General features: G+C 71.5%; 54 protein-coding genes (2 of these 54 cut by a window edge). 24 read left to right on the top strand and 30 right to left on the bottom strand.

All coding sequences use genetic code 11. The annotated features are described in order from the left end of the window. Together ABD830_RS32480 and ABD830_RS32475 are read right to left on the bottom strand one after the other, a co-directional pair. On the bottom strand, window positions 1-860 hold the 5' portion of the coding sequence (locus ABD830_RS32480; protein WP_344995924.1) for an efflux RND transporter periplasmic adaptor subunit. Its footprint begins 199 nt before the window's first position; only the first 860 of its 1,059 coding nucleotides appear in the window; the start codon lies at window positions 858-860; its stop codon lies beyond the left edge, outside the window. Continuing rightward, window positions 857-1,378: a hypothetical protein gene (locus ABD830_RS32475; protein WP_344995921.1), complete on the bottom strand. Its 522-nt coding sequence runs from the start codon at window positions 1,376-1,378 to the stop codon at window positions 857-859. The genes ABD830_RS32480 and ABD830_RS32475 overlap by 4 nt, the downstream gene beginning before the upstream one ends. A gap of 200 nt (window positions 1,379-1,578) precedes the next feature. On the opposite strand from ABD830_RS32475, the gene ABD830_RS32470 reads away from it, so the two are divergent. The 8 genes from ABD830_RS32470 to ABD830_RS32435 all read left to right on the top strand — a co-directional run bounded on the left by ABD830_RS32470 (window position 1,579) and on the right by ABD830_RS32435 (window position 9,738). After that, window positions 1,579-2,232 carry a response regulator transcription factor gene (locus tag ABD830_RS32470; RefSeq protein WP_344995918.1) on the top strand — a complete coding sequence of 218 codons (654 nt, stop codon included), beginning with the start codon at window positions 1,579-1,581 and terminating at the stop codon, window positions 2,230-2,232. Beyond that, the gene (locus tag ABD830_RS32465) at window positions 2,229-3,410 is read left to right on the top strand and encodes a sensor histidine kinase (protein ID WP_344995915.1); all 1,182 of its coding nucleotides are present in this window, start codon (window positions 2,229-2,231) and stop codon (window positions 3,408-3,410) included. Before ABD830_RS32470 ends, ABD830_RS32465 begins: the two co-directional genes overlap by 4 nt. A gap of 3 nt (window positions 3,411-3,413) precedes the next feature. After that, complete coding sequence (locus tag ABD830_RS32460; RefSeq protein ID WP_344995913.1) at window positions 3,414-4,010, top strand: NUDIX hydrolase; 597 nt, start codon at window positions 3,414-3,416, stop codon at window positions 4,008-4,010. 253 nt (window positions 4,011-4,263) lie between these two features. Further along, complete coding sequence (locus ABD830_RS32455; protein WP_344995910.1) at window positions 4,264-4,923, top strand: lysophospholipid acyltransferase family protein; 660 nt, start codon at window positions 4,264-4,266, stop codon at window positions 4,921-4,923. A 52-nt stretch (window positions 4,924-4,975) separates the two neighbouring features. Then, window positions 4,976-6,550, top strand: coding sequence for a penicillin-binding transpeptidase domain-containing protein (locus ABD830_RS32450; protein ID WP_344995907.1), 1,575 nt, complete (start codon window positions 4,976-4,978; stop codon window positions 6,548-6,550). A gap of 43 nt (window positions 6,551-6,593) precedes the next feature. Then, a complete protein-coding gene (locus ABD830_RS32445; RefSeq protein WP_344995904.1) occupies window positions 6,594-7,847 on the top strand; it encodes a M24 family metallopeptidase in 1,254 nt (417 codons plus the stop codon). Between the two features lie 248 nt (window positions 7,848-8,095). Beyond that, a complete protein-coding gene (locus ABD830_RS32440; protein ID WP_344995901.1) occupies window positions 8,096-8,929 on the top strand; it encodes a GNAT family N-acetyltransferase in 834 nt (277 codons plus the stop codon). A gap of 107 nt (window positions 8,930-9,036) precedes the next feature. After that, on the top strand, window positions 9,037-9,738 hold the full coding sequence (locus ABD830_RS32435; protein ID WP_344995898.1) for a hemerythrin domain-containing protein: 702 nt from the start codon (window positions 9,037-9,039) through the stop codon (window positions 9,736-9,738). Here the strand turns inward: ABD830_RS32435 and ABD830_RS32430 are convergent. Further along, window positions 9,723-12,977, bottom strand: a complete 3,255-nt coding sequence (locus tag ABD830_RS32430) for an ATP-binding protein (RefSeq protein ID WP_344995895.1) — start codon at window positions 12,975-12,977, stop codon at window positions 9,723-9,725. The two genes, ABD830_RS32435 and ABD830_RS32430, sit on opposite strands and share 16 nt — an antisense overlap. A gap of 142 nt (window positions 12,978-13,119) precedes the next feature. On the opposite strand from ABD830_RS32430, the gene ABD830_RS32425 reads away from it, so the two are divergent. Next, the gene (locus ABD830_RS32425) at window positions 13,120-13,761 is read left to right on the top strand and encodes a GntR family transcriptional regulator (RefSeq protein ID WP_344995892.1); all 642 of its coding nucleotides are present in this window, start codon (window positions 13,120-13,122) and stop codon (window positions 13,759-13,761) included. Beyond that, window positions 13,758-14,246 (top strand): OsmC family protein, encoded by a 489-nt coding sequence (locus ABD830_RS32420; protein ID WP_344995889.1) that lies wholly within the window; start codon window positions 13,758-13,760, stop codon window positions 14,244-14,246. The genes ABD830_RS32425 and ABD830_RS32420 overlap by 4 nt, the downstream gene beginning before the upstream one ends. Before the next feature lie 20 nt (window positions 14,247-14,266). On the opposite strand, the gene ABD830_RS32415 is transcribed toward ABD830_RS32420, so the two are convergent. Together ABD830_RS32415 and ABD830_RS32410 are read right to left on the bottom strand one after the other, a co-directional pair. Continuing rightward, on the bottom strand, window positions 14,267-14,608 hold the full coding sequence (locus tag ABD830_RS32415) for an NAD(P)H-dependent oxidoreductase (protein ID WP_344995886.1): 342 nt from the start codon (window positions 14,606-14,608) through the stop codon (window positions 14,267-14,269). A gap of 442 nt (window positions 14,609-15,050) precedes the next feature. Continuing rightward, the gene (locus ABD830_RS32410; protein ID WP_344995883.1) at window positions 15,051-15,338 is read right to left on the bottom strand and encodes a DUF3040 domain-containing protein; all 288 of its coding nucleotides are present in this window, start codon (window positions 15,336-15,338) and stop codon (window positions 15,051-15,053) included. 134 nt (window positions 15,339-15,472) lie between these two features. Here ABD830_RS32410 and ABD830_RS32405 point away from each other — a divergent pair, with 134 nt between their 5' ends. Next, entirely contained in the window at window positions 15,473-16,504 is a 1,032-nt protein-coding gene (locus tag ABD830_RS32405) for an Rv2578c family radical SAM protein (RefSeq protein WP_344995881.1), read from the top strand. Between the two features lie 178 nt (window positions 16,505-16,682). Next, complete coding sequence (locus tag ABD830_RS32400) at window positions 16,683-17,642, top strand: S1C family serine protease (RefSeq protein WP_344995878.1); 960 nt, start codon at window positions 16,683-16,685, stop codon at window positions 17,640-17,642. 85 nt (window positions 17,643-17,727) lie between these two features. Here the strand turns inward: ABD830_RS32400 and ABD830_RS32395 are convergent, their stop codons facing one another. From ABD830_RS32395 to crcB, 6 genes are all read right to left on the bottom strand, one after another. Next, on the bottom strand, window positions 17,728-19,242 hold the full coding sequence (locus ABD830_RS32395) for a glycosyltransferase family 4 protein (protein WP_344995875.1): 1,515 nt from the start codon (window positions 19,240-19,242) through the stop codon (window positions 17,728-17,730). A gap of 156 nt (window positions 19,243-19,398) precedes the next feature. Then, complete coding sequence (locus tag ABD830_RS32390; protein WP_344995872.1) at window positions 19,399-22,506, bottom strand: S41 family peptidase; 3,108 nt, start codon at window positions 22,504-22,506, stop codon at window positions 19,399-19,401. Between the two features lie 123 nt (window positions 22,507-22,629). Continuing rightward, window positions 22,630-22,761, bottom strand: a complete 132-nt coding sequence (locus tag ABD830_RS32385) for a hypothetical protein (RefSeq protein WP_344995869.1) — start codon at window positions 22,759-22,761, stop codon at window positions 22,630-22,632. Between the two features lie 87 nt (window positions 22,762-22,848). Then, complete coding sequence (locus ABD830_RS32380; RefSeq protein WP_344995866.1) at window positions 22,849-24,714, bottom strand: GTP-binding protein; 1,866 nt, start codon at window positions 24,712-24,714, stop codon at window positions 22,849-22,851. Between the two features lie 137 nt (window positions 24,715-24,851). Beyond that, window positions 24,852-25,208, bottom strand: a complete 357-nt coding sequence (locus ABD830_RS32375; RefSeq protein WP_344995864.1) for a fluoride efflux transporter FluC — start codon at window positions 25,206-25,208, stop codon at window positions 24,852-24,854. Window positions 25,209-25,239: 31 nt separating this feature from the next. Next, window positions 25,240-25,701, bottom strand: coding sequence for a fluoride efflux transporter CrcB (crcB, locus tag ABD830_RS32370; RefSeq protein ID WP_344995860.1), 462 nt, complete (start codon window positions 25,699-25,701; stop codon window positions 25,240-25,242). A gap of 72 nt (window positions 25,702-25,773) precedes the next feature. Between crcB and ABD830_RS32365 the strand changes: the two genes are divergently transcribed. Further along, a complete protein-coding gene (locus ABD830_RS32365) occupies window positions 25,774-26,487 on the top strand; it encodes an HNH endonuclease family protein (RefSeq protein ID WP_344995858.1) in 714 nt (237 codons plus the stop codon). On the opposite strand, the gene ABD830_RS32360 is transcribed toward ABD830_RS32365, so the two are convergent. Further along, a complete protein-coding gene (locus ABD830_RS32360; protein WP_344995856.1) occupies window positions 26,484-27,317 on the bottom strand; it encodes an SGNH/GDSL hydrolase family protein in 834 nt (277 codons plus the stop codon). The two genes, ABD830_RS32365 and ABD830_RS32360, sit on opposite strands and share 4 nt — an antisense overlap. Window positions 27,318-27,535: 218 nt before the next feature. Here ABD830_RS32360 and ABD830_RS32355 point away from each other — a divergent pair, with 218 nt between their 5' ends. Next, window positions 27,536-28,765 carry an isochorismate synthase gene (locus ABD830_RS32355; RefSeq protein ID WP_344995854.1) on the top strand — a complete coding sequence of 410 codons (1,230 nt, stop codon included), beginning with the start codon at window positions 27,536-27,538 and terminating at the stop codon, window positions 28,763-28,765. Between the two features lie 83 nt (window positions 28,766-28,848). Here the strand turns inward: ABD830_RS32355 and ABD830_RS32350 are convergent, their stop codons facing one another. The 3 genes from ABD830_RS32350 to ABD830_RS32340 all read right to left on the bottom strand — a co-directional run bounded on the left by ABD830_RS32350 (window position 28,849) and on the right by ABD830_RS32340 (window position 31,945). Then, on the bottom strand, window positions 28,849-29,385 hold the full coding sequence (locus ABD830_RS32350; protein WP_344995851.1) for an SDR family NAD(P)-dependent oxidoreductase: 537 nt from the start codon (window positions 29,383-29,385) through the stop codon (window positions 28,849-28,851). A gap of 177 nt (window positions 29,386-29,562) precedes the next feature. Next, entirely contained in the window at window positions 29,563-30,813 is a 1,251-nt protein-coding gene (locus ABD830_RS32345) for an alpha/beta fold hydrolase (RefSeq protein ID WP_344995848.1), read from the bottom strand. Between the two features lie 268 nt (window positions 30,814-31,081). Beyond that, window positions 31,082-31,945 carry an SDR family NAD(P)-dependent oxidoreductase gene (locus ABD830_RS32340; protein ID WP_344995845.1) on the bottom strand — a complete coding sequence of 288 codons (864 nt, stop codon included), beginning with the start codon at window positions 31,943-31,945 and terminating at the stop codon, window positions 31,082-31,084. 56 nt (window positions 31,946-32,001) lie between these two features. Between ABD830_RS32340 and ABD830_RS32335 the strand changes: the two genes are divergently transcribed. Both ABD830_RS32335 and ABD830_RS32330 read left to right on the top strand, forming a co-directional pair. Then, entirely contained in the window at window positions 32,002-32,394 is a 393-nt protein-coding gene (locus tag ABD830_RS32335) for a MerR family transcriptional regulator (RefSeq protein WP_344995842.1), read from the top strand. Between the two features lie 530 nt (window positions 32,395-32,924). Further along, entirely contained in the window at window positions 32,925-33,749 is an 825-nt protein-coding gene (locus tag ABD830_RS32330; RefSeq protein ID WP_344995838.1) for a helix-turn-helix domain-containing protein, read from the top strand. Here ABD830_RS32330 and ABD830_RS32325 read toward each other — a convergent pair. The 3 genes from ABD830_RS32325 to ABD830_RS32315 all read right to left on the bottom strand — a co-directional run bounded on the left by ABD830_RS32325 (window position 33,735) and on the right by ABD830_RS32315 (window position 35,320). After that, window positions 33,735-34,214: an aldo/keto reductase gene (locus tag ABD830_RS32325; protein WP_344995835.1), complete on the bottom strand. Its 480-nt coding sequence runs from the start codon at window positions 34,212-34,214 to the stop codon at window positions 33,735-33,737. The two genes, ABD830_RS32330 and ABD830_RS32325, sit on opposite strands and share 15 nt — an antisense overlap. Window positions 34,215-34,230: 16 nt before the next feature. Next, window positions 34,231-34,527 (bottom strand): putative quinol monooxygenase, encoded by a 297-nt coding sequence (locus ABD830_RS32320; protein ID WP_344995832.1) that lies wholly within the window; start codon window positions 34,525-34,527, stop codon window positions 34,231-34,233. Window positions 34,528-34,699: 172 nt separating this feature from the next. Further along, window positions 34,700-35,320 carry a YigZ family protein gene (locus ABD830_RS32315; RefSeq protein WP_344995829.1) on the bottom strand — a complete coding sequence of 207 codons (621 nt, stop codon included), beginning with the start codon at window positions 35,318-35,320 and terminating at the stop codon, window positions 34,700-34,702. Window positions 35,321-35,428: 108 nt separating this feature from the next. Between ABD830_RS32315 and ABD830_RS32310 the strand changes: the two genes are divergently transcribed. Beyond that, window positions 35,429-36,262 carry a metallophosphoesterase family protein gene (locus ABD830_RS32310; protein ID WP_344995826.1) on the top strand — a complete coding sequence of 278 codons (834 nt, stop codon included), beginning with the start codon at window positions 35,429-35,431 and terminating at the stop codon, window positions 36,260-36,262. Here ABD830_RS32310 and ABD830_RS32305 read toward each other — a convergent pair. Further along, the gene (locus ABD830_RS32305; protein WP_344995823.1) at window positions 36,256-37,494 is read right to left on the bottom strand and encodes a right-handed parallel beta-helix repeat-containing protein; all 1,239 of its coding nucleotides are present in this window, start codon (window positions 37,492-37,494) and stop codon (window positions 36,256-36,258) included. The two genes, ABD830_RS32310 and ABD830_RS32305, sit on opposite strands and share 7 nt — an antisense overlap. Window positions 37,495-37,673: 179 nt before the next feature. On the opposite strand from ABD830_RS32305, the gene ABD830_RS32300 reads away from it, so the two are divergent. Then, window positions 37,674-38,258, top strand: coding sequence for an ArsR/SmtB family transcription factor (locus tag ABD830_RS32300; RefSeq protein ID WP_344995820.1), 585 nt, complete (start codon window positions 37,674-37,676; stop codon window positions 38,256-38,258). Next, entirely contained in the window at window positions 38,255-39,556 is a 1,302-nt protein-coding gene (locus ABD830_RS32295) for an MFS transporter (RefSeq protein WP_344995818.1), read from the top strand. Before ABD830_RS32300 ends, ABD830_RS32295 begins: the two co-directional genes overlap by 4 nt. Here the strand turns inward: ABD830_RS32295 and ABD830_RS32290 are convergent. Next, window positions 39,546-41,174 (bottom strand): hydantoinase B/oxoprolinase family protein, encoded by a 1,629-nt coding sequence (locus ABD830_RS32290; protein WP_344995815.1) that lies wholly within the window; start codon window positions 41,172-41,174, stop codon window positions 39,546-39,548. The genes ABD830_RS32295 and ABD830_RS32290 overlap by 11 nt on opposite strands. Further along, window positions 41,171-43,198 carry a hydantoinase/oxoprolinase family protein gene (locus ABD830_RS32285; RefSeq protein WP_344995812.1) on the bottom strand — a complete coding sequence of 676 codons (2,028 nt, stop codon included), beginning with the start codon at window positions 43,196-43,198 and terminating at the stop codon, window positions 41,171-41,173. The genes ABD830_RS32290 and ABD830_RS32285 overlap by 4 nt, the downstream gene beginning before the upstream one ends. Window positions 43,199-43,450: 252 nt before the next feature. On the opposite strand from ABD830_RS32285, the gene ABD830_RS32280 reads away from it, so the two are divergent. Continuing rightward, entirely contained in the window at window positions 43,451-44,032 is a 582-nt protein-coding gene (locus ABD830_RS32280; RefSeq protein WP_344995809.1) for a helix-turn-helix domain-containing protein, read from the top strand. Between the two features lie 250 nt (window positions 44,033-44,282). On the opposite strand, the gene ABD830_RS32275 is transcribed toward ABD830_RS32280, so the two are convergent. Further along, window positions 44,283-45,593 (bottom strand): MFS transporter, encoded by a 1,311-nt coding sequence (locus ABD830_RS32275; protein ID WP_344995806.1) that lies wholly within the window; start codon window positions 45,591-45,593, stop codon window positions 44,283-44,285. Window positions 45,594-45,866: 273 nt separating this feature from the next. On the opposite strand from ABD830_RS32275, the gene ABD830_RS32270 reads away from it, so the two are divergent. Continuing rightward, the gene (locus ABD830_RS32270) at window positions 45,867-46,649 is read left to right on the top strand and encodes an IclR family transcriptional regulator (RefSeq protein ID WP_344995803.1); all 783 of its coding nucleotides are present in this window, start codon (window positions 45,867-45,869) and stop codon (window positions 46,647-46,649) included. Between the two features lie 6 nt (window positions 46,650-46,655). Here the strand turns inward: ABD830_RS32270 and ABD830_RS32265 are convergent, their stop codons facing one another. From ABD830_RS32265 to ABD830_RS32230, 8 genes are all read right to left on the bottom strand, one after another. Continuing rightward, window positions 46,656-47,015 (bottom strand): hypothetical protein, encoded by a 360-nt coding sequence (locus ABD830_RS32265; RefSeq protein WP_344995799.1) that lies wholly within the window; start codon window positions 47,013-47,015, stop codon window positions 46,656-46,658. 1 nt (window position 47,016) lies between these two features. After that, window positions 47,017-48,603 carry an acyl-CoA synthetase gene (locus tag ABD830_RS32260; RefSeq protein ID WP_344995797.1) on the bottom strand — a complete coding sequence of 529 codons (1,587 nt, stop codon included), beginning with the start codon at window positions 48,601-48,603 and terminating at the stop codon, window positions 47,017-47,019. Between the two features lie 11 nt (window positions 48,604-48,614). Continuing rightward, the gene (locus tag ABD830_RS32255) at window positions 48,615-49,430 is read right to left on the bottom strand and encodes an SDR family NAD(P)-dependent oxidoreductase (protein ID WP_344995794.1); all 816 of its coding nucleotides are present in this window, start codon (window positions 49,428-49,430) and stop codon (window positions 48,615-48,617) included. Continuing rightward, a complete protein-coding gene (locus ABD830_RS32250; RefSeq protein WP_344995791.1) occupies window positions 49,427-50,260 on the bottom strand; it encodes an alpha/beta fold hydrolase in 834 nt (277 codons plus the stop codon). The genes ABD830_RS32255 and ABD830_RS32250 overlap by 4 nt, the downstream gene beginning before the upstream one ends. Before the next feature lie 9 nt (window positions 50,261-50,269). Beyond that, window positions 50,270-50,803, bottom strand: a complete 534-nt coding sequence (locus ABD830_RS32245) for a 3-phenylpropionate/cinnamic acid dioxygenase subunit beta (protein WP_344996053.1) — start codon at window positions 50,801-50,803, stop codon at window positions 50,270-50,272. A gap of 66 nt (window positions 50,804-50,869) precedes the next feature. Continuing rightward, the gene (locus ABD830_RS32240) at window positions 50,870-52,024 is read right to left on the bottom strand and encodes an NAD(P)/FAD-dependent oxidoreductase (RefSeq protein WP_344995788.1); all 1,155 of its coding nucleotides are present in this window, start codon (window positions 52,022-52,024) and stop codon (window positions 50,870-50,872) included. After that, window positions 52,021-52,356, bottom strand: coding sequence for a non-heme iron oxygenase ferredoxin subunit (locus ABD830_RS32235; RefSeq protein WP_344995785.1), 336 nt, complete (start codon window positions 52,354-52,356; stop codon window positions 52,021-52,023). Before ABD830_RS32235 ends, ABD830_RS32240 begins: the two co-directional genes overlap by 4 nt. Beyond that, complete coding sequence (locus ABD830_RS32230) at window positions 52,353-53,678, bottom strand: aromatic ring-hydroxylating dioxygenase subunit alpha (protein WP_344995782.1); 1,326 nt, start codon at window positions 53,676-53,678, stop codon at window positions 52,353-52,355. The genes ABD830_RS32235 and ABD830_RS32230 overlap by 4 nt, the downstream gene beginning before the upstream one ends. A gap of 101 nt (window positions 53,679-53,779) precedes the next feature. On the opposite strand from ABD830_RS32230, the gene ABD830_RS32225 reads away from it, so the two are divergent. The 3 genes in view from ABD830_RS32225 to ABD830_RS32215 are tightly spaced (each overlapping or abutting the next) and all read left to right on the top strand, a layout consistent with a single transcriptional unit that may run on beyond the window. After that, entirely contained in the window at window positions 53,780-54,757 is a 978-nt protein-coding gene (locus tag ABD830_RS32225; RefSeq protein WP_344995779.1) for a zinc-binding dehydrogenase, read from the top strand. After that, window positions 54,754-55,713: a 3-carboxyethylcatechol 2,3-dioxygenase gene (locus ABD830_RS32220; RefSeq protein ID WP_344995776.1), complete on the top strand. Its 960-nt coding sequence runs from the start codon at window positions 54,754-54,756 to the stop codon at window positions 55,711-55,713. Before ABD830_RS32225 ends, ABD830_RS32220 begins: the two co-directional genes overlap by 4 nt. Further along, window positions 55,710-56,190, top strand: the 5' portion of a protein-coding gene (locus tag ABD830_RS32215; protein WP_344995773.1) for a 2-keto-4-pentenoate hydratase. The gene runs 284 nt beyond the window's last position; only the first 481 of its 765 coding nucleotides appear in the window; it begins with the start codon at window positions 55,710-55,712; the stop codon falls past the right edge of the window. Before ABD830_RS32220 ends, ABD830_RS32215 begins: the two co-directional genes overlap by 4 nt.

The raw sequence follows: 56,190 nt of genomic DNA, 5'->3' as shown, positions 1-56,190 counted from the left end.
CTGGCCATCTCCACCTCGACCGGCGCCTGGTCCAGCTTCGTCCTGGGCGGTTTGGCCAGCGTGATGTCCACGTCGACGGTGGTGCCCGCGTCCTGCTCCTGCCCGGACGACTCCGCGACCGTCCCGACCGAGGTGACCCGGCCGGTGACCCGCTCGCCGCCGGGCAGCGTCACCGTGACCCCGGCGCCCTTCCTGGCCAGCGTCTGGTCGCCCGTGTCCAGGTCCACGTGGACCAGGCGGCGGATGCCGCTCACCGTGAGCGCCTGCCCGCCCGGCGCGGTCCTGGCGCCGACGGCGGCCCTGACCTCGGTCACGCGTACGGCGGCGGGCTGGAAGGCGACCTGGGCCGCGTCCACCCGCCCGGTCTCCGCCAGCCCCCTGCCGTCCTGCCAGTCCTTGACCGCCTGCTCGGTGGCGTAGCTGAAGTGGTCGTCCACGGTCAGGTAGTCGCCGTACCCGAGGGCCTTGAGGTTGCGCTCGAGCTGCTCCACGTCCGGCCCGTCGGACACGCCCTGCTGCAGCGTCCGGTACATCGGCAGCTTGCCGTACATCAGCACCAGCGGCCTGCGGTCCACCTTGAGCAGCGGCCGGCCGCGGCGGATCACGGCGCCCTGGGCGGCGATCCAGGTCACCGTCCCGGAGGCGCCCGAGGCGATCTGGCGCTCACCGGCGTAGGTGAGCGCGCCGTCCACGGTCTTGGTCTCCACCAGATCCTGCCTGGTGATCTCCGCGGTGGCGGGCACGGGAGGCTTCGTGGGCGTGGCGGCGCCGGGGCCGCCGTCGTTCAGCACGGCCACCGCGGTCCACGTCGCGGCGACGGCCAGGACGGTGCCGCCACCCAGCAGCAATCCCTTTCTCACGGCTGCTTCACCTTGCCGCCGCCGGGCGCGTACTGCTCGCAGGCCTTGTGCGCGGCCTCGATCTTCTGCTTGGAGCCGTTCCTGATCTCGAACCGCATCCCCTCGCCCGGTTTGGGGTCGGGCATGTCGACGCCGTGCTGGCGCATGCACTGCGCGAACTTGACCATCTGGTCGTAGTCCTGTGCGCTGGGCGTGCGGTCGCGGACGATCGCGTCCAGGATGGGCCGGCAGGCCTTCTGGGCCTGGTCCATCTTGTCGCGGCCCATGCTCTTGTCGCCCTCCACCCGGATATTGCCGTTCTGCGGGTCGGGCACGTTGACGCCGTGCTCGCGCATGCACCGCGCGAACCGCAACCCCGCCTCCTGCGGGTCCAGCGAGGCCGACGGGGAGGCCGACGGGGAGACGGCCGAGGCGCCGCCGCCCGCGCTGGCCACGCCGTCCTCCTTGGGCGCCGTGCCGCCGCACGCGGCCAGCGCCAGCGTGAGAGGGACGGCGACCAGCAACAGCCGTACGTTCATGGCATTCGCTCCTCCGTGCCCCGGGTCCTTCGCCCGAGGCGCGGCCCAACTCCAGCCCACCGGGTGCTAGAACCGGATAAGCCCCGGCGGCCGGTTTATGGTGGGCTGCGTTCAGCAGCCCACCACAAGTAGCGGATTGCACTTATCCGCCCCTAACACCTGATCCGTCACGCTCTGGTGTCAGAGGAAAGGGGCCGGCGATGCGGGTTCTGGTCGTCGAGGACGAGGAACGGCTGGCGGACGCGGTCGCGCACGGGCTCAGGCTGCACGCGATCGCCGTCGACGTGGCCTACGACGGGCAGGACGCCCTGGACATGGCCGCGTACGTGGACTACGACGTGGTGGTGCTCGACCGGGACCTGCCGGAGGTGCACGGCGACGACGTGTGCCGGCGGCTGCGCGCGGAAGGCGGGGGCAGCCGGGTGCTCATGCTGACCGCGGCCGGCCAGATCCGCGACAAGGTGGACGGGCTGGCCATCGGGGCGGACGACTACCTGGTCAAGCCGTTCGCGTTCGCCGAGCTGGTGGCCCGGGTCAGGGCGCTGGCCCGCAGGTCTGCCCGCTCCGCGGTCCCGCCGCTCGAACGCGGCGGCATCGCGCTCGACCCGGCGCGCCGCACGGTCACCAGGGACGGGCGTTCCGTGTCGCTGAACCGCAAGGAGTTCGACGTGCTGCGTGTGCTGCTCGGCGCGGACGGCGAGCTGGTCACCGCGGGTGAGCTGCGCAGGAGCGTCTGGGACGAGTACGCCGACCCCGGCACGGGCGCCCTGCGGGTCACGATCTCGTCGTTACGCAAGAAGCTCGGCGTGCCGTCCGCCATCCAGAACGTGCCCGGCAAGGGCTACCGGCTTTGACCGCCGGGGCCTGGCGGCTGTGGTGGAGCAGCAGGAGGCTCCGGCTGCGGCTCACGCTGCTCTACGGCGGCCTGTTCTTCGTGGCCGGGTCGATCCTGCTCTGGGTCACCTACCTCATCACCGGGCAGGCGCTGGACCGGCAGTTTGTCGTGGCCGCCCGCAAGGTTGCGACCCCGCCTGCCGGCGTGGTCGTGCAGCGCCCGATGTTCGAGGAGGGCGTCTTCCAGGGCGACATCATGTACCGGGCCGAGAACGTGCTCAGCGACATGATGCGCTGGTCCATGCTCGCGATGATCGCGGTCGGCGTGGTCGCGCTCGTGCTCGGGTACGTGGTGGCCGACCGGGCGCTGCGGCCGCTGGACCGGGTGACGGAGACGGCGCAGCGGCTCTCGGAGAGCACGTTGCACGAGCGGATCGGCCTGAGCGGCCCGCCCGACGAGGTCAGGCGCCTGGCCGACACGTTCGACGCGATGCTGGACCGGCTGCACCGGGTGTTCGACGCGCAGCGGCGCTTCATCGCCAACGCCTCCCACGAGCTGCGCACGCCGCTGGCGATCAACCGCACGGTGCTGGAGGTGTCGCTGGAGGAGCCGGCCGCGTCGGAGGACCTCAAGGCGCTGGCCAGGGCGCTGCTGGGGACCAACGCGCGTTACGAGCGGCTCATCGAGGGCCTGCTGCTGCTCGCGCAGTCGGAGCAGGAGCTCACCGTGCGCAAGTGGGTGGACCTGGAGCAGGTCGTACGCACGGTGCTGGAGCAGATCGACCTGCAGTCGCGCAAGCGGCCCGTCACCCTGCACCAGGACCTGCGCCCGGTGCTGGTCGAGGGGGATCCGCTGTTCCTGGAGCGGTGCGTGGTCAACCTGCTGGAGAACGCGATCAAGTACAACGTGCGCGACGGCGAGGTCTGGCTGACGCTTGGGCAGGAGCAGGGGGACGCTCTCATCACGGTGCGCAACACCGGGCCGCTGGTGCCGCCGTACGAGGTGGACGACCTGTTCGAGCCGTTCAGCCGGAGCCAGGGCGACCGGGTGCGCTCGTTCAAGGGGGCGGGGCTGGGGCTGTCGATCGTGCGGGCCATCGTGCGCGCGCACGGCGGCCGGGTGGGCGCCGTCGCGCGGCCCGAGGGCGGGCTGAGCGTCACCGTACGGCTGCCGCGGGGAGCGCCGTGCGATCCTTGAGGTGTGCTGTCGCCGATCGACGAGCTGCGCGAGCAGATCACCTCCCGCCTGGCCGCCTTCGACCGCCGTGAGGTCCCGCCGACCGGCGGGGTGCGCAGGGCCGCCGTCACCGTGTGCGTGCTGGAGGACGCCGAGCGCGCCCCGTACACGGTCCTGATCAAGCGGGCCGCCCGCGGCCGCAATCCCGGGCAGTGGGCGCTGCCCGGCGGGCGGCTCGACGACGGGGAGCGGCCCGTGGACGCGGCGCTGCGCGAGCTCGACGAGGAGACGGGCCTCGCCGGGGTCGAGGTGGCCGGGCTGCTCGACGACTTCGTCACCGACTCCGGGTTCGTGATCACGCCGGTGGTGGCGTTCGGCGGCACGCAGGAGCCGGTCGCGGACCTCCGCGAGGTGGCCTCGGTGCACGCCGTGCCGCTGGAGTGGTTCCTGCGGCCCGGGGTGCCCCGCTGGCACGGCGAGCTGCTGCAGATGCCGCTGGGGCCCTCCATCGTGGTCCACGCGCCGACGGGGGCGATTTTGTGGCAATTTGCCGAGGTGGCGCTGCGTGGCCGCGAGCAGCGGGTCTTCGACGTGGCGCAGCCTCATTGGACGAGAACCTGACCGATTCTTGGGGCCCGATGGAATAGCGATGGCCGGATGTCCGTTAGCATCGAATGGCCGATGTGGTCTGTGTCCCCCGGGCCGCAAATTACCGCCTTCACGGAATACCGTTCGGCTGGAGCCGTGTTGTGCACCTCGCCGAGGAGGCGACCGCCACATCGGCCTAAACAGCTTTTCCCAGGCGTCCCGCCCCTCGGGCGGGGCGCCTGCTTTATGGTGGGGTGGCCGACCGCCCGATGATCAGGAGAGCTCGTTGCTGTACGAAGTGGTCAAGTTCGCCGCCGCACCGCTCGCCCAGGCGATGTGCCGGCCGCACATCTCCGGGGCGGCGCACGTGCCCAGGAGCGGTCCGGCGATCCTGGCCGCCAACCACCTGTCGGTGCTCGACTCGTTCCTGCTGCCGGCGCTGCTGCCGCGGCACGTGACGTTCACCGCCAAGAACGAGTACTTCGACGGCAACCCCGTCTCCGGATTCTTCATGCGGCTGGGCGGCAGCCTGCCGATCGACCGGGAGAGCGCGCACGCCGCGCAGGCCATGCTCGACGCCGCCGCCGACCTGCTGGAGCGGGGTGAGCTGTTCGGCATCCACCCGGAGGGCACCCGCTCCCCCGACGGCCGCCTCTACCGCGGCAAGGTCGGGGTGGCCTGGCTGGCGCTCAAGACGGGCGCGCCGGTGCTGCCGGTGGCGCTCACCGGCACCGAGAAGGTGCTGCCGGTCGGCTCCAAGGTGCCGAGGCCCGCGCGGATCGGCATCACCATCGGGGCGCCCTTGCGGTTCGAGGGCGACCACACCAAGGCACGCGACCGGCGGCGGGTGACCGACGACATCATGGCGGCCATCCAGAAGCTGTCCGGCCAGGAGTACGTGCCGGCCTACGCCGCCAGCGTCAAAGCGGCCAACGGCCAGTCCTAGTGTCGTCGAGGAACAGGGGGATGTAGTGGCGCGGGGTCGTACCATCGCGATCGTGTCCGGCGCAGTCGTGCTCGCGGTGGGGGCCGCGGCCGGTGGCGCGTACTACGTGCTGCACACGAGGGGCACGCCCGCCGAGACGGCGCAGCGCTTCGCCGCCGCGTGGCAGTCGGGCGACAAGGCCGCCATGACGGCCCTGCTGGCCAAGCCGCAGCAACTCAGCGCGTACGACCAGCAACGCACCGCGCTCGCGGTCGAGTCCGCCGCGATCCGGCTCGGCAAGATCACCGAGACCGACGACCGGGCCCGCGCCCCGTACACCGCGACCCTGACGCTCAAGAACATCGGCACGTGGTCCTACCAGGGCCAGATCGACCTCATGGTGGCCGACCGGGCCTGGAAGGTCGACTGGAAGCCCTCGACGCTGCACCCGTCCCTGACCGACGGCGCCGCGTTCGCACTCAAGACGCGCTGGCCCGGCCGGGCCGAGATCACCGACGCCGACGGGGGCCGGATCGACACGGGCACGGTCGGCGGATCGGTGCAGCAACTGGTCGGCTTCCTCGACAAGGCCACCAAGAAGGACGTGGCCAAGCTCGGCTCCTCCTACAAGGTCGGCCAGGCCGTCGGGCGCGGCGGGCTGCAGGAGACGTTCCAGGAGCAGCTGGCGGGCACGCCGGCCACGGAGATCCAGCTCGGCGGCAAGACGCTGGAGACCATCAAGGGCTCCGACGGCAAGCCCGTCCAGACCTCGCTCGACCCGCACGCGCAGGCCGCGGCGGTGGCCGCGGTCAAGGACATGAAGAAGCCCACCTCGATGGTGGCGATCAAGCCGTCCACGGGCGAGATCCTGGCCGTGGTCAACAACCAGGGCGGCTTCAACCGGGCGCTGGACGGGCGCTACCCGCCCGGCTCGACGTTCAAGGCGGTCACGGCGATCGGGCTGCTCGCGGCCGGGATGTCGCCGCAGGACATGGTGACGTGCCCGATGTACTCGACCATCGGCGGGCTGAAGATCCGCAACTCCGACAAGGAGGCGTTCGGGTCGCTGTCGTTCCTCGACTCGTTCGCGCACTCGTGCAACACCACGTTCGCGCCGTTGGCCCAGCAGAAGCTGGGCGCCGCCAAGCTGCTCGAGGCGGCCGAGGACGTGGGCTTCAACCAGCCGCTGAACATCGGGGTGCCGGCCACCAAGGCCAGCTTCCCCAAGGCCGAGTCCGACGCCGAGCTGGCCTCGGAGGCGTTCGGGCAGGGCCGGATCACGGCCAGCCCGCTGACGATGGCCTCGGTGGCCGCCGCCATCGCCGACGGCACCTGGCGTCCGCCGACGCTCGTGCCCTCGCTGAAGCAGAAGGCCGAGGAGCACGCTCTCCCTGACGGGGTCAAGGAGAAGCTGCACGAGATGATGGCGGCCGTGGTGTCCAAGGGCACGGCCAAGGCGGCGGGGCTGCCCGCCGGGACGCACGGCAAGACCGGCACGGCCGAGTACGGCACCGGCGACGACCTGAACACCCACGCGTGGTTCATGGGGTTCAAGGGCGATGTGGCGTTCGCGGTGGTCGTGGAGGGCGGCGGCGCGGGCGGCAAGGTCGCGGCGCCGGTGGCGGCGACCTTCCTCAAGGGCCTGTGACGTTCTCCTGCTTGGGCCCGCCGGTCCTGGGCAGGGGTCGGTCGTGGGGGGAATCGGCGCCGAGGAGTACGCGGCGCGGCAGGAGGCGATGAGGCGGCTGGCCGCGCGCGAGGGGTTCCACGGGGTCGTGGCCTGGTCCAGAGGCGGATCCGCGCAGGACCGCTATGCCGACGTCCACCACCTCACGGGCTTCTACCAGCACCGTCCCTTCGTCCCCGACGTTCCCGGCCACTGGCGGGCGCGCGGCCACGCGGCCGTGGTGCTGCCCGTGGACGCTCCCCCGACGCCGTCGAACGGCCACGCGGCGCGTACCGGGGACGCTCGCGGCACGATCATGCTGATCACCGACGCGGGCGATCTCCAGGAGCCGCGGCCGGTGGCGCGGGTGCGGGCCGCCGCCGACCTCGTGGACGCGCTCGCCGAGCAGATCAGGGCCTGGATCCGGCCCGGCAAGGTCGCGTTGATCGGCTGCGAGTCGATGGCCGCCTCCTGGTGGTGCCGCCTGCGCTCGGTGCTGCCCGGGCACGAGCTGGTGTGCGCCGACGAGCTGGCCTGGGCGGCGCGCCGGATCAAGAGCCCGGCCGAGCTGGACCTGCTGCGCGCCTCCGGGGCGCTGGGCGTGGCCGCGATGGCCGCCGCCCGGGACGCCGCCGAGCCGGGCGTCACGGAGGCCGACGTGGCGGCGGCAGCCGTCGCCGAGATCGTCCGGGCGGGCGGCGCCTACTACGGCATGGGCATCTCCTCGGGCACGCGGTCCCACACGTTCGCCGCCTCGGGCCCGGCGCCCTACTCCGCCGACCGGCGGCTCGCGGCCGGCGACCTGCTCAGGATCGACCTGTACGGCTCGGTGCACGGCTACCTGTTCGAGCTGGCCCGTACCTGGGTCGTCGGCGAGGAGCCGACCACGGAGCAGCGGCGGCTGCTCGACGCGGTGCGTGACAGCGTCCTGGCGGGGATCGACCTGCTGCGGCCCGGCCGGACTTTCGGCGAGGTGGCGCGCCGGTGCCAGGAGGTGTTCGAACGGTCGGCCTTCGCCGCCCATCACGGGCTGCCCGAGGCGGAGATGCACGGGGTGTGGGGGCACGGGCTGGGGCTGTCGTTCGAGCCGCCGTGGATCATCGAGGACGGGCCGCACGCGGGCGAACGGGCCGAGGCCGGGATGTGCCTGGCCCTGGAACGGCGGCTCGCGGTCCATTCGGTGGGCGGCGCCGGGTACGAGGAGGACGTCATCGTCACCGACGCCGGCCCGGAGCTCACGACCACGGGCCGGCGCAGCCCGGAACCGGCCGCCCGCTGAGCCCTGAGGTCGCCCAGGGGCGGGCGGACCAGCACGTGGCGGAAACTGTTCGAGTTCTTTTCCGGTCCGGGCCGCTCGGGTCGCGCCCAAGCCGCCTCCGCGACACTCCCCACGACCGTGGAGCGCGAGTTCACGGGGGACGCCTCGAGCGGGAAGGCGGTCACCGTGTGCCTGGAGGCGCTGAGTCCCGACATGATGGCCTCCGAACCGACGACGTACCAGCTCACCTGCACATGAAGGAGCCGACGATGACCATCGAATGGGCCGCTCTGTCGCACGCGGACATGCCGGCGATCACCGAGCTCGCCCGGCGGTGCGTGGCGCACGACGGCGGGCTCCGGGCGGCCGCGTCCCCGTCCTTCCTGGAGCGCAGGTACGCCACGGGGACGACGGTGGGCGCGTTCGCTGATGGCCGCCTGGTCGCCTGCGGGGCCGTACGACCCGTGGGCGGCGCCTCGGCGGCGACCGGCCTGGTCGATCCGGACCACCGGGGGCGCGGCCTGGGATCCGGCCTGCTCGACCGGCTGGTCAAGGGGCCGGTCCGGCTGGAGACCGAGTCGCTGACCCCGCAGGCCCACGCGCTCTTCCTCGCGCGCGGGCTCCGGCAGACGTTCGCCGAGGACGTCTACCGCCGCGACCTGACCGAGCCGCTCCCGGCCGTCCCCCTCCCGCCGGAGCTGGAGGTCGAGGAGTGGTCGCAGGACACCGAAGGTGCCTTTTACGAGGCCTACTCCGCGTCCTTCGCCGACCGTCCCGGCTTCCCCGGCTGGTCGCGGGAGGAGTGGGTGGACTGGCTGGTCGACGACGAGTTCCTGCCCGGCTGTTCGCTCGTGGCGCTCGAAGCGGGCGGGGCGGCCGGCTTCGTGGCGTGCGCGGAGGGGTTCCTGATCCAGGTCGGCGCCGTGCCCGCGTGGCGACGGCGCCACCTCGCGAGGGCGCTGGCGGCCACCGCGCTCGACCGCATGCGCACACGCGGCGCGACGGAGGTCTTCCTGGACGTCAACGTCAACAACCCGGCCTCGGCCGCCCTCTTCCGCGGCCTCGGATTCGAGGTGATCGCCCGCCGGGCCCGGTACGAATAGGACGCACCCTTCGGACTTGGGCCGTTCTTGACGTCGATCTTCCAGTGCCGTCCAAGAGCGGGAGGCCACGATGGCGCCGACCCCTCCACAGCAGAAGGAGTACGCCCATGTGGACCGCCGAACACCCGAACGTGCCGCAGATCACGCTGCCCGGTCAGGCCGCCGCCGTGCCGGGACCGCTCGACATGAGCAACATGTACCTGGCGCACTACGGCTTCCGCCGCGACCTCGGCCGCCTGCTCACCACGATCGGCCGGGTCCGCCTCGACGACCGCCGGCGCATCACCGCCCTGCGCGAGCACCACGCGTGGGTGCTGTTCGTGCTGCACCACCACCACACCTCCGAGGACGAGACGATCTGGCCGCGGCTGCGGGAGCGGGCGCCGCAGGCGGCCGGCACGATCGACGCGCTGGAGGCCGAGCACGAGGCCTGCGACCACTGGATCAGCGAGAGCACCGGGGCGTTCCAGGCGTTCGACGCCGACCCGTCCGAGCCGGGGCGCGAGCGGCTCATGGCCGCCCTGCGCGCGCTGGCCGACACCCTGGGCGCGCACCTGGCGCACGAGGAGACCGACGGGATCCCGCTGATGATGGCCCACATCACGCCGCAGGAGGACGCGGAGATGCACAAGACGATCACGAAGCAGTACGGTCTGCGCAAGCTGATCACGCTGCTCGGCTGGATCGCCTCCGAGCTGCCGGCCGACGTCGAGGCCCACCTGCGCACGACCTCACCCAAGCCGCTGCTGCTGCTCAGCACCCTGGCCAGGGGCCGCTACCAGCGGCGCATGGCCTACCTGTGGGGGTGACCCAGCTCCCGCTCCACGCTCTCGGCGCGCTCGGCGTGCCGCCGCGCCGCCTCGGTATCGCCCAGGGCCTCGGCCAGTTGCGCCAGTGACCGGCTGACCGGCCACGTCAGCATGCCCAGCCCGGCGATCCCCATCCGGTCGGCGTACGGCGACGCCTCCTCGTACAGGTCGGCGCAGGCCTTCCGGTCGCCCAGCGCCGACCAGACCTCGCAGCGGACGACCAGCCAGAACAGGTAGACGAAGGTGCGTGGGACCGGCGGTTGCCGCTCCCACGGCCCGAGCGCCTGCCGCGCCTCCTCCAGCCGGCCGCTGACCACCAGGTAGTGGGCGTATCCGTCCCGGTTGAACTGGGCGAGCTGGTCGTGCGAGATGTCCTGCGGCGGCCGCATCGCGTCCCCCGCCCCGTGGCGCAGGCGCATGAGCGCGACCTGGTACGTGGCGCCCGCCATGCTCGACTCCAGCCCCCACATCGAGGTGGTCCGGTGCTCGGCGACGGTGGCCGCGAGCAGCGACTCGGCCGCCTCCAGGTCACCGCGGCCCGCGAGGACGCCGAGCCGCAGCCAGTTCAGCATGATGCCCAGGTACGGCATGTGCGTGCGGCCGATCAGCCGCTCCGCCTCGGCCAGCACGTCCAGGGCCTCCCGCACCCGGCACAGCTCCAGCAGCGAGCCGCCCTGGCAGGTGAGCCCGATCGTGCGCAGTTCGTCGTCGCCCGCCTCCAAGCCGGCGCGGGCCATCTCCTCGCCCGCCTCCAGCCGCTGGTGCACCGAGTCCGGGTCGAGCAACGCGTAGTAGCGGGCGAACAGCACCCGGCCGAGCAGCGTCGCGTCGTTCTCCTGGCGGGCCAGCCGCGCCGCCTCGGCACTCCACCGGTCCCGCTCCGCCGGCTCCCGCCCCGGCTGGTAGTACGACTGAAGAGCCAGACAGGCCAGCACCCGAGCCCGGGCGGACGGCTCCAGCCCCTCGTCGGCGGCCAGCTCCATCAGGTCCACCAGCAGGTCGGCGTCGTAGCCGCCGTAGATCTTCCAGGGTTGCAGGATGCGGCCGCCGTACCCGGTCGCGGCCTCGATCCAGCGCCGCCGGTCGCCCGCCTGCCTGGCCAGGCGGCGAATCCGCGTCAGCTCGGCCTCCTGCCCCATCGAGTCGCCCGCCCCGAACCTGGCCTCGGCCAGCGCGAACAGCAGGTCCATCCGCTCGGCCTCGCCCAGCTCCAGGTCGTCCCCGGCCACCCGCTCAGCCCGCTCCAGCAGCTCGAGGGCCGCGTCGTACGCGCGCAGCCGCTTGGCCTCCTCGGCCGCCCGCCACGCCGCCCGCCAGGCACGCGCGGTGTGGCCAGCGGGAATCGCCTCGAACCAGTGGTGGGCGGCGGCGGCCAGCCGGTCGGAGGCCGAGCCGCCGGTACGCGACTCGATCGCGACGGCCACGGCGGCGTGCAGCCGGGCCCGCCGCAGCACCGGCACCACCTCGGTGAGCGCCTCCTGCACCAGCGCGTGCACGAACAGGAACCGGCCGGGCCGCCCCTCCGCGACCAGGTCGGCCGTCATGGCCGGCTCCAGCCGGTCCAGCGCCGCCTCCAGATCGAGCCCGGCGGCCTCGGCCACGATCGCCACGTCGAACTCCCGCCCGGCCACGGCCGCCACCCGTAACAACTCGGCGGACGGCTCGGGCAGCCGGTTCACCCGGCCGAGCACGACGTCCCGGACGCCCAGCGGCAGCGTGCCGCGGCCCGGCGATCCGGCCTCCAGGTACCGCATCAGCTCCGTGACGAAGAACGGGTTGCCGTTCGTGCGGTCCCTGAGCGCGTGCACGTCCGTGCCCGCCGGAGCCAGCTCGGCCAGATCGGACGCCGACAGGCCGGGCAGCGGCAGCCGCACCGCCTGCCGGCGCGACAGCGCCTCGAACGCCTCGGCCAGCGCGCCCTCCGGCTGCGGCCAGTCGCGTGCCGTGCCCACCACGGCCAGCCTGCCGTCCAGCACGTACTCGGCCAGGTAACTCAGCAGCCGCAGCGAGGACCGGTCGGCCCAGTGCAGGTCGTCCAGCACCACCAGCACCGGCTGCCTGCCCGCGGTCAGCGCCCGCGCCGCCGCCTCATAGGTCCGGAACCTCGCGCCCTCGGGGTCGGTCCCGGTCGCGGAGCCGACTCCGGGCAGGTTCGCGCGCACGTCGGCGGGCAGGGGCGGCAGCGTGTCGGCCAGCCGCTCCAACACCGTCACCCACGGCCAGAACGCCGGCGCACCCTCCGTCGCCGCGCACCGCCCCACCGCGACCGTGAAACCCCGGGCATGGGCCCGGCTCACCAGCTCCTCGGCCAGCCGGGTCTTGCCGATCCCCGGCTCCCCCGTGATCAGCGAGAACCCCGGCCGGCCCGCCGCCGCCGCTTTCAGCAGCCCGTCCAGCGCGGCCAGCTCCTCCTGCCGGCCCGTGATGCCCCGCTCGGCGATCTGCGCCTCGGCCACCTGCGGCTCAAGCGGCGGCCGGTGCGGCAGCAGCGCGGGTGATTGGCCGAGGATGTCACGTTCCAGCTCGCGCAGCTCCTCGCCCGGGTCGATGCCGAGCTCCTCGGCCAGGATCCGGCGCGCCGTGCGGAGCGTCTCCAGTGCCTCGCCCTGGCGGCCGCACCGGTAGAGCGCCAGCGCCCGCAGCGCCCACAGCCGTTCACGCAGCGGGTGCTCGTACGTCAGGGCCTCCAGCTCGCCCAGCAACTCGCGGTGGCGGTCCTGCTGGATGACCGCGCTCACCCGCAGCTCGCGGGCCCGCTCCCGCGCCTCGGTGAGCCGCGCCTTGACGGCGGCCACGTACGCCTGATCGTCCAGGTCCTGGTACGGCTCCCCGCGCCACAGCGCCAGCGCCTCACCCGCCAGCCGCTCCACCTCGGCCGGCCCGGCCGCCTCCTCGGCCTGCCCGACCAGGCGCAGGAAACGCGTCGTGTCCACCTGCTCCTGATCGATCGCCAGCGTGTAGCCCACCGGCCCGAACGTCAGCAACCGGCTCTGCCCCCTGGCCGGGCGTCCCGGCTCCAGCACGCGGCGCAGGTTGGACACGTACGAGTGCAGCGAGGCCTGTGCCTCGGCCGGCGGCTCCTCGCCCCACAGCCGGTCGATCAGCGTGGCCGGGGCCACCGGCCGGCCCTCCGCCAGCACCAGCATGCTCACCAGCGCCCGCAGCTTCAGTGACCCGATCTGACACGACCGCCCGTCGTCTCCGACGATCTCCAGCGGGCCCAGCACTCGGATGTCCACAGCCCTACCCACCCTCACGAAGTCGCCTGATCTTACGACAAGGGAGCGGCTGATGGGATTCACCACGACACGGCCGCTTCCCTCCTTCGGTATCCATTGCATCCATTGCATGCAATGGATACCAACGGCTACGCTTGGCGGCATGCAGACCGATGTGGCGCGGAGCCGGCTGCGGGAGTTGATCCTCGACGGCACTTACCCGCCGGGAGCGCGGCTGACGGAGATGGAGGTCGCCGCCGCTCTGGAGATGAGCCGGACCCCCGTCCGGGAGGCGCTGCGGGCGCTCGCCGCCGACGGGCTCGTGCGGCCGGCCGGGCGTGGCGTGGTGGTCGTGTCGCTGGAGCGCGGCGACCTGGAGGAGGCCTACCAGGTACGGGCGGCGCTGGAGGCGCTCACCGCCGAGCTGGCCGCGACCCGCCAGCGCGAGGGCCGCATCGCCCCCGCCGACCTCGCCGCGCTCCGTGACATCACGACCGAGACGGCCACCGCCACCGCCGAGGGGCGGTTCGCCGAGGCCGTGCTGCTCAACCGCCGGTTCCACCGGCTGATCGCGGAGCTGGCGGCCAACTCGATGGCGCTGCACGCCCTGGAGCGGATCTGGGACCAGATCCACGTGTCCACCTTGCGGTCACTCGCACCGCCGTCACGGCCCGCGCACGTCTCGGGGCAGCACGAGGAGCTCGTGGCCGCGATCGTCCTCGGCCTGGCCGACGAAGCCGCCCGGGTGGCCCGCGCCCACGTACTCGACACCCGTACCACCACCAGCCAGGAGGAGCGAGCATGACCCGCCAGCACACCTATCCGGTCGTCGTGACCTGGACCGGCAACAAGGGCACCGGCACCAGCGGCTACCGCGACTACGGCCGCGAGCACGAGCTGACCGCCGAGGGCCCACTCCCCATCGCGGCCAGCTCCGACCCCGCCTTCCGCGGCGACCCCTCGCGCTGGAACCCGGAGCAGTTGCTGGTCGGCGCGCTCTCGGAGTGCCACATGCTCTCGTATCTGCACAAGTGCGCGGTCGCGGGCGTCGTCGTCACCGAGTACGTCGACAACGCGGTCGGCACCATGGCCGAGACGGCCGACGGCGGGCACTTCACCGAGGCGGTGCTGCGCCCGGTGGTCACCGTGGCATCGCCCGACATGGTGGACACCGCGGTCAAGCTGCACGAAGACGCCCATCACGCGTGCTTCATCGCCAGTTCCGTGAATTTCCCGGTTCGGCATGAGCCGACGGTGCGCAGCGAGGGCCAGGACACCGCGGCCTCATGAGCCGAGGCCGCGCGCCTCGCTCAAACGTTCCATTCCAGGGTGCAAACTATTGGTAACGTGACGGTGTCGATGAACTGCCTGAGCTGGCTCGCCGGGTTGCCGAAGCGGGAGGGGGTGCCGAACAGCACCGCGTCGGCCCAGGCCAGATCGTCATGGCCGGCCTCGGCGACGTCGGCGGTGCGCTGCAGGTGTTGCCCCCAGGCCGGATTGGCGCTGATCGCCGCGGGTGGGGCCGTTTCGGCGACCTTGCGCAGCCGCACGTGCGCTCCGGCCTTCTCCGCGCCCTCGGCGACGGCTTGGGCCAGAGCGTGCACCGTGCCGGTGGCGCTGTAGTAGATGACTGCGACGTTCACGGGTTCCATGACCGGTTCACTTCCTTGGCGTTTCGGTTCACCGGTACGACGACACAGCCCCGCGCAATGTCAGGAGACGCGCCGACCTCACCGTCCGCCGCAGAACGCAACCGGCCCGATCACACCCGCTGACGGGCGCCCCAACCCCCGGAGCGCGCCACGCCACCACACCCCTGGAGCACCACACCCCCAGAACGCGCCACACCCCAGAGCACCACAGCCCCAGAGCGCGCCATGACTCTCGGAGCCTCAGTGGTCTCAAAGCGTCAGCGGCCTCGAAACGTCAGGCGGGCTGTGGCGGGCCGACCGAAACACCGTCCAGCGCCAGGTGACGGCCCATGCCGCTCAGAACGAACCACTGCGTGAAGACGGGCCCGGACAGGTCAAGGCGGGCCGGGGGTGGGCGGGGGTGCCGGCCAGGTAGGGATGGGCCGGGCTGAGACGGGGGTGGTCAGAAGGCGGCGGCCAGGGCCAGGGCGGCGGCGGCCTCGTGGCGGAGAACCATGATCAGAAGCGTGGCGATCAGCGTGGCGATGAGGAGCCAGCTGATCAGGATGATGACCGTCGAGCGGCGCGGCCGGGGCCGGCGGACTCGCTGCTCCTTGGCCTTGGCCTTCTCCTCGCTACGGCGCACTCGCTCGTTGAACGACTCCAGCCGTGCGACGAGTCGCGGATCGTCGTCGACGAGGTGCTGCTCGATCTGGGCGAGCATCCGCTCCTCGTCCTGCGACCAGGCCATAGGTGCACCTCCCGAACGCAAGCTCTGCGACGTCTTTCTGCCCAACCCTGAAGATCATTAGCCCCCAGCTGACCAGGTAATTGCAACCTCTTTTCGGTTTGCGATCAAGCTCGAACCTTTGTTCTAATCATGCCATGCGCTGGGACAACCTGCGCCTGGCCGGGGCCGGCCGGGACGAACCGGCCGTGCCGCTGTTCGCTCGCGGCGCGGTCACCCGCACCTTCGACACGCCCGAGTTCAAGGGGATGACCTTCTACGAGATCCAGGCCAGATCCCTCATCAACCGGGTCCCGGGGGCGAGCCGGGTCCCGTTCGAATACACGATCAACCCCTATCGTGGGTGCACTCATCGCTGCATTTACTGTTTTGCCCGAAAGACGCACGAGTATCTAGATTTTGATGCCGGTGCGGACTTCGACTCGAAAATCGTCGTCAAGGTCAACGCCGCCGAGCTGGCCCGCAAGGAGCTGGCCTCGCCCCGCTGGGGCGGCCACCACGTCGCCATGGGCACGAACGTCGACTGCTACCAGCGCGCGGAGGGCCGCTACAGGCTGATGCGCGGCATCCTGTCCGCGTTGCGCGACGCCCGCAACCCGTTCTCGATCCTGACCAAGGGCACGCTGATCCTCCGGGACCTCGACCTGCTGACGGAGGCGGCCGACGTCACCGAGGTGAGCACCAGCGTGTCCGCCGGCTTCGTCGACCCGGCGATCTGGCGCGCGGTGGAGCCGGGCACTCCCCACCCGAGCAGACGGCTCGAGACATGCGCGACGCTCAACGACAACGGAATCGCCTGCGGTGTCCTGATGGCCCCGATCCTCCCGTATCTCACCGACTCCCCCGCCCAGCTGGAGGCCACCGTCAAGGAGATCGCCGCCTCCGGCGCCACCCACATCGCCCCCATCGTGCTCCACCTGCGGCCGGGGGCGCGGGAGTGGTGGCTGAGGTGGCTGTCGCACGAGCATCAGCGCCTGGTGCCCCGCTATCTGGAGCTGTACGGGCGGGGCGCGTACGCCCCCAAGTCGTACCAGGAGCGCGTGACCGGCCTCGTCAAGGAGCTGGCCGAACGCCACGGCGTCGGCCGCGCCACCCCCGCCATGGCCCGCCGCCTCCCACCCCGCCCCACATCCGTCGGGGCCCGGCCGGAGCAACTACGCCTGCTCTGACGCTCTCCCGCACACCTGCCCTCGACCGGATGGCGGCGAGGTTGCTCTCGGGCGCTGGATCACGAGGCCTGTACGTGCTCGACCAGCCCATCGACGAGCTCCCGGCAAGCCAGTGTGAATCGGCCGGGCGAGGGTTACGGTGTAATCACGTAATCCCCTTCTCGTTCGGGAGCCGTCCATGGCTGAGCCCCTCGACTCGTACTCCCAGATCGTGTCCACCGTTGCCGCGGAGCTGCTGCCGAAGGTCGCCAGCGTCCGGACCAACCAGGGCAGCGGTTCGGCGGTCGTCATCTCGGCAAGCGACTTCTCCCCGGCGAAGGAGTACCCCCACGGCTCGCCGAGCTTCCTGCTGACCAACGCGCACGTGGTCGGGTCCTCCCGGGCCGGCACCGTCGCGTTCGCCGACGGGAGTTCGGGTGATTTCACCGTGGTCGGGCGGGATCCGCTGTCGGACCTGGCGGTGATCAGGGTGCAGGCGGCCACGCCCGAGCCCGCCACGCTGGGCGACAGTGACAAGCTGGTCGTGGGACAGCTCGTGGTGGCCGTGGGCAATCCGCTCGGGCTGGCCGGGTCGGTGACGGCCGGAGTGGTGTCGGGGCTGGGGCGGTCGCTGCCCGCGCGCAGCGGATCGGCCGTACGGCTCATCGAGGATGTGATCCAGACCGACGCCGCGCTCAACCCGGGCAACTCCGGCGGCGCGCTGGCCGACTCCCGGGCACGGGTGGTCGGGATCAACACGGCGGTGGCCGGGGTGGGCGTGGGGCTCGCCGTGCCGATGAACGCCACCACCCGTTCCATCATCGCCGCCCTGATCAGGGACGGGCGGGTGAGGCGGGCGTTCCTCGGGCTGGTCACCTCCCCCGCGCCGCTGCCCGAGCCCTTGCGGCGGCGGACCGGGCAGGCGGGGGCGCTGCGCGTGATGGAGGTGGTGCCGGGCTCGCCCGCTCACCAGGCCGGGCTGCGCGCCGGCGACCTGGTGTTGAGCGCGGGCCGCAGCCCGGTGGGCGACGCGCAGAGCCTGCAGCGGCTGATGTTCGCCGACGCGATCGGCCGGCCACTGCCGATCACCGTCTACCGGAACGGCGCCCTCGTCGATGTCATCGCCGAGCCGGTGGAGCTGACGGGGTCCGGCGTCTGAGCCCGCCGATCCTGACCTTCAGGCGCGCCTGTCATCGCGTCCCGGCGCGCTGATCATTTCTCGGCTGCTGAGGCGCCGGTGCAGGTCACGGGGACGGGGACGGGGCGTCGGACGGACGAGCCGGGCCCGGCTGCCCACTCCGTCCCGGCACGGCCACCGCGGCCTCACCCGATCCCGGCGCGGAGGCGGCGGCGCCGTCCTGTCCCGGCCCGGAAATGGCGGCGCCGTCCTGTCCCGGTGAGGAGGTGGCGGCGCCATCCTGTCCCGGCGCGCGGGCGGCGCCACCGTCCGGTCCGGCGGAAGCAGCGCCGTCAGGCGACGGCTCGGTGGCCGGGCGCTCCGGGCGGACGTACGTGCCGTCGCGCCGGGCCAGCAGCTCCGCCAGCAGCGCGTCCCACTGCTCCCCGACCGCATCCACGTCGTACGTACGCGCCGTCTCCAGCGCCCCCGCCGCCAGGCTGCGCCGCAGCTGCTCGTCCTCGATCACCCGGATGATCGACTCCGCCAGGTTGGCATTGGTACGCGGCTTGACCAGCAGCCCGTCGACCTCGTGCGTGATCATCTCCTTGGGCCCGTGCGGGCTGTTGAAGCTGACGATCGCCAGCCCCTTGCCCATGGCCTCCAGGATCGTCATCGGGAAGCCCTCGTGCCGGGAGCTCAGCACGAAGATCGACGCCTTCTCCAGCTCCGCCCCCACGTCGGAGGTGGGCCCGGGCAGCTCGACCTTGTCCTCCAACCCCGCCTCCCTGATCTGCTGGGCGAGGTTCTCCTCCTGGGGCCCGGCGCCGTAGATGCGCAGCTTCCAGTCGGGGTGGGCGGCGGCGACCGTCTCCCAGGCGGTGATGAGGCGGTGGAAGCCCTTGATGCGGGTCATCCTGCCGACCGCGACGGCGACCTTGGCGTCCAGTTTGGACACGTCACCGTTCATCGGCGGCACCGCGTTGGGGATGCGGGCCAGCTTGCGCGGCTTCTTCGGCAGCGTCTGGCGGTAGTCGCGCAGGTCGGCCTTGGTGAGCGTGACCAGGGCGTCGAGGCGGCGGTAGCGCCACTTGATGAGCTCCTGCATCGACTCGGCCTGGGTGCGCAGCGCCACGTGCTCCTGCCCGATCGTGATGACGCCCGGCTGCGCCAGCTGGGCCATCACCAGGTTGAGTCCCGGGCGGGTGGCCATCAGCACGCCGGTGTCGAGCGAGCGGATGTAGCGGGCCAGCTTGAGGTCGGTCCACAGGTTGAAACGGTGGTACGCGGTCTCGTCCTTGGGGATGAGCCGGCTCGGCATCTTCGACAGCATCGCGCGCAGCGGGTCGGGACTGGGGTTGAGCCGGTCGTCGATGAAGCGGAACTTCACCCGCGGGTCGATGGGGAAGAAGGGCTCCTCGGCCTCCTTCAAGATGCTCACGATCTCGACGTCGTGCTCCCTGGCCAGATAGCTGGCCAGGTTGAACACGGTCCTGATCGTCCCGCCCATCCCGTAGGCGTGCAGGAGCAGGATGCGGACCTGCCCGGTGGACGGCGGGGGCGCGTTCTGCGCCTTGCGCCGGTTGTACCCCCGATATAGCCGGCGCATGGCCGACTTTCCCTTGCGTGCGAGAGCGCGCACCTGACAATTCCCCTTTTATCGCCGGAAGAAGTCCCAACACAGATGGCCGGCGGCAAGGAGCCCCACCACCGGCCTATTGTCCCGCTTCGGCAGAGTGCACTTGTTCATCCCCTATGTGCTAACCCCACCTATGATCTTTAGACGCTTGCAATGTCCCTAAGGTTGCATGCGTGGCCTATGCCGGGGATCAGGAGTATGCGGCGGCTGCTCGGCCAGCAGGTCGAGCGCGACGTCGATGGCCCGCTCGAGCTGCGTGTCCACGCCTCTGGCGTAATCCTGCGGGGTGATGTCGACCTCGATGTCGGGATCGGTGCCGTAGTTCTCGACCTGCCAGCCGACGTCGTCGAAGGCGAAGGAGAACTCCGGCTGCGTCGTCACCGTGCCGTCGGCGAGCTGGTGGCGCGGCCAGATGCCGATGACGCCGCCCCAGGTGCGCCTGCCGACCAGCGGGCCCAGCTTCAGCACCTTGAAGGTGTGGCTGAAGATGTCGCCGTCGGAGCCCGCCCACTCGTTGGTGATCGCCACCAGCGGCCCGCGCGGCGACTCCGGCGGGTACGGCTCCGGGTCGCCCCAGCGCGGGTAGTCGTACCCGAGCCGCCGCCTGGCCAGCTTCTCCAGCAGCAGCGCCGAGACGTGGCCGCCGCCGTTGAAGCGCACGTCCACGATGAGCGCCTGGCGACCGTACTCGGCCAGGAACCCCCGGTGGAACTCCCCGAACCCCTCGGCCCCCATGTCGGGCACGTGCAGGTAGCCCACGCGCCCGCCGGAGCGCCGGTGGCACTTGGCGCGGTTGAGGTTCACCCAGTCGCGGTAGCGGGCCGGCTGCTCGTCGGCGAGCGTGCGCACGGTGACCGTGAACACCCGCTCCTCCCGGCGCAGCGTCAGCTCGACCTCCTCGCCGGCCTGGTTGACCAGGCGCTCGTTGGGGGTGGCGGCCGTTCCGATGGGCGCGCCGTTGATGGCGAGTACCGCGTCGCCCGTACGGACGTCGAGACCGAGCCGGTTCAGCGGCGAGGTCGCCTGGGGATCCCACGGGTCACCGGTCACGATGGAGCGGATGTGGTAGACGCCGTCGCGGTAGTCCCAGTCGACGCCCAGCTTGCCCTGGCTGTAGTCGGGGCCTGGACGGTATTCGCCGCCGCTCTCGTAGGCGTGGCTCGTGGCGAGCTCTCCGTGCAGCTCCCACAGCAGGTCGGAGAACTCGCCGCGGGTCGTGACCCGCTCCACCAGGGGCCGGTAACGGTCGTAGACGGCCGGCCAGTCGACGCCCGCCATGTCCTCGGTCCAGAAGTTCTCCAGCTGCAGCCGCCACGCCTCGCGGAACATCTGCCGCCACTCCGCCTCCGGGCAGACCGACACCTTGATCCGTGACAGGTCGATCCAGCCGCTCTCGCGCCCCGGAGCCTCCTCGTCGCCGGGCGCCTCGCCCGCCTTGACCACGCGCAGCCTGGAGCCCGCGCGGTAGAGCAGGGTCTTGTGGTCGCGGCCCAGCTCGAAGTCGGTGACGCCGTCGGCGAAATGCTCGTTCTTGCCCTTGGTGAAGTCGTACAGATGCAGCGAGTTCTCGCCCTCGAGCGGGCTGGTGAGAATCAGCACCTTGCCCTTGAGCCCGGCCACCCGCTCATAGCGCCCCTCGGGCAGCGGGAACGCGGTGACGCGCCGGGCCAGCCCGTCCAGGTCCACGTGCAGCGGCTCCTCCTCGTCGGAGTCGTCCTCGTCCTTCTCCCCCAGGGGCCGCTGGACCGGCACGAACGGGTCGGGCGCGTCCGTGCGCAGCGCCACCGCGTACGGGCGGGTGCCGAGCGGGAAGCCCAGGTCGAACTGGAGCTGGTCGTAGACGGGCGAGAAGGTCCGCTGGCCGATGAAGTAGAGGTAGCGGCCCTCCGGGTCGAACGCCGGCATCGAGTCCTTCAGCACCGGCTCCGTGGCCTGCACCGTCCGCCCCGACTCGGGGTGGTGCAGCTTGATCGCGCTGGACTGGGGGCTGAGCGGGCTCGTGTAGGCCAGCCACCGCCCGTCGTGCGACCAGGCCGGGTCCTCCGGCGCGCCGTGCGGGTTGGCCTCGACCAGGTCCGACCGTCCGGTGGCCAGGTCGAGCAGGTGCAGCTCGTGACGGTGGTTGACGACGGCCACCCGGTCGTGCGCCGGGTCGGGGACGAGCGCGTGGACCCGGCCCAGCCTGGCCACCTCCGTGCCGCCCCCGCCCTCGTGGCCCTCGAGGATGACCAGGCGCTCCTCGTCGCCGTCGTCGCTGGCCGCCGCGATGAGCCGGGCGCCGTCGTTGAGCCAGGTCAGGAACCGGTAGCGGACGCCGTCGGGCGAGCCGTACTGCTGCACGGGCCCCTCCCAGTCGGCCATCGCGTACGCCTTGCCGCGCGCGGTGACGGCCAGCGCGCTGCCGTCGGGGCTGAGCGTGGCGCTGTCGAGGTAGTCGGCGGGATCGACGAACCTGCGGTTGCGCTGCGTCCTGGAGCTGGCCAGCAGCACGTCCAGCCGGCGCGCCGGCTCACCGGGCTCGAGCAGGTAGAGGTCGGCGCCCGCGTGGTAGACCAGCCGGTGCCCGTCGCCGGACAGGTTGCGCGCGTAGTAGTCGTCGTGGTGGGTGTGCTTGCGCAGGTCCTGGCCGTCGGGGGTGCACGAGTAGACGTTGCCGACGCCCTCGTGGTCGGAGATGAAGCACACCCGGCCGCCGCTCCAGCAGGGCGAGGCCAGGTTTCCCGGCAGCCTGATCAGCCGGCGGAACTCGCCGTCGCCGCGCGGGTCGATCCACAGGTCGCCGACCGTGCCGCCGCGGTAGCGCTTCCACCGCGCGGGGTCGGCGGTGTTGCGGCCGAGCACGATCATGCCTTCGGGTCCGTACGCGATCGAGTTCGCCGGTCCGTACGGGAGCCGCTCCGGGACACCGCCCGGCGCGACACGGTGCAGCCATTTGCGGCCCTCGAACGGCTGGGCGGCGTCGCTGGCGTAGAGGATGCGCCCTTCGGGGTCCCAGCCGGTGACCGTGCAGCGGGCTCCGTGGAAGGTGACCCGGCGGGCCGCGCCGCCTCCGGACGGCATGACGTACACCTCTTCCGGGCCCTCCTCGCGCCCGACGAACGCGAGCCGGTCGCCGCGCGGCGAGATGCGTGGATAGCCCGCCTCGGCGAGCCCGGCGGTCAACCGGAAGGCCCGCCCTCCCTGGGCGGACACCATCCACAGGTCGTCCTCGGCGGCGAAGACGACCACGTCCTGGAAGACAGCGGGGAAGCGCAGGTAGGCCGACATGAGGGCAGCTCCACGATCGAATCGACAGCCGGGAGCGCGTAGCCCCCGGCTGTCAGATCATGTCACTCAGGTCAGACGAGTCGCCGCCACTGCCCAGCCGTCCGGCCGGGCAGGCGGGAGGGGTCATTCCTCGTCCGTGGACGTCTTCCGCGTCGTCGACTCCCTCTTGGTCTCCTTCGCCTGCCTACTGGTCTTGATGGCCTGCTTCTTGGACTTGCCGGACTTAGCGGCGGGTTTCTTCTTCGTGTCTGCCATGGGAATCCCCCCTGTACGGACGTGTGCCCCCCGAATGGTGCACTGTGCCCCTTAATACCCATCTATCGCCGAAACCCGACATACCGCCTACGGGGTGGGCCGATCCCCGGCAGGAGCGGACCACCACACCCCCTCGCCGCGCGACAGCCCCGGCAACCGCCGCTCGAACTCGTGCACCGAGGCCGCCGGGATCTCGCCCTCCAGCAGCCAGGTGTCGTCGCGGTGCCGGGCGTCGCGTACCTCGCCGCCCAGCGCCGCGAGCCCGGCACTGACCGCGCTGAACGCCTCCGGCGGCACCTCCAGTTCGAAGCGGTGGCACGGCTCGTACACGGTCGTGCCCGCCAGGCGCAGCGCGCGCATGAGCACGATCGGCGTGCGGCCGCGGAAGTCGGCCGCGACCGTGACGGGAGAGTCATATCCGGTCCTGGTCAGCGTGACCACGACGTCGGTGACCGGCCAGCCGTGCGGGCCCTCGCGCAGTGCCAGGCGCACGCTCTCCTCGATCGCCCGGTGGAACGCCAGCGGCAGCGACCCGAGATCGACCTCCAGCCGGTAGCCGACGCCGGAGCCTTTCGGACCCGGTTCGACGCGCAGGCCGACGGTGGCCACGAACTCGTTGCGGCCGTGGCGCTGGATCTCCTGGACGGCCTCCGCGGCGCTCGACGGGCGTTCGAAGTAGACGGGACGGCTCGGCTCGAAGACCGCCTCGACACCGAAGTCCCTGGCCAGGGTCTCGCCGATGACCTCCTTCTGCACCTCCCCGTAGAGCAGGACCGAGGTCTCGCCGCCGGCCAGCGTGCGGGTGCCGATGAGCGGGTCCTGCTCGGCCAGCGCGAGCAGGGCGGCGTGCAGGCGAGGCTCCTGGCCCGGCACGCTGGGCCGTACGACGGTCTCCAGGCTGGGCGGCGTGAAATGGGCCTGATGAACACCCGGCGGCTCACCCACATGGTCGCCGACGCGGATCTCGGGCACGCCCCAGACCTTCACGATGTCCCCCGCCACCGCGTGGCGCCGTTCGGGCGCGCCCGCGACGGCCAGCGCGGTCAGCCGCCCCTCGTAGGTCTCCGTCCCCCGGTGGAAGGTCAGGTGCTCGCGCGCTCGGAGCGCTCCCGCGCGTACCCGCAGGTAGGCGGCCTTCTCGCCGGACGGCGCCCGCTCGATCGCGAACACCGACGCCCGCGCCGCCTCCCCCGGGTCCGCGTCGGGCCGGCGCACGGCCGGCAGCAGGTGGATGCCGTCGAGCAGCTCGGCGACGCCCTGCCCGGTCAGCGCCGAGCCGAACAGCACCGGGTACGCCTCCCCTGCGGCGCACTGCCGCACCAGCGCCGCGCGTACCTGGCCGAAGTCGGGCGTCTTGCCCTCGACGAGCAGCTCCAGCAGCCCGTCGTCCCGCTCGGCGAGCACCTCGGCCGCCTCCTCGGGGGAGGCGATCTCGGCGGTGGTGGCCGCCTTGGAGCCGATCCGCCGCACGGTGTTGAGGGCGACGCTGTACGGCGAGAGCCGCCGCCGGATGTCGGCCAGCAGCTCCCGCTCCCTCGCCCCGGCCCGGTCGATCTTGTTCACGAAGATCAACGTGGGCAGACGCAGCTTGCGCAGGGTCTTCATGAGGACCCGGGTATGTGGCTGGACGCCCTCGACGGCCGACAGCACCAGCACGGCGCCGTCGAGCACGCCGAGCGCGCGCTCCACCTCGGCCACGAAGTCGCTGTGGCCGGGTGTGTCCACCAGGTTGACCCGCAGGTCGCCCAGGGTGCCTGGATGGGTGAAGGAGGCGACGGCCGCCCGGATGGTGATGCCGCGACGGCGCTCGATCTCGCCGCTGTCGGTCTGTGTGCTGCCCTCGTCGACGCTGCCGAGCCGGTCGATGACGCCGGTCTCGAACAGCAGCCGCTCAGTCAGGCTGGTCTTGCCCGCGTCTACGTGCGCGAGGATGCCGATGTTCAGAAGGTGCATGAGTGATGGAGCCCTCGGGAACTCTCGTGCCAATGGGGCGCTGGGAGATTCCGAGGCACCGCATCTCATGCTCCTGTCGTCGGCGGGCGGATGCGCGGCCCATGGTGCCACCGCTCACCGGCGGAGGCCAGCGATTTTCAGATCGCCTGGGCCAGGGCCGCGCCGCAGTAGGCCGCGCCGAGCCCGGCCACCACGCTGGCGGCGGCGTTGGCCACCGCGTGGAAGCGCGCGCCCTCCTCCATCAGCCGCACCGTCTCGTACCCGAGCGTCGAGTACGTGGTCAGCGCCCCGCAGAACCCGGTGCCCGCCAGCGCCATGAGCCCGCCTCCCGCGGGCAGCGCGGCCAGGAAGCCGAGCAGCGCCGACCCGCACACGTTCACCGCCAGCGTCCCCCACGGGAACACCGTGTCGTGCCGCGCCTGCACCGCCCGGTCGGCCAGATAACGCAACGGCGCCCCGACCGCCGCGCCCAGAACGATCAGCAGCACCGTCATCGCACGCCCCCCACGACGGCCGTCGGCACCCTCATCGCACCCCCGCCGGTTTCCCGGCGATCCGCCTGGTCAGCCACATGCCCGCGGTCACGGCCACGAGCGCCGCGGCCATCGTGGCCGCCAGGTAGACCAGGCCCGTCAGCGGCGCACCCGCCGCGACCACGCGCTGGACATCGACCGCGTACGTCGAGAAGGTCGTGTACCCGCCCAGCACCCCCACCCCCAGGAACGGCCGCACGAGCCGGTGCGCCTGCCGCACCTCCGTGATCACCACCATCAGCACCCCGATCAGCAGGCAGCCCGACACGTTGACCAGGAAGGTCGCCCACGGGAAGTCCGCCGGCCCGGCGGGCAGCGCCGACTGCAGGCCGTAGCGCGCCAGCGCGCCCAGCGCGCCACCCGCCGCGATCGCCGCGAGCACGGGCCAGTGCAGCTCGGTACGCTGCGCCGGGACGTGGAGATCGACGTCCGGATCGATCGGACGATCAGTCACACAACCCTCCCCGTGTCAAAACACTCGATGCCGGGAATTTCTCTAGACAACCTTGGATGCGCGGAGGCCTGCTTGAGCACGAAGGACGCCATTGCCCTTCTAGCGGGAGCCATCATCGTCGTTTCCTTCGTCGGCACTACCAAGACCCATCCGGCCACCGCGGCGAGCCCCCTCGGCAACGCCAGCGGCACGCTGCCCGGTCTGGCACCCATCATCTCCGACGCCGACAAGGCCAGAGCACGCGCCCTCATCAAGCGCCTGCGCGTGAAGGGCTTAGGCCCCAACACCGGGTACGAACGCACCCGGTACGGCGAGAACTGGGCCGACAGCGCGATCGGCGTGCCGTACGCGCGCAACGGCTGCCGCACCCGCGACGACCTGCTGGCCCGCGACGGCCAGAACGTGAAGTACCGGGCGGGCTCCAGCTGCGAGGTCGTCTCCATGGAGCTGACCGACCCCTACACCGGCAGGACCATCTACTGGCGCAAGGCCCATGCCGACGAGGTGCAGGTCGACCACGTGGTGCCGCTGAACTACGCCTGGCGCATGGGCGCGCCGCGCTGGCCGATGTCCAAGCGGCTGGACTTCGCCAACGACCCGCTGAACCTGCTGCCCGTGGACGGGGAGGCCAACGAGCAGAAGGACGCCTCGGGGCCGGCGAGCTGGCTGCCGCCGCAGCGGCTCATCCGCTGCGCGTACGTCACCCGCTTCGCGCAGGTCGCACTCAAGTACGACGTGCCCGTCCGGACGGCCGACAAGAAGATGATGCTCGACCAGTGCCGTTAGCGGGGGTCGAGCCAGGTGAAGCCGTGCTCGAACGTGAGCTTCGCCACGATCTGCTGCCCGGCCGTGTTCGGGTGGAAGTAGTCCCATTTGCTGACGTGGTCGAGCGTGAACGGGAACGAGAACACGGCCCCGCCGTCGGTGTGGCAGGCGGGGCCGAAGGCGGCGCACGCCTCGGCCGCCTCGTGGTTGTAGGCCATCACCCGCGCCCGCACCCGGTCGCGGCGCTGGACGTCGGCCTGCTTGGCCGAGTCGGGCCTGGCGAGCATGGTCTGGCAGATGCGGCCCACCGTCCAGAACGTCCGCGCGAGCGCGCTGGCCTTGCCGACCTTCCACAGCCGCCGCAGGTCGGGGATGCTGGCGATGAACACCCTGACCGCGGGAAGCCCGGCGCGCAGCTCGGCCAGCGCCGTGTCCAGCCGCTGCCGGTACGTCGCGACGGGCGTCATGGTCTGCTCGGTGCGGGTGCACGCGTCCTGGGCGCCCACGAGGATCGTCACGTAGTCGGCCTTGGCCTCGACCGCCTTGCGGACCTGACCCAGCAGGTCGGCGCTGGTCGAGCCGGGGGCGGCGAAGTTGAGGTTGTGCTTCTGGAGCGTTCCAGACATTTTGGACAGGCGCAGGTAGTGGCTGGCCACCTGCTGGTAGTCGCCGGTCGACCACGAGCGCGCGGTGCAGGAGATGTACAGGCCGCAGGCGTTGAAGCCGGTGGAGATCGAGTCGCCGAGCGCGGCCATGACCGCGGGCACGGCTTCACCCGTCGCGGCCTGGGCCGGACCGGTGGACGAGACGAGAATCACTGCGGCGAGCACGGAGCCCAGGCGACGGATCATGGACCCAAGGTAGGAAGTGGATCATCGACCGGCTATGGCGTTCCGGCAAGGTCTGTGATTTCAGGACCGACTTCATATCGCCGCTTGACAGGCCGGACGCGATCAGGTCGAGGCCAATTCGGGTCCGGCGCCCGGGTTTTTCCGGGTTCATTGTCCGTAACCTTGCATTCACGGGGGTCCGAGTCGAACGTGTTCAGTTCCCGCATAGAGTGTCTTGGGTGAGTGTCGCGCTCGGAACAACCCGCCCGCTACCGGTTCGCACCACCCCCGTAGGTGACCCGGGCGACCTGCTGGCATCTCTGCCCAGGACGGCGCCCTACGCCTGGGTCAGGAACGGTGAGGGCCTCGTCGGCTGGGGACAGGCCGCACGGGTGACCGTGCCCCCTGGCCCCGGCAGGTTCGCCTGGGCCCGCCAGTGGCTGGCCACGGTGTTCGGCGACGCCCACGTGGACGACGCCGTGCGCACACCCGGCTCCGGCCCGGTCGCCTTCGGCAGCTTCACCTTCGACGAGGACGCCCACGGCTCCGTCCTGGTCGTCCCGCGCGCCGTGCTGGCCCGCCGCGGCGGCCACGCCTGGCTCACCACGATCGGCGACGCGCCGCTGGAGACGTTCTCCCCCGTCCGCGACCCCGGCCGCATCCGCTACGGCGACGGCAGCCTGACCGCGCCGGAGTGGGAGGAGGTCGTGGCCAGGGCCGCCAAGCGCATCCGTGAAGGCGAGCTGGAGAAGGTCGTGCTGGCCCGCGACCTGGTCGCGACCGCCGAGCGGCCCATCGACGTGCGGCTGCTGCTCACGCGGCTGGCCCGGCGCTATCCCGAGTGCTACACCTTCTCCGTCGCCGGGCTCGTCGGGGCGACGCCCGAGCTGCTCATCCGGCGTACGGGCCAGGAGATCGAGTCGCTCGTGCTGGCCGGCACCACCGCCCGCGGCACCGGCCCGGCCGACGACTTCGCGCGCGGCGCCGCGCTGCTCGCCTCGGCCAAGGACCGCCACGAGCACGAGTGCGCGATCGCCTCGGTCCGCCAGACCCTCGCCCCGCTCTGCTCCCTGCTGGAGACGCCCGACGAGCCGGAGCTGCTGGTGCTGCCCAACGTGCAGCACCTGGCCAGCCACGTCAGCGGGCGGCTGGCCGACGGGGCCTCCGTCCTGGACGTGGTCGCGGCCATGCACCCCACGGCCGCCGTCGGCGGCACCCCGACCCGCACCGCGATCGAGGTCATCCGGGAGCTGGAGGGCATGGACCGGGCCGGGTACGCCGGCCCCGTCGGGTGGATCGACGCCCACGGCGACGGCGAGTGGGGCATCGCGCTGCGCTCGGGGCTCATCCAGGGCCGCCGCGCCCGCCTGTTCGCGGGCGGCGGCATCATGGGCGACTCCGACCCGGCCGCCGAGCTGGCCGAGGCCCAGGCCAAGTTCCGGGTGATGCAGTACGCCCTGGAGGGATGATCAGGCAATGCCGCGGTACTCGACCGCCGTGAGGGAAAGGGCCAGCTCACGGATCCGCCGGCGGATGGTGTCGCGATGTTCGATCAGCATGTCGAGCCGCTCGGGCACCGTGTGCTTCCCGGCTTCGACGAGCGTGATGTGGTGCTGCGGGCGGTCTCGGCCCACCGCTCGACATCCTCCAGGCCTCGCCGGTACACGCCCGAGATACGTTCGACCGCCTCGCGCCCGAGCGGCAGCCGCAGCGGCACCTCCTCACCGTGCACGAGGGACACGATGATCTCGGCCGCTCGCGCCGGGTCGCCTTCCTGGCGGCACCGCAACTGCGCGTCGCCGACCTCCTCGACCGCGCCGACCACGGCTCGCCCCGCGTTGTTGACGAGAACGTCCAGCTGACCGAAGCGGTCGAGGGTCTCCTGCACAAGATCCGAGGCCGCGGCGACGGCTCGGGCGTCGAACTTCGTGATCAGGCAGGTGTCCGGATGGGTGGCCCGCAGGTCGGCCACACTGTCGGGCCGGCGCACCGCCGCCACCACGTTGTCGCCCGCCTCCAGCGCCGACTCCGCCAGTGCGCGCCCGAACCCGCGGGACGCGCCAGTGATGATCCGGGTCTGTGTCGTCATGGCGACGACGCTTGGGCTTTGAGCGCGCTCGAACGCAAACCCGGCGCGAGGGCGTCTGAGCTCAGGCCAGCACCGGCAAGACGGGCGCCGCGACGGCGGCGACGATGCCGGGGCCGTGACCATCAACCCAACACTGCCGGGAGACACGCACCTCCATCATCACTGCCAGTGGTGGAGTCATCGTTGGTAGTCCGGGGGCGGTTCGTCGCTGGGATAGGGGTTCAGCGGCATTGGACCACCGGCGAGGAAGCCGCGTACGGCGGCGAGCACTACGCTGGGCTGATCCTGGTAGGTGTTGTGCCCGGCGCCGGTGAGGTACAGCAAGACGGTGTGGGGCAGAACCTGCCGGTAGTCGACAGCCGCGTGCCACGAAAGGTAGTCGCAACGGCCCTTGAGGAGAAGCACCGGGGTCGGATTGCCCGCGAGGTCGCGGCGGACGTCGGGCGCTGTCGGTGCCGTGGCGAGCTGCGGATACTGCTGCGCGTAGAAGCCGGACCCGTGGGTCATCGGCTGCCATTGCGTCCGGGTGCAATGCAGGCCTGCGTCGGCGAGGTGCAGGATCGTGTCGTTGCGGGCATCCGCTTCGGTGTCTGGGAAGTACGCGTACGCGGCCGCCGGGTTCACCTGCAGCAGCGCGTAGGCGAGCAACGCGCGCGGCTGCAAGGCGGCGGCATAGGTACCGAGGCGACGGTTCAGCGGAAGGCGCGAGGTAGCCTCGTTTCCGCTGGTGTCGGCCGGGTCCAGCGGGCCGGGTGAGCTGAGCACCAGACTCGCGACCCGGGTGGGATACGCGGCCAAGTAGTGGGCTGCGAGGGCGCCACCGTATGAGTGACCGATGAGGACCATTCTCTCGGCACCGATGGCGTGGCGTACCTCCTCGAGATCGGCGACGTCGCGCTCGATGCCGTACGCTCGTGGGTTCTCACTTCGAGCGGAGCGACCGGCGCCGAGTTCGTCGTAGACGTAGACGTCGTAACCCAACTCCGCCAGCGGCTGGAAGAAGCGGCTCAGCCCTGGCATGTCGGGAATGCCGGGGCCCCCGTGGAGCACGACGACCGGTGTGGTGCGGTGCGGTGCCTTCCCAGGAGTGTGCACATAGGCCAGTCGCGACCCGCCAGGAAGGCTCCAGTACCGGGTATCCGCGACGCTGGTTTCTGGCAGCCGAACGTCAGGTAGGGGCACCAGCAACGCGGCCGCGACAGCGGCCGTCACGAGTACGGTCACCGGCAGGGTCAGGGAACGGTACCGGGACGGCAGCCGCCGGAGGACGAGCACCCGCACGGTGACCCAGGACAGCAGCCCGGCGACCGCGAGGCCCGCGGTTAGGAAGACGACCGGGTCCGTCGAGACAACGGCCACGGCGACGATGGTCACCATCGCACCGGCACCGGCCAGCAGTGACGCGATCAGCAGACCGGCGACGGCCAACGCGACCTTCCGGGGTGGGATGGTCTTCCGGCCCCGGGCAGGCCGGTTGCACCGTGGCAGAAGCTTCACGCCGTGATCCCATCATCGTTCTTGGTCAGTGATTGCCTCCTGCGGTCCCCGGGCAGAGCCGCGCACGGCGGCGGCCCGCGCTGCCGCTATGGTCAAGCAGGCAGCATCCGCGCACCGCGGCAACGCGTCGGCCGTGCGCGGGTGACCAACTGGGTGCGCTCGGCACTGCGCCGGACCGCAACGGCCGACGGGCCTCGCATCACTCGATCGAGGCGGGCAGGCCGGTCAGAGTCGCCGACATGGCCCATAGGCGGGCGGCGTCGGCTGGGTTGGCGCGAAATGGAGTGACCGCGCAGTCGGCGCAGTGCACGCCGCCAAGGTCCTCCGTCACGGCGGCCCACACCTGGGTCGCGGCGCCCTGCGCGGGGGTCTTGAAGTAGTCGGCCGGGCGGCCGTGCTCGTCGATCCAGCCGGCAGCACGCATCTCGTCGTGGGTGAGGTGGCGCTGCAGCGGGGTCAGGATGGCACCGGGGTGCACCGAGCTCGCGCGGATGCCGTGTGGTCGACCCAGCACATCGAGATGGGCGGCGAACAGGGCGTTGGCGGCCTTCGACTGGGCGTAGGCGGACCAGCGGTCGTACGCGTCGGTGGCAAAGAACAGGTCATCCCAGCGGATCGGGCCGTCGGGACTGAGGCCGGAGGAGACCACGACGACCCGGGCGGCCGCGGCGCGGCGCAGCGCCGGCCACAGGTGGTGCACGAGTGCGAAGTGCCCCAAGTGGTTGACCGCGAACTGCAGCTCCCAGCCCGACCCGACCCGCGTCTCGGGGCAGGCCATGACGCCCGCGTTGGCGATGAGGATGTCGACGGTGGTGAACGCTGCCGCGAACTCGGCGACCTGGTCGAGGTCCGCGAGGTCGAGCCGGCGGACCTCGACGTCGCTGAGCCGGGCGGCCGCCGGGTCGCGGACGGCGGCGACGACGGTGGCGCCAGCGCGGGCTAGCGCTTGCGTGGTGGCCAGGCCGATGCCGGAGGCGCCGCCCGTGACGATCGCTAGCCGGCCGGTCAGGTCCACCCCGGCGAGGACGTCGTCAGCAGTGGTGGAGGTGTCGAACTGTGGCATGCCGCGGACGCTAACTGCTAGACCGAGGTCTAGGTCAACCCGCGTAGACTGCCCGCATGGAACTCACCATCGGCGAAGTGGCGGCGCGCACGGGGTTGAGTGTGCACACGCTACGACTGTACGAGCGCGAGGGCCTTTTCCACACCGAGGTTCGCCGCGACGCGGGCGGCCGGCGCCTCTACGGCCAGCACGACCTGGACTGGCTCGAGGTCTGCACGAAGTTCCGCGCGACCGGCATGCCGCTGGAGCAGATCCGACGGTTCGCCGGACTGGTCCGCGAGGGCTCCGGCAACGAGGCCGAGCGGCTCGAACTGTTGCGCACGCACCGGCGCCGGGTCGATGATCAGATCAACCAACTGACCGCCTGCCTGGCCCTGATCGACGGCAAGGTCCGCACGTACGAGGACCACCTTGCCCGGGGAACCGCCACCGCCCTCTGGACTGGCTGAGCCCTGGTCACTCTGGCAGAGCACTTCGGACATTCCGCGAACGACGGGCGAGGTCGCCTAGCAGGTTCGGATGACGGCGGTTCCGCCGACCCGGGTGGAGATACCGTCGGTCGTGGTGGCCCGGACGAGCTCGCGTTCAAGGACGACGCCGCCGTCTACGGCATGCACGAGCTGCCCGGCACCTGGTGACGATCGATGCTAGGGCAGCGGGCCCAGGGTGAGGTAGCGGTCGTCCACTTGGGACTCGATGGTGCCCCGGATGGCGTTAGGGCGGATCAGGACGTTGTCGGCCTTGAGAAATCCGGTAGGGGCGCCGAGATCTCCGCCGTGGTGAGGTCGACGTTCATGGCCGCGTTGACGTGGACCTCGGACTGGCGGTGGCGCGGCGGAAGTCGCGGGCCGCCGTGGATCTCGCCGAATCCCAGGCGACGACCCGATGGGCGAGCTCGAGGGCGTCGCCGAGGGACTCGACGGCCCGCCGTCCACTCGACCCGTCAACCTGACATCGTCTCGGGCGTATCCTGACCGTCGTGCGCAGGCGGTTCGTGGGGGTGAGCGCCGCCTTGGCCCCATATGTGGATCGGATCTGGTCCTGGGAGGGGCGGGCCGAGGAGTTGCCGACGGTGTTCCCCGGCACCGGCGCCGAACTGGTGATCCAGCGCGGCGCCGGCATCGTGGCGCACACGGCGTCAGGGCCGTACCGGTTGCCCGAGGCCCATCTGCTGTGTCTGCGCCGGACACGCTGGCGGCTGGCGGCGGCCGGGCCGGTGGCGTTCACCGCCGTACGCCTCCGTGCCGGGGCTCTCGCCGCGCTGTGTCCCGTGCCCACGACCGTCATCGCCGACCAGGCCGTCGCGGCCGCGGATGTCTTCGGCGCGGCAGCCGATCGGCTCGTCGCAGCCGTGCGGGCCGGCGGTACGCTGGCCGAGCGGGCGGCTCGAATCGAGTCGGTCCTGGTTCGAACGCTGGACAGCGCGGCGCCACCCGATCGGCGCGTCGCCGCCGCGGTCGCCCGAATATACCGCGACCCGGCCACGGCCCGGGTGAACCAGATCGGGCCCGGCGTCGGCCTGAGTGCCCGGCACCTGCGGCGCGGGTTCCTCACGACAGTGGGCGTGCCACCCAAGGAGTTCCAGCAACTGGCCAGGTTCCAACGGGTGGTCCGCACACTGCTGCTGTCCGAGTCGCAGGCGCATCTCGCAGTCGCGCTCTCCGCCGGGTACTACGACCAGAGCCACTACATCAAGGACGTGCGGCGGCTTACCGGAGCCCGGCCGACCGAGCTCCTCGCGGGCTCGGTGCCGCACTTCTATTACCCGAGCCTCAGCCGGCGCGGCGGGTCACCCTTCGAGTAGCGCCATCATCGCCGAGGGCCATCGCGTGCCGGCCGCCGCACCAGCTGGAAACGACTGGTCCAGCGTGCGCTTGTCCGAATCGGTCAGCGTCACGTCCAGGCTGCCGACGTTCTCCTCGACGCGCCCGGGCCGGGTCGTGCCGGGGATCGGCACAGCTTCGGGCACCGAGGCGAGTATCCAGGCGAGGGCCACCTGTGCCGGTGTGGCACCACGTTCGCGAGCGATCGTCAGGATGGGTTCGACCAGCTGCCGGTTGCGGTGCAGGTTCTCGCCCTTGAAACGGGGGCTGACGCGCCGGAAGTGGTCGGACGTGTCGAAGAAGGTGACGCCCAGTTCCAGTGCCCGTTCGACGGTCGCCACCGCCCGCGCCCGGTCCACCGGCCCGTATCCGAAGGTCAGGCCCATGCAACCGAGTCCCAGCGGCGAAACCCGCAGACCCTGGCTGCCTAATGCTTTCGCGTGCATGTCCACTCTCCTCGGGCTAGACGGGCTGGAAGGAGACGAGCACGTGACCGAACTCGACCCGCGGGGCTTCTTCCAGCCACCGTTCGGTCTCGTGGAGGAATTCCGTCACGTACGGGGCGGCGAAATGGGCGTCACAGGCAGCCTGGTCGACATATCTCTCGTAGAGCAGGAAACCACCACTGTCCCGCCGGTGCACCGCGTACTCCAGTGCCCCGGGTTCGTCACGGGTGCGTCGCTGCAGGTCACGCAGGCGCTGTTCCACCTCATCGACGCAGTCGGGCTTGGCCTTCAACAAGGCGATCACTACGGTCATGCGGCAAGCATCACCGTTCCTCGGTCCGCCGAATAGTAGAAAAGGGACATGACCATCACTGACCGACTTCACCGGACGGGAGACACAGATCGGCGAGCTGATCGCCCGCCTGTCCCGGCGGCCGAGGGTGCGGGTGTTGATCGGCAAGCCCTAACTTCCCGGCATTGGATGATCAGTCGGGGACGTGGATCTCCTCGCCCACGTCCACGCGGGCCCGGCCGGCCGTCAGCGTGGCCACCCAGTCGGCGAACGACGCCACCTCGTCCGCGCCCACCGCGACGGCGAAGGTGACCTCGCCCGCGTACGTCACGTCGCGCACCGGGTGGCGGGAGGCCCGCAGGTCGTTCTCCACCCGCCCGGCCTGGTCGTGCGCCACCGCGACGCGTACGAGCCTGGCCGGCACCATCCGCACCGGTTCGGCCCGGTCGAGGGTCTCGGTCACGGCGGAGCCGTACGCGCGCACCAGGCCGCCCGCCCCCAGCAGGGTGCCGCCGAAATAGCGGGTCACCACGGCGACCACGTCGCTGAACCCCCTGCCCACCAGGGCCTGCACCATCGGCGTGCCCGCGGTGCCGCCCGGCTCGCCGTCGTCGTCGCCCTTCTGGATCCGCTCGCCGATGACGTAGGCGGTGCAGTTGTGGTTCGCGCCGGGATGCTTCCGCCGCCGCTCGCCGATGAACGCGACCGCCTCCTCGACGCTGCGCGCGGGCGCCAAGGCGCAGATGAAGCGCGAGCGCTTGGCCTCCGTCTCGTGCTCGACGACGGTGGCGAGGGTGAGGTACGGCGCGGGCACATCCGCCAGCGTATTGGGCCGCGGCGGCGGCGAGAGCACCGCCCGCGTCCTGTGAGGCCCGCCTGCCGCGTGGCATGCTCGTAGTCACGCGCGAAGGAGGTACGCCCGTTGACCGGACAAGGCGGGAGCAGATTGCTGGCCATCAGCGACCTGCACGTCGGCTACGCGGAGAACCGGGCCATCGTGGAGGAGCTGAAACCGGTCAGTCCCGGCGACTGGCTGCTGGTCGCGGGCGACGTCGGCGAGCGGCTGGCGGACATCGCCTGGGCGCTGGGGCTGCTGGCGGGCCGGTTCGAGCGGGTCGTGTGGGTGCCGGGCAACCACGAGCTGTGGACCCCGCCGGACGACTCGCCGGACCTGCGCGGCGCCGCCCGCTACGAGCACCTGGTCGGCATGTGCGGGGACCTCGGCGTGCTCACCCCGGAGGACGACTACCCCGTGTGGGAGGGGGCGGGCGGGCCGGTCCGGATCGTGCCGCTCTTCCTGCTCTACGACTACACCTTCCGACCGCCCGGCCACCACACCAAGGAGAGCGCGCTCGCGTACGCCCACAGCACCGGCATCGTCTGCACCGACGAGTACCTCCTGCACCCCGACCCGTACCCGAGCCGTGAGGCGTGGTGCCGGGCCAGGGTGGAGGCGACCGAGCGGCGGCTGGCCGGGCTCGACGACGTGCCGCTGGTCTTCGTGAACCACTATCCCCTGGTCCGCGAGCCGACCGACATCCTGCGCCACCCGGAGTTCGCCCAGTGGTGCGGCACGACGGCCACCGGAGACTGGCACACGCGCCACCCGACCGCCGCCGTGATCTACGGCCATCTCCACATCCCCCGCGTCACCTGGTACGACGGCGTGCGTTTCGAGGAGGTGTCGCTCGGCTACCCGAGGGAGTGGCGTAGCCGCCCCGCCGGCCCCAAGCTGCTGCGCGAGGTCCTTCAGTAGCCCCTGGTGACCTTCACCCCGTGCCCGATCCTGCGGGGCACCCCGATGCCGTCGATCAGGTTGCCGTTGGAGGCGACGGACATCGACTCGCCTGCCCCGTCGCCCTTGGTGAGCAGGATGCCCGTCTCACGCTTGGTGCCGTGGCCCAGGATGGTGTTGCCGGTGATCGCCGCGTGGCCGATGCCGTAGTTGACCGCGTCCAGCGCGAGGTAGACGAAGTTCACGTCAGGCGGCAGCGGCCCGGCCGTGGTCAGCGTGCGCTCCGGCGGCGCCGAGCCCTCCCGCCGGGCCTTGCCCAGTTCCTTGCGCAGCGTCGCCAGGGCGTCCGGCGGCGGCAGGAACTTGTGGATCCGGTTGGCGGTGATCGTCGTGTTCGCCTCGCCCTGCAGGTCGCAGCGGATGCCGTAGTACGTCTGGTTCGCCGTGCTCTCGGCGCCGAAGTCCTCGATGTAGTTGTTCTGGATCGAGGTGCCGAAGCAGCGGTGGGCGTCGATGGCGTTCTTCGGCGTCGCGTACAGGTGCAGGTCGCTGAGTGTCCAACCGGCCGCGTTGTCGCTCTGGATGGCGTGCGTGCCGCTGAAGCCGATCCAGGAGCGCTGCAGCGTCCAGTCGGTGACGGAGTTGCCGGGGTCGACGACCCGCAGCCCCGCCTCGGCGGCGCCCTCGATGTAGACGTCGCTGATGACGCTGTTGACCATGGTGTTCTTCAGCAGCGTGCCGTTCTGCGACGGGTTGCTGATGCGGATGCCGTCGGAGGGCGTGCCGTAGATGTCCACGTCGTACACGCGGGTGTTCCACGAGCGCAGCAGCAGCCCCACGGTGCCGGTGTTGTGGTCCCGGTTGCCGTCGATCGTGAGCCTCTCGACGCGGATCGTGTCGCCGCTGTACTCGGTGTTCTTCACCCATCCCTCGGAGGCGAGCACCGCGGGCAGGTTGGCGCCGTCGGCCTGCCTGAGCACCGCCCCGGCCTTGGCGTCGCCCCGGTACGTACGCCGGTCCGGCAGGCTGATCGTGGCGTTGATCAGGCACGGGCCCTTGATGACGACCTCGTCGCCCTCCTTGGAGGAGTCGATCGCGGCCTGCAGCGTCTGGGCGTCGGCGGCGGCGTTGGCGCAGGCCGCCTCGACTCTCGAGGCCGCGGCGGGCGCCGTCGGCATCAGGATGGCGGCCCCCGTGACGGCCATGGCGAGAGCGGCGCCGCCGGCGAGCAGGCGGGTCGGTGAATGACGCACTGTCGGTCCTTCCGTCAGAACGATGTCCCCGGAGACGCGGCACCCCCCGAGCGTCCCCGCGGTGATCATTCTGTCCGGGCGGCGGGCGGTTGTTGATCTCTTTTCGGGCGCGAAAACCGCAAACACTTCTTCGCGAAGAACTGTTTGCGAAGAAGTGTTTGCGGTTTAGGCTTGCCGTCATGACGCCATCCCCTGAGAACGTGGTCGTCCTCGACGCCAAGGGCCTGCGGGCCCTCGCCCATCCCGTACGGGTGCAGCTCGTGGACCTGCTGCGCAAGCACGGTCCGTCCACCGCCACCCGCCTGGCCGAGCGCCTGGGGGTGAACTCGGGGACGGCCAGCTATCACCTGCGCCGGCTCGCCGCCGCCGGGTTCGTCGAGGAGGACACCGAGCGCGGCAACGCGCGGGAGCGCTGGTGGCGCTCGGTCCACCGGACGACGCGCCTCATCGACGAGGGCGGGCTGTCCGAGCGTGAGCCCGAGGCGGTGCTGGCGTACATGCAGTCCATCGCCGCGCTCTACAACCTGCGCACGCAGCAGGCGCTCAACGAGATGCAGACCATGCCGGAGCCGTGGCGGCGCGTCCTCGACCTCAGCTCCTACGCGTTCCGCCTCACCCTGGAGGAGGCGGGACAGCTGCGGGAGGACCTGAGCGAGCTCGTCGCACGCTACCGGCGCGACGGCGAGGAGGCGCCGCCGGACGCGGTCCGGGTCTACCTGATGCCGCAGGTGCTGCCCGAACTGGACGATCCGGAGGAGTCGTGACGGAGCCGCGCCGGTCCTTACGGCCGATGGCCGGGGTGCTCGCGGCCATGACCGTGTCGATGACCGCGACCCGCGTGTCGGCCATCGCGCTGCCCTGGTTCGTGTATACGAGCACCGGGAGCGCCGCGTTGACGGGGGTGGTGGCGTTCGCGGAGATGGCCCCGTACGTGCTGGTCAAGGCGCTGACCGGGCCGCTCGTCGACCGGGCCGGACCACGCCGGATCTCGTGGGTCTGCGACGTCGTGAGCGCCTCGGCCGCCGCCGCGGTGGTCCTGCTGCACGCGGCCCACCTGCTGCCGCTGGGCGCGCTCATCGCTCTCGTCGCGGTGATCGGCGCGGCCCGCGGACCCGGGGACCTGGCCAAGGAGACCATGGTCCCGGAGGCTGCCGAGCGCGGGCGGGTGCCGCTGGAGCGGGCCACCGGGCTGATGGGCGTGACGGAGCGGCTGGCCTCGACGGTGGGTCCGGGGCTGGGCGGTGCGATGGTGGCGCTGCTCGGCCCGCTGGCCAGCCTGGTCATCAGCGCGGTCTGCTTCGCGCTCGGCTCGGCGGTCGTGGCCGCGGCCCTGCCGCGCGGCATGGGGCACCGCGCCCCCGGGTCAGGAGAGCAGCAGGAGGGGTACTGGCGGCGGTTCGGCCAGGGCTTCGCGTTCCTGCGCGGCGAGCCGCTGCTGCTCGCGATCATCGTGATGGTCGGCTTCACGAACCTGCTGGACGCGGCCTTCAGCCAGGTGCTCGCGCCCGTGTGGGCGAAGGAGTCCGGTCACGGCCCCGCCGTCCTCGGGCTGAACAGCAGCGTGATGGGGCTGACCGCGGTCGGGGGCAGCCTGGTGGCCGCCATGGTGGCGCACCGGATGCGGCGCAGGCCGGTGTTCTTCGTGGCGTTCCTGCTCGCCGGGCCGCCGAAGTTCCTCATACTGGCCACGGATGTGCCGGTGTGGGCGATGGTGTCCGTGTTCGCGGTGTGCGGGTTCGCCGGCGGCTTCCTGAACCCGATCCTGGGCGCGATCTCGTACGAGCGAGTGCCCCGCCACCTGCTGGGCCGGGTGAGCGCCCTGAAGGACTCACTGGCCTGGGCCGGCATCCCGCTGGGCGGGCTGCTGGGCGGGGCCGCCGTGACGGCGGTCGGCCTGGCGCCCGTCCTGCTGGTGTCCGGGGTCGCCTACGGGCTCACCACGAGCCTGACCGGGCTGCGCCGCGAATGGCGGGAGATGGACCGGCTGCGCGGGCAGGGTCCCCCGGCCGTACCGGCGCCGGAGGAGAGCGCCGGTACCGCGGGTGACCGGCTCAGCAGGTGATCATGCCCTGGGCCAGGTCGGCGGCCGTGGCTGAGTGGGAGCGGTGCCCGGCGGGGCCGTAGCCGCCGCCCCCGCCCGTCTCGCAGCGCAGCACGTCCCCGGCCGTGACCCGCAGGGCGTTCACCTTGAGCACCTCGCGGGCCTCCGGGGTGCCCGGGTTGAGGGTGACGCGCGGCGGCGCGCCCGGCTCCCCGCCCGCCAGGCCCCAGGCCGGGGTGACCGAGCGCTCGAACCACAGCGACAGCGACGTGTCCCCGCAGAACTCGTACTCGCGCACCGCCCCGTTCCCGCCCCGCCACTGCCCCGCGCCGCCCGTGCCCGGGCGAACCTCGTAGCGGCGCACGCGCACCGGGAACAGGGTCTCCAGCACCTCGATGGGCATGTCCCGCAGGGCGCCGTTGACGTTGTTGATCAGGCAGTCCTCGCCGTCGCCGCCCTCCCAGGCGCCCCAGCCGCCGACCGTGGCCTCCTGGGAGACGTACAGCTTGCCGGTACGCGGGTCCGTGCCGGTGAACTGCACGATCATCGAGTCCCCGTACGAGGCCGCGGCCACCTTGTCCGGCAGCACGGGCGCCAGCGCCTTGACCACCAGGTCGATGAGGAGCCCCAGGTGCGAGTAGTAGTACTGGCAGGCGGCGGGCGACTCGGCGGCCAGCATCGAGCCGGGCCGCGTCTCCACCGACAGCGGCCGGAACGAGCCCCCGTTGAGCGGCACGTCACCCGAGACCAGCAGCTTGTAGCCGACGCGGACGGCGGCCACGGCCTGGGCCGCGCCGCAGTTGACCGGGCCGGTGGCCTGGCCGGCGCAGTCGGTCAGGTCGATGTGCATCGACTCGCCCGACACCGCGACCGTGACGTTGACGGGAAGGGGGGTGTCCAGGTCGATGCCGTCGTTGTCGAGGTAGCCGGACGCCTCGTAGACGCCATCGGGGATGGCCGCGATGGCGGCGCGCTCCAGGCGCTCGGTCTGGGCGAAGATCTCGTCGCGGGCCGCCAGCACCGTCTCCAGGCCCCACCGGGAGACGATCTCCTTCAGCCGCCGCTGCCCGGTCATGGCGCAGCTCACCTGGGCGCGCAGGTCGCCGAGCGTGGCGTGCGGGAAACGCACGTTGCGGGCGATCAGCTCGTGCAGGTCACGGCAGGGCTCGCCGCCCGCGTACGCCTTCACCGGGCCCATCCGCAGGCCCTCCTGGAAGATCGACGTCGAGTCCATGGAGCCGCCGGGGTCCTTGGAGCCGACGTCCAGCCAGTGGGCCCGCGACGCCGCGAACCCCGCCAGCTCCCCGTCCACGTAGATCGGCCCGTAGACCGTGACGTCGTTGAGGTGGGTGCCGCCGATGTAGGAGTCGTTGAGCACCCACACGTCGCCCTCCTGCCAGACCTCCCGCCCGTACAGGCGCTCGGTCTCGCGGGTGCACACCTCCAGGTTGCCCAGGAAGATCGGCAGGCCGGACGACTGGCCCAGGACGTTGTGGTCGCGGTCGAGCAGCGCGACCGCGCAGTCCTTGGCCTCGTAGATGACGGGGGTGTAGGAGCTGCGGATGAGGGTGGTGTTCATGTCCTCCGCCGCCTGGAGCAGGGCGCAGCGGATGATCTCGGTGGTGACGGGGTCGATCACAGGGAGTCCACCTTCACGATGAGGAAGCCGTTGGGGTCCACGGTGGCCACGCAGCCGGGCGGGATGACCGTGGTCGCGGTCTCCTCGACCACGATCGCGGGCCCGGCCAGCTCGCCGTCCAGGGCGGCGCGCCGCAGCACGGGCGTGCGGTGCACGACCCCGTCGAAGATCACGTCCCGTACGTGCTCGGCCTGCTCCTCGGGGACCTTCGGCACGGCGGCGGCGGTACGCGGGAACGAGCCGAAGCCGGTGCTGCGCAGCATGACGAACTCCACCGGCGCCTCCGGGGTGGCGTGCCCGTAACGGCTGGTGTGCGCCTCGGCGTAGCGGGCCGCGATCGTCTCGAGGAAGCCGGGGTCGGCGGGCTCGGCCGCGTCGCGGAGGGGGATGGTGAGCGTGTAGTCCTGCCCCTCGTAGCGCATGTCCACGGCGTGCTCGACCCGGCGCCGCTCCTCCGGCACGCCCTGGGACGAGAGCGCCGCCAGGGCCTCCTCCCCCAAAGTCGCGAAATTTCGCGCCATGTCGGGGCCGTCGAGCACGTCCTGCGGCCGGAAGTACGGATGCGTCAGATCCCGGCGCACGTCGGCCTCCAGCATCCCCCACGCCGAGAACGCCCCGGGGAAGCGCGGCACCACCACCTCGGAGATTCCCAGCTCCCGCGCGATGAACGCGGCGTGCATCGGCCCCGCGCCCCCGAACGCCACCAGCGCGAACTCCCGGGGTTCGATCCCGTGCTCCACCGTCAGCGTGCGGATCGCCTGCGCCATCTTGGCGTTGGCCACGTCGCAGATCCCCTCGGCGAGCAGCAGCGGATCGAGGTCCAGCTCGCCCGCCAGCGTGGCGATCGCCGTGCCCGCCGCCTCGACGTCCAGCGTCATCAGCCCGCCCGCGAACCAGGCCGGGTCCACCCGCCCGAGCACCACGTTCGCGTCGGTCACCGTGGCCTGTGTGCCGCCCCTGCCGTAACAGGCCGGTCCGGGCACGGCCCCTGCGGACTCGGGCCCCACGCGCAGCGCGCCCGCCTCGGCGTAGGCGAGCGAGCCGCCGCCCGCGCCGATGGTGTGCAGGTTCACGATCGGCATGAGCACCGGGTAGCCCTCGATGCGGGCCTCGGCGCTGACGTCGGGCCGCCCGTTCACCACGAGCGACACGTCGAACGACGTGCCGCCCATGTCGACGCAGATGGCATTGCCCCTGTCGAGCATCCTGCCCGCCGCCACCCCGCCCATCGTGCCGCCCACCGGCCCGGACAGCAGTGTCTGCAACGGCCTGCGCATCGCGTACGAGGCGTTGACCAGCCCGCCCGACGACTGCATCACGTGCACCGGCACCGGCAGGCCCCGCTCGGCGAAGCGCCGCTCGATCCTGGCCAGGTAGCGCCGCACGACAGGCCCGGTGTACGCCTCCAGCACCGCCGACGAGGTCCGCTCGTACTCCCGCCACTCCCGCGCCACCTCGTGCGAGAGCACGACCAGCACGTCATCGCCCAGCTCCGCGCGCAGGATCTCGCCCGCCCGCACCTCGTGCGCCGGGTTCGCGTAGGAGAACAACAGGCACACGGCCACCGCGTCGAACCCCTCCGCGCGCGCCCGCCGGGCCGCCGCCCGCACCGCCTCCTCGTCGAGGGGAACGAGCTCCTGTCCCCGGTAGTCCAGCCGGCCGCCCGTCTCCATCACGTCCTGGCGCGGCACGAGCGGCACGGGTTTGCGATAGCGCAGATCGAACATGCGGTCGCGGTTGCCCCTGGCGATCTGGTAGACGTCCCTGCCGCCCTGGCTCGCCAGCAGCAGCACCCGGGCGCCCTTGCGCTCGAGCAGCGCGTTGAGCCCCTGCGTGGTGCCGTGCACGAAGAACGAGATCTCCGCGGGGTTGTCCACGACCCGGCCGAGCGCGGCGAACACGCCTTCGGCCAGGTCTCCCGGAGTGGTGGGCGCCTTCGAGGCGGTGACGGCCCCGCTCCGCTCGTCGTAGCACACGACGTCGGTGAAGGTGCCGCCGATGTCCATGGCGACGCGATAACTCATGCGCTGCACCGTACGCGCTCCCGCGGCGTTCCCGCATGTGCGCCCGCCACAGGGGGAAGCTCCCTCCGGTGCATCGCGCAACGTGATCCGGTTCAGGGTCTCGCTGCCGGTGGCCGCCCAGCGGGCGAGCCGGCTCACGAGTGGCATACCTGGAGACCCGAGGCACGGGGACAAGATCGCGGGTATGCCTTGAGCGCGCACTACACCTACAGTGGTGTCGTGTCGTCGGGAAACGCCGTTGTGGCGCGCAATATGCGTCTGCTCAGAGAGCAGCGGGGCATGTCACTGGCCGAGCTCGCCAGGCAGGCGGGGCTGGCCAAACAGACCCTGTCCACGATCGAGCAGGGGGTGGGCAATCCGACGGTGGACACGCTGTTCTCCATCGCGGACGCGCTGGGTGTGCCGGTCACCCGGCTGGTTGCTGAGCGCGAGCAGGTGATGCTGGTGCAGCGCCGCGATGAGGTGGTGTGGCAGCGGCACGGCGGTTATGAGTCCCGCTCACTCGACCACATCTACGGCTCCGGCGTGATCGAGAACTATCTGCTGCGCATCGCCCCTGCGGCCGGTGACGGCCCGGCCGAGGCATCCGCTCCCCATCCGGTGGGCACGCTGGAGCACCTGTACGTCATCAGCGGCCGCGTACGGGTGGGCCCGGTCGACTCCGCGGTGGAGCTGGGCACCGGCGACTTCGTGCGCTATCCGGGCGACCGTCCCCACGTGTACGAGTCGCTGGAGGGTGAGAGCGTGGTGCACGTCGTGGTCAGCGTCCCGCGCGTGCAGCCCGGCACCGGTGCCATGCGGGTGTCCCGCACCCATGGTGAGCGCGCCCTCTGAGCCGCCGGTTCACACCCGCCGCACAGCCCGGGATGCCTGTCGACGCCTCGGCCGTCGTGGTCGAAGGCGAGCAACGCCTTGCCGACGGCTGTCTGCTGGTCCGGCCCCGCTTCGCGCGCGCTGGGACCGGGGTCGCGGTAGGGCGTGGCCATGGAGGTCTCCCACTGTCCTTCATGCGACCACCATGATGGACTCGGGTCCACCGCAAAGGACCCTGTCGTCCATGTAAACGCCCTACCGAACGACACCGTCAGGACGAGAACTCCTGCTCACGGGTCTCGGGCAGGACGAGCACGCAGACGAGGCTCACCAGGCAGAGTGCGCCCGTGTAGACGCCGAGCACCAAGGGCGAGGCCCACTGCGCGTTCAGCCAGGTGGCGACGACCGGCGCGAAGCCCCCGCCCAGCGTGTTGGCCAGGATGAAGGTGGTCGAGGCACCGGTGTAGCGCAGCCGCGCGGGAAACAGTTCCGGCAGGAACGCGGCGATCGGCGCGAAGCTCAGCGTGAACAGCAGCAGTCCGATGGCGAGCGCACCGGTGATCAGCAGGCCGTTCCCGGTCTGCAAAGAACCGAACATGGGCAGCGCCCACAGCACGCAGCCGATGAGACCGGCCAGCATCACCGGACGCCGGCCCATCCGGTCGGCCAGGCGGGCGAAGGGGACGGTGGCCAGGGCCCCGGCGGTCGCGGCGACGCTGGCGGCGGCGAGCATCGTGCTCTGCGGGATGCCGAGCGCCGAGGGGCCGTACTTCAGGCTGTAGACGGTGGTCAGGTAATAGACGGACGAACCGCCGATCGCCGCGCCGACACCGAGGAACAGCCGGCCGGGGTGCTCCTTGAGCAGCGTACCGAGGGGGAAGCGGGCGGTGGCCTGACGCGGCGTGGTGGCGAAGACCGGCGACTCCTCCACCCGGCTGCGCACCCAGATGCCGATGACGATGAGCACGGCGCTGAGCAGGAACGGGATGCGCCATGCACCGTCGGCGAAGCCATCACGTCCGGCGATGGCCAGGGTGGGCAGGATCGCCGCACTGGACAGCAGGAAGCCCAGCGGTGGGCCGGCCTGCGGGATGGAGGCGTACATCGCCCGTCGGCGGGCAGGCGCGTGCTCGGCCGCGAGCAGCACCGCGCCGCCCCATTCGCCACCCATGCTCACGCCCTGGAGGAGGCGGAGGGCCACCAGGAGCACCGGCGCCAGCAGCCCGGCACTGGCATAGGTCGGCAGCAGGCCGACGCCGACCGTCGCCGCGCCCATCAGCAGCAGCGAGATGACCAGCGCGGGCTTGCGGCCGACTCGGTCCCCGATGGTGCCGAACAGCACCACGCCGATGGGCCTGGCCAGGAAGGCGCCGGCGAAGGTGAGGAAGGCGGCCAGGGTCTGCGCCGCCGGGGTTCCGGTCGGGAAGAAGGCGGGGCCCAGCACCAGGGCGGCGGCGGTGCCATAGACGGCGAAGTCGTAGTACTCGATGGTGGTGCCGATGAGGCTGGCCGCGGCGACGCGCGAGACGCTGCGGCTCGGTGCGCCCGTGGCTGTCGCGGATGGTACGGCGGTCTCGGACATGGAAGGACTCCTCCGCTGAGGACTGGGGGTACAAGAGCATGGAAGGCCCATCGGAGTGGGAGGGCACGCTCCTGTGCCGCACAGTGGCACGTCACCGCACGCTTGACCGGCGGTCAGACCCTGCTTGCCGCTCGAGGTCGGCGCGCGGGAGTGACACGCCAGCGTCAGTTATAACTGACTTGCGTCTATCTTGACAGACATGGATCCGTTCTTGCATGCTGTCCACTGCAAGGTCCCGATCGTCACTCATAAGTGACGTAAAGGAGGAGAACCATGGGAACGGCCGCCATTCGCGATGACCGCGCTGCCATCGACAAGGCGGTCAGCCTCCTGATCTCGTTCGGCGACCAGGCCGGAACCGGGCTCGGCGTCAGCGAACTGGCCCGTCGCGCCGAGCTGAGCAAGAGCACCGCGTTCCGCGTCCTCGGCATGCTGGAGCGCAACGGCGTCGTGGAGAAGATCGCGGGCAAGTACCGGCTGGGTGAGCGGCTGCACGAGCTCGGTCGGCATGTCTACGTGCCCGACCACGACCGCATCCGCGACCTGCTCATCCCCTTCCTCACCGACCTGTACGAGCTGACGCGCGAAACCGTGCACCTCGCCGCCCTGCACGCCACCGACGTGGTCTACCTGTCCAAGCTCTACGGCCACCGCCAGGTCCGCTCGCCCTCGCGGATCGGCGGCCGGGTCCCCGCCCATTGCACCGCGGTCGGCAAGGTGCTGCTGGCCTACGACCATGACGCCCTGGAGCGCGTGCTCGCCTCAGACCTGCGGGCGTTCACGCCGCACACCATCACCGACCCCGGCAGGCTGGCGGCCTCGATCGCCGAGATCCGCCGCACCGGGATCGCCTTCGACGACGAGGAGTCGACCGTCGGGCTGCGCTGCGCCGCCGTCCCCGTCATGGGCCGGGGCGGCAAGGCCGTGGCCGCGATGTCGGTTTCGGGTCCCACCGGCCGTCTGGACACCCGGGCGCAGGCGCCGGCGCTGCGACGGGTGAGCGCCGCGGCGGCCCTGGCACTGGCGCGAGGCCACCGCCTGCACGCCACCGCGTGACCCCGATCAGCTCCCCGGCACGTGGTCGAGGTCCATGTCGGTCCTGGTCACCCAGCCGGGCTCGTGCACCAGCAGGCTGAGTTGCTCGCCGGGCAGGTCGACGTCGACGACGTAGCGGTACCCGGCGGACTCCGCCGCCGCCACCCGGCCAAGGTCGCCTTCCGGCACCGCGTACACCAGACGGCGGCAACGGGGATCTGCCGTGATCACGGCGTCGGCGACGTCCCTGAGCAGCCGGGTCATGGTCTCTCCCGCGACGGCCGGAGAGATCATGACCTCCACGTCGTGCGCGCCCGCTGGGTACGCCTCGCGCAGGCGGCCGGTCACGCACCGCGCCAACGGGGCACCGTCGATCACCGGCAACATCTCAGACCTCCTCGTCCGCCAGGCGGCGGATGACGGCCTTGTCCAGCTTGCCGGAGGCGTTCCTGGGCACATCCTGGACGATCTTCAGTTTGCGGGGCAGCTTGTAGCGGGCAAGCCGAGTGGCGGCGTACTCGCGGACGTCGTCGAGGGTGACCGTCGTCCCCTCAGCCAGGGACACCACGGCGGCGACCGTCTCGCCCCACTGCTCGTCGGGGCTGCCGACGACCGCTACGTCGACGACGCCGGGCATGGCGGCCAGGACCCGTTCGACCTCTGCCGGGTAGACGTTCTCCCCGCCGCTGATGATCATGTCTTTGAGCCGGTCGACAATGAACAGGCAGCCGTCCTCGTCCAGGTAGCCGACGTCGCCGGAGTGGAACCAGCCCTCCTCGTCGAACGCGGCCGCGGTCGCCTCGGGGTTCTCCCAGTAGCCGAGGGTGACGTTGGGGCCTCGCACCACGATCTCACCGGCTTCGCCGGGCTTGAGCGGCTGGTTGGTCATCGAGTCCACGACGCGGACCTGCGTGTAGGGCATGGGGATGCCGGCGGAGCCGAGCTTGCGCAGGGTGTGCTCGGCGGGCAGGTGGGTGGCGAACGGCGCGGTCTCGGTGAGCCCCCACGCCTGCTGCAGCAGGATGCCGTGCGAGGCGTACAGCTCGATCAGGGACGGCGGCACGGGCGCGCCCGCCACGACGATCGAGCGCAGGTGAGACAGGTCGGCGTCGAAGGCACCGGGCACGCGGCTCAGGGCGGCGAGCATGGCGGGCACGGCGAACATCGAGTTGACCCGGTACGTGACCAGGTCGTCGAGGAACCGGACCGGATCGAACGAGCGGCGCACCAGCACTGTGCCGCCGCGCACCAACGTCCGCAGCACGAAGCTGTTGAGCGCGCCGATGTGGAAGAGCGGGGCGGCGGCGTACGTCACGTCCCCTCGGCGGGTGTCGAACATGGTGTCCACGTTGACCGAGTTCCACCAGGCGTTGCCGTAGGTCAGGACCACGCCCTTGGGCAGGCCGGTGGTGCCCGAGGTGAACATCAGGATCGCCGGGTCGTCGAAGGTCTTCGCGGTCACCGACGGGAACGGCCGGGCCGCCGCGATCAGGCCGAACCACGGTTCCCAGCCCGCGACGCCGTCGGTGGCCGGCACCTCCGGGTCGTCGTCCACCAGGAGGAAGCGTGTGAGCGAGGTCGCCGCGCGCACGTGCTCCGCGCTCGCCCGATGTCCTTCCTCGCAGACGAGCGCGGCGGCACCGCTGCGCTGGAGCACGCTCTGCAGCTCCGGTTCGGCGAGCCGGAAGTTGACGGGGACGAAGACAGCGCCCAGGCGGAACGAGGCCAGCATCGTCAGCAGGAAGGACCCGCTGTTGAGTCCCAGGTAGGCGACCCGGTCGCCGTCGCGGATGCCGCCCTCGGCGAGGACCGTCGCCAGCCGCGCCGCCTTCAGGTCGAGCTGGGTGTAGGTGAGGTCGCCGCCCGCGTAGCGGACGGCGGCGGCCTCGCCGAAGTGGCGGGCGTTGCGCGCGACGGCGGCGGCGGGGTTGACGTCGACGTTGAAGCCCGAGTTCGGGGGGTGAGGGTGAGTCATCGGTCGGCTCCTCAGAGGTGGTCGCCGCCGGCGGGGCGGGCGAACCCCCGAACCCCGATGCCGCCGTCGGCCGAGATGGCGTGTCCGGTGATGGTGCCGCTCTGCTCGCGGGCGGCGAGCAGCACGTAGGGCGCGGTGAAGTCGCGGGGGTCGGTGCTGGAGTCGTGCAGCGGGATGGGCGGAGTGCCCTGCCGCTTGGCGAAGGAGGCCGCGATCGAGCGGTCGCCGAGTGTCAGCGTCTCGGGGCCGCGCAGGTCGGTGTTCATGCCGCCGCACGCGACGCCGTTCACGCGGACCTTGGGTGCCAGCTCGTAGGCGAGCTCGCGCATGAGGCCGAGGCAGGCGTGCTTGCTGGCGGTGTAGAGGGGGCCGCCGCCGTTGACGTGGAAGGACGCGTTGGACAGCGTCATGACGATGCTGCCGCGCGTCCTGACCAGCTCCGGCCAGGCGGCCTCGGCGGCCAGCAGGTAGCCCTTGACATTGATGGAGAAGACCTCGTCGAAGGCGGCGTCGATCTCCTTGCCGGACAGCCGGGTGAGCTGGCGCTGGTAGTCCCACACTCCGGCGTTGGCGACGAGGGTGTCGAGCTTGCCGAAGCGTTCGACGGTCTCGGCGACGGCGGCGTGCAGCGCGCCGGAGTCGCGGACGTCGGCGGTCACCCTGTGCACTCTGAACGGATCCCCGGCGACCTGGTCGAGCTGGGCCGGGTCGCGGCCGAGGACGGTCACAGAGGCTCCCTCGGCGAGGAAACGCTCGGCGACGGCGCGGCCGATGCCAGAGCCGCCACCGGTGATCAGCGCGGCGTAGCCGTCGAGCCAGCCGCTCATGCCAGAAATCCCGTGACGAGGTCCTCGAACTCGTGCTGCCGCTCCAGCTGAACCCAGTGGCCACACCGGCCGAAGACGTGGAGTTGCACGTCGCGGATCTGCTTGAGCATGAGCTGCGCGCCGTCGAAGGTGATCGTGCGGTCGTCGCGCCCCCACAGCAGCAGGGTCGGCGCCTTGATCTTGTGGAGGTCCCTCCACAGCGGGTCCATGCCGCCGCGCCTGGCGAAGGCGGCGTTGTAGCGGTGGTAGAAGGCGATGTGACTCTCGTCGAGCGAGGCCTCGTAGCGCGCCTTGACGACGTCCTCGCCGAACTGCTTGTGGTCGAAGACCATGGTGCGGATGAACGCGGCCATCTTCTTCTCACTGGGGCCGGTGCCGTTGTAGTAGCGGAACATCTCCTTCTGCCCCTCGGTCGGGGTGGGACCGAACGGCAGCCAGCCGCCACCGGGGGCCATGAGGACGAGCTTGGCCACCCGGTCGGGGCGTTCTTGGGCCATCGCGATCGCAGCGGCGCCGCCGAGGCTGTTGCCGAGCAGGTGGAAGGTCCCGATGCCGAGGGCGTCCAGCGCCTGGAAGAGGGCGTCCACGGTGATCTCGGTGATGGACCGCTTGTCCAGGTCCTCCTCGGTGGGGCGGTAGCTGGCGCCGAAGCCGGGCTGGTCGGGCAGGATGACGCGGAAGCGGCGGGCCAGCGCGGGCAGGTTCTGGTGGTAGTTGCTGACACCGGAGGCGCCGGGGCCGCCGCCGTGCAGCATCACCAGCACGGGGCCCTCGCCGGTCTCGGCGACGGCGATGTCGCCGAGCGTGGTGGTCACTACGTGCTGTTTCACGGAAGGTCCTCAGAAGAAGGTCGAGATGTTCTTGGCAAGCAGAATGTTCTGGTCGAGCAGGATGGTGCGGCGGGCGACCTGGAAGCCGCCGTTGACGCGGCGCAGGAGGTCGGTACGGCTGCCGGCGAAGACGTTCTCCTCGCGTTCCAGGCGGTTGCGGTAGACCAGGAACGCACTTCGTACCAGCAGGTCGTCTTCCGTGAAGCCGGGGTGCTCGGCCGGGTCGACGTGGCTGACCATCACGTTGCTGATCAGGTGGCGGGTGCGCGAGGGCGGGTCCTCGGCCCAGGCCATGCCGGAGTCGAAGCGGCGGATGCGCCAGGCCAGGCTCTCCTTGCTCTCGTCGTAGAGGGCGGCCTCGCCCCGGGCGGCGACCGACAGGGCCTGCTGGCGGCGCAGCCGGTTGGTGCGGGTGGGCATCCAGTAGTCGAGGTCGTCGGCGAGCAGATCGAGCCAGTCGGCGTAGCGGCCGGCGTCGAGGAGGTCGGCCTCCTCGTAGTAGAACTGCTCGACCTCGAAGTGGGTGTCGCGGTCCGCGCGCATGCTCACGGAGGTCATTGGATTCCTTCTCAGGGTGGAGTGGAACGGGCTGAGCCGCAGGACGGCACGTCAGCCGCGCAGCAACGAGCGCAGGCTCACGGACGGGTCTGACAGGCGTGCCGGGTCGACCGGGATCCGGCGGTCGATCATGCGCCGGGCGGCCCGTACGGCATTGGAGTCGTCCACGGCGGCGGCGGCCACGACCAGCCCGTCGCACAGGCCGAACACCGAGAACGCGGGATCGTCGAAGGATCCGCGGACCACCGTCCGGCCGGCCGCCGCCATGTGGCCGACGGCCTCGACGTGGTGGCCGTGCCGGTCAGTCCAGAACCAGGGGGCGGTGGGCATGGGAGGTGGCGCGCCGAGAATGGTGGCCGCCGCCCGTGCGCCGTCGTGCTGGGCGGCCTCCCAGTGCCCGTCGCGGCTTCGGGCAGAGTCGCCGACGGCGAGGATCGCCGGGTTCGAGGTGACCTGTCCGCCGTCCACGACGATGCCGCGATCGACCTTCAGCCCGGCCGCCTCGGCCAGCGCGGTCTCCGGCACCATGCCGACACCGAGCACCACGGCGTCGAACACGCGGCGTACACCGGCGAGCGCTGTCTCGGCTCCGTCGAGCGACTCCACTCCGGCCTGGACGGTGCTGATGCCGCGGGTCGTGTGCTGTCGGTGGAGCCAGGCGGCCAGCTCGACGCCGACCGCGGCGGCCAGCGGCGTGGCCACCGGATCCGTGAGCACGACCTCGCAGCCGAGATCGACGGCATTCGACGCCACCTCTGCGCCGATCAGGCCCCCGCCGACCACCAGCACACGGGCGCCCGGTCTCAGAGCGGCGCGCAGCCGGTCGGCGTCCTCTGCCGTGCGGAGCACATGCGCGCGCTCGCAGCCCGGGATGGGCGGGCGTGCCGCTCCCCCGCCGGTGGCCAAAACCACCCGGTCGGCGGGCAGCAGGGTGCCGTCCTGCAGCTCGACGCCCCCTGAGCGCAACGCGGTCACGCGGACCCGGTTGAGCAGCCGGATCGACTGCTTGTCGTACCACTGCGGCGGTCGCAGGGCGATCTGCTCGAGGTCCTTGGCCCCGGTCAGGTAGTCCTTCGACAGCGGCGGCCGGTCGTAGGGGAACTCGCCCGCGTCGACCAGCGTGAGGTCGCCGTCGAAGCCGCCCGCGCGCAGGGCCGCGGCCGTGCTGACGCCCGCGATCCCGCCGCCGACGATCACGACTCTCATGGCGCCTGGTTCGGGAAGAGGTAGACCTCGCCGTCGCGTACCTCGACCCGGTGCGGGCAGGTGTCGCGAGTGGCGGGCAGGCCCTGCACCTCGCCGTTCTTCAGGCAGAACCTGCTGGCGTGCAGCGGGCACTCGACGTAGCCGTCCTCGACCCAGCCGTCGGCCAGAGAGGCGTCCTCGTGGGTGCAGGTATCGTCCAGCGCCCACACGCTGCCGTCGGTGTCGCGCAGCAGCGCCACGTTGTCGTCTGTGCCGGTGATCGCCTTGTCGATGGCGATGCCCTCGCCCTCGGGAATGTCATCCAGCGCGGCGACGCGGATTCCCTCGCTCACTTGTCGTCCTCCTCGTGCCAGGCAGGGGTGGTCATGAGTTCGCGCCAGCGCGCGTAGAAGGCCCGGCCGGCGGCGTCGCTGTACAGCTCGCTCGTGGTGCCAGGGTGGCGGCCGTCGTCGCGTTCGGAGCCGAGGCCCATCTGGTAGTTGAGCGGCACGCTGTTGGTGACGAAGCCGTGCGAGACGGCCTGCACCTCGCTCCAGTTCTCGCCGTCGTCCTGCTCGAAGATGCCGCTCGGGCCGAACGTGCGCAGGTTGTAGAGCCGCTGGGCCTCGCGTACCTCGGGCGGCATGGACTTGTCGACGATCGTCCAGGCCCACACCTCCATCCGGTCCGGGCCCTTGGGGTGCCAGATCCGGATGGATCCGTTGACCGGCAGGTAGGAGAAGTTCGGGAAGACGGTGGCGTGCCCGTTGGTGAGCGGGCCTTCAACGCGGGCGTCGCCGAGACGTTCGCGCAGCGCCGCGTAGTCCGTCCACTGGTGGACGGTTCCGGCGTCGAAACGGTTCTTGGGGTGCACGGGGAATCCGGCGCCGTGGCCGTTGGGGCCGGCGTACTGACGGCCGGTACGGTGCACGATCTCGTCCTTGGGGCCCTTGCCGGTGGGCGAGAGCACCATGAGTGCCGAGGCGTGGCTCATGTTGACGTGGTACCAGTCGGTGGCGAACTGCTCGGCGGCCAGCTTCCAGTTGCCTTCCAGCACCCACTTGTGCACGCCGCCCACCACGACCGTGCCCTGGTCGTCGTGGTCGAGCATCGCGTCCATGTACCAGGCCATGTCGCCCAGCGACTCGCGCAGCGGCACCGGGTCCGGGTTCCAGGTGCCGAAGATCAGGCCGCGGTAGCTGTCGACGTGGGGCACTTCGACCAGGCCCCACTCCCCCGTGTCGAACGACTCCGGGTAGCCCGCCTTGTTCGGGACGCTGACGAGCTTGCCTTCCAGGTCGTAGGACCAGCCGTGGTAGGTGCAGGTGAAGTTGCGGGTGGCGCCGTAGTCGGCGCGGCAGACGCGGGCGCCGCGGTGCCGGCAGGAGTTCAGGTACGCGCGCACCCGGCGGTTGCGGTCCAGGGTGACGATGACCGGATCCTCGCCCATGTACGTGGTGAAGAAGTCGCCGGGCTTGTGGAACTGGTCGGCGTGCGCCAGGAACAGCCAGCTCGGCGCGAACACGCGGCGCAGTTCCTGTCGGTAGATCTGCTGGTCGGTGAAGACGGCGCGATCCACCAGCCCGCCCTCGCTGTCGACGAGGCCGGAGACGTCGATGGCCGGCGCCAGCTCGGCCGGGCGCCGCAAGGCCCCACGCGGGGGTTCGATGGTCATGTGCCCAGGTAACAGCCGCGGACACGCCGGCTTCCAACGGTCGTTCCGTACGACGGCACACGAGCTGTCGGAGCTCGGCGTTCATCGGTCAGCGTTGCTGCATGCTTGCCGCCACCGCCGTCTCTCAGAGCGCGACCGACCCGCTGTCCGGTCTCGTCCTGGGCGACGTCCCCAAGCCCGAGCGCCGGCCCGGCTGGTCGACCGTCCGGGTCGTCTCCTCTTCCTTGAACATGCACGACCTGTGGACGCTGCGTGGCGTCGGTCACCCGCCCGAGAGGCTTCCGATCATCCTCGGCTGCGACGCCGCAGGCTACGACGAGGACGGCAACGAGGTCATCGTGCACCCCGTCATCGCCGACCCCGACGCCGGGCGGGGCGACGAGACCCTCGACCCGAACCGGGCCCTGCTGTCCGAGCAGCACGACGGCGCCTTCGCCGAGTATCTGACCGTCCCGACCCGCAACCTGATCCCCAAACCGCCGTGGTTGTCCTTCGACGAGGCCGCGTGCCTGCCGGTCGCCTGGACGACCGCGTACCGGATGTTGTTCACCCGGGCGCGGATCAAAGCCGGGGACCGGGTGCTCGTGCAGGGCGCGGGCGGCGGCGTCGCCTCGGCCGCGATCAAGCTGGCGCTGGCCGCGGGCGCCGTGGTGTACGCCACCAGCCGCAGCGAGGACAAGCGCGCCCAGGCACTCTCCTGGGGCGCGCGGGCCGCCGTGGCGCCCGGTGAGCGGCTGCCCGAACGCGTGGACGTCGTCATCGAGACCGTCGGCGAGGCCACCTGGTCGCACTCCCTGAAGTCGCTGCGCCCCGGTGGCACCGTCGTCATCGCCGGCGCGACCAGTGGCACCAACCCGCCCGCCGACCTCGGCCGGGTCTTCTACCTGCAGCAGCGCATCCTCGGCTCCACCGGCTGCACCCGCGGCGAACTGGTCGCGCTGCTCAACATGATGGACGCCACGGGCCTGCGCCCAGTGATCGACCGCACGCTCCCGCTGGACGAGATCCACAAGGGCTTCCAGCTCATGATCGACGGGCGGGTCACCGGCAAGCTCGTCATTAAGGAGATCACCTCATGATCGCCGCTGCCGTCGGCCTGTCCCATTCCCCACTCATCGGCAAGAACGACCCCGCGCCCGGCGTCATCGCGGCCGTGGACGCCGCCATGCACGAGGTCCGCGCGTTCGTCAGCGCCTTCCACCCCGACCTGGTCGTGCTCTACGCACCTGACCACTACAACGGCTTCTTCTACAAGGAGATGCCGCCGTTCTGCCTCGCGACGGAGGCCAACGCGGTCGGCGACTTCGGCTCGGCCGCCGGGCCACTGTCGGTGGACACCGATGCCGCCCGCGCCATCGCCCTCGGCGTTCTGGAACGGGGCGTCGATCTGACGATCTCGGCGCGGATGACCGTGGACCACGGGTTCGTGCAGCCGCTGGAGGTGCTGTTCGGCGGCATCGACCGGGTCCCCGTCGTGCCGGTCTTCGTCAACGGGGTCGCCACGCCGCTCGGCCCGATCAGCCGGATCCGCGCGCTCGGCACCGCGATCGGTGAGGCCGCCGCTGAACTGGACCGGCGGGTGCTATTCGTGGGCTCAGGCGGGCTCTCCCACGATCCCCCCGTACCGGTGCTGGACGGCGCCCCACCCCGCGTGGCCGACGCCCTCATCGAGGGCCGCCCGCCCACGCCGGAGCAGCGGGCGCGGGGAGAGCAACGGGTGGTGCAGGCCGGCCGCGACTACGCCGCCGGCTCGACCGCGATGATCCCCATCAACCCGACCTGGGACAACCTGGTCCTGGACACCCTCGCCGGCGGCCGGCTGGACGACGTGGACAGTTGGAGCGTGGAGTGGATGGGCGCCGAGGGCGGCGGCTCCGCACACGAGGTGCGTACCTGGATCGCCGCGTTCGCCTCGCTCGCCACCATCGGCGAGTACCGGATGACCTCCCGCTTCTACCAGGCCATCCCCGAGTGGATCGCGGGCTTCGCGGCCGCCACGGCGGCCGCCACTTCATTGCCGGAGGCCGCGCGATGACCGCCATCGACCAGGCCGTGGACCGTCTGGCGGACGCGGCTGTCACCGGCCAACCGTGCCGGCCGGTCCGCGATCTCGTCACAGACGTCGCCGACGCCTACGAAGTGCAGCGCCGCCTCAACGCCCGCCGCACTGCCCCCGTGACCGGCCGGAAGATCGGCCTCACCTCCTCCGCCGTACAGCAACAGCTCGGCGTGGACCAGCCCGACTTCGGGGTGCTCTTCGCCGACATGGAGGTGACGCGCACCGCCCCCATCGGGCGGCTCCTGCAGCCCAAGGTCGAGGCCGAGATCGCCTTCGTTCTCGCCGCCGACCTGGCCGGTGACCTCGATCCGGCCACGGTGCGCGCAGCGGTGCTGTACGCGGTGCCCGCCCTGGAGATCGTGGACAGCCGCATCGCCGGCTGGGACATCACGATCAACGACACCGTCGCCGACAACGCCTCCAGCGGCCTGTACGTCCTCGGGTCGCAGCGGC

This window comes from Nonomuraea helvata (assembly GCF_039535785.1).
GTDB classification, from domain to species: domain Bacteria; phylum Actinomycetota; class Actinomycetes; order Streptosporangiales; family Streptosporangiaceae; genus Nonomuraea; species Nonomuraea helvata.
This window is presented reverse-complemented; position numbering and strand designations above follow the sequence as displayed.

Bases quoted from the DNA above. Each gene is read 5' to 3' on its own strand.
- ABD830_RS32475 (WP_344995921.1), bottom strand. From the start codon at position 1,378: ATGAACGTACGGCTGTTGCTGGTCGCCGTCCCTCTCACGCTGGCGCTG.
- ABD830_RS32470 (WP_344995918.1), top strand. From the start codon at position 1,579: ATGCGGGTTCTGGTCGTCGAGGACGAGGAACGGCTGGCGGACGCGGTC.
- ABD830_RS32440 (WP_344995901.1), top strand. From the start codon at position 8,096: ATGACCATCGAATGGGCCGCTCTGTCGCACGCGGACATGCCGGCGATC.
- ABD830_RS32435 (WP_344995898.1), top strand. From the start codon at position 9,037: ATGTGGACCGCCGAACACCCGAACGTGCCGCAGATCACGCTGCCCGGT.
- ABD830_RS32425 (WP_344995892.1), top strand. From the start codon at position 13,120: ATGCAGACCGATGTGGCGCGGAGCCGGCTGCGGGAGTTGATCCTCGAC.
- ABD830_RS32420 (WP_344995889.1), top strand. From the start codon at position 13,758: ATGACCCGCCAGCACACCTATCCGGTCGTCGTGACCTGGACCGGCAAC.
- ABD830_RS32415 (WP_344995886.1), bottom strand. From the start codon at position 14,608: ATGGAACCCGTGAACGTCGCAGTCATCTACTACAGCGCCACCGGCACG.
- ABD830_RS32410 (WP_344995883.1), bottom strand. From the start codon at position 15,338: ATGGCCTGGTCGCAGGACGAGGAGCGGATGCTCGCCCAGATCGAGCAG.
- ABD830_RS32405 (WP_344995881.1), top strand. From the start codon at position 15,473: ATGCGCTGGGACAACCTGCGCCTGGCCGGGGCCGGCCGGGACGAACCG.
- ABD830_RS32400 (WP_344995878.1), top strand. From the start codon at position 16,683: ATGGCTGAGCCCCTCGACTCGTACTCCCAGATCGTGTCCACCGTTGCC.
- ABD830_RS32390 (WP_344995872.1), bottom strand. From the start codon at position 22,506: ATGTCGGCCTACCTGCGCTTCCCCGCTGTCTTCCAGGACGTGGTCGTC.
- ABD830_RS32385 (WP_344995869.1), bottom strand. From the start codon at position 22,761: ATGGCAGACACGAAGAAGAAACCCGCCGCTAAGTCCGGCAAGTCCAAG.
- ABD830_RS32380 (WP_344995866.1), bottom strand. From the start codon at position 24,714: ATGCACCTTCTGAACATCGGCATCCTCGCGCACGTAGACGCGGGCAAG.
- ABD830_RS32375 (WP_344995864.1), bottom strand. From the start codon at position 25,208: ATGACGGTGCTGCTGATCGTTCTGGGCGCGGCGGTCGGGGCGCCGTTG.
- ABD830_RS32360 (WP_344995856.1), bottom strand. From the start codon at position 27,317: ATGATCCGTCGCCTGGGCTCCGTGCTCGCCGCAGTGATTCTCGTCTCG.
- ABD830_RS32350 (WP_344995851.1), bottom strand. From the start codon at position 29,385: ATGACGACACAGACCCGGATCATCACTGGCGCGTCCCGCGGGTTCGGG.
- ABD830_RS32340 (WP_344995845.1), bottom strand. From the start codon at position 31,945: ATGCCACAGTTCGACACCTCCACCACTGCTGACGACGTCCTCGCCGGG.
- ABD830_RS32335 (WP_344995842.1), top strand. From the start codon at position 32,002: ATGGAACTCACCATCGGCGAAGTGGCGGCGCGCACGGGGTTGAGTGTG.
- ABD830_RS32325 (WP_344995835.1), bottom strand. From the start codon at position 34,214: ATGCACGCGAAAGCATTAGGCAGCCAGGGTCTGCGGGTTTCGCCGCTG.
- ABD830_RS32320 (WP_344995832.1), bottom strand. From the start codon at position 34,527: ATGACCGTAGTGATCGCCTTGTTGAAGGCCAAGCCCGACTGCGTCGAT.
- ABD830_RS32300 (WP_344995820.1), top strand. From the start codon at position 37,674: ATGACGCCATCCCCTGAGAACGTGGTCGTCCTCGACGCCAAGGGCCTG.
- ABD830_RS32285 (WP_344995812.1), bottom strand. From the start codon at position 43,198: ATGAGTTATCGCGTCGCCATGGACATCGGCGGCACCTTCACCGACGTC.
- ABD830_RS32280 (WP_344995809.1), top strand. From the start codon at position 43,451: ATGCGTCTGCTCAGAGAGCAGCGGGGCATGTCACTGGCCGAGCTCGCC.
- ABD830_RS32275 (WP_344995806.1), bottom strand. From the start codon at position 45,593: ATGTCCGAGACCGCCGTACCATCCGCGACAGCCACGGGCGCACCGAGC.
- ABD830_RS32270 (WP_344995803.1), top strand. From the start codon at position 45,867: ATGGGAACGGCCGCCATTCGCGATGACCGCGCTGCCATCGACAAGGCG.
- ABD830_RS32265 (WP_344995799.1), bottom strand. From the start codon at position 47,015: ATGTTGCCGGTGATCGACGGTGCCCCGTTGGCGCGGTGCGTGACCGGC.
- ABD830_RS32260 (WP_344995797.1), bottom strand. From the start codon at position 48,603: ATGACTCACCCTCACCCCCCGAACTCGGGCTTCAACGTCGACGTCAAC.
- ABD830_RS32255 (WP_344995794.1), bottom strand. From the start codon at position 49,430: ATGAGCGGCTGGCTCGACGGCTACGCCGCGCTGATCACCGGTGGCGGC.
- ABD830_RS32245 (WP_344996053.1), bottom strand. From the start codon at position 50,803: ATGCGCGCGGACCGCGACACCCACTTCGAGGTCGAGCAGTTCTACTAC.
- ABD830_RS32240 (WP_344995788.1), bottom strand. From the start codon at position 52,024: ATGAGAGTCGTGATCGTCGGCGGCGGGATCGCGGGCGTCAGCACGGCC.
- ABD830_RS32230 (WP_344995782.1), bottom strand. From the start codon at position 53,678: ATGACCATCGAACCCCCGCGTGGGGCCTTGCGGCGCCCGGCCGAGCTG.
- ABD830_RS32225 (WP_344995779.1), top strand. From the start codon at position 53,780: ATGCTTGCCGCCACCGCCGTCTCTCAGAGCGCGACCGACCCGCTGTCC.
- ABD830_RS32220 (WP_344995776.1), top strand. From the start codon at position 54,754: ATGATCGCCGCTGCCGTCGGCCTGTCCCATTCCCCACTCATCGGCAAG.